The sequence below is a fragment of the Pseudomonas sp. Root71 genome (assembly GCF_001429045.1).
In the GTDB taxonomy this organism is placed as follows: Bacteria; Pseudomonadota; Gammaproteobacteria; order Pseudomonadales; family Pseudomonadaceae; genus Aquipseudomonas; species Aquipseudomonas monachiensis.
Window position 1 is genome coordinate 57,672 of record NZ_LMHY01000028.1, and the last position, 57,671, is coordinate 115,342.

The following is a 57,671-nucleotide window of genomic DNA, read 5'->3' on the forward strand; positions in this document are numbered from 1 at the left end:
CGTTCCCCAGCCCGACGCTGTTTCCCCTGCAACGCCTGTCCCGTTCCCTGGCCAGCGCCAGCCGCGAGATGGACCCGCGCATGGTGGTCACCGACATGTCGCCGGGCAACCCGCAGCTGCGCCGGCAAATCGCCCTGCGCTACATGGTCGGCGGGCTGATGTTGCCCATGGAAGAGTTGCTGATCACCAACGGCGCCCTCGAAGCCCTCAACCTGTGCCTGCAAGCGGTGACCCAACCTGGCGATCTGGTGGCCATCGAGGCCCCAGCGTTCTACGCCTGCCTGCAAGTGCTCGAACGCCTGAAACTAAAGGCGGTGGAAATTCCCGTACACCCACGCGATGGCATCGACCTCGGCGTGCTCGAGCAAACCCTGGAGCGCCATCCGATCAAGGCCTGCTGGTGCATGACCAGTTTCCAGAACCCCATGGGCGCGACCGTGCCCGAGGCCAGGAAACAGCAGCTTGTGGAACTGTTGCGGCGCCACCAGGTGCCGTTGATCGAAGACGATGTCTACGCCGAACTGTATTACGGCCAGCAAGCACCGAAACCGGCGAAGGCCTTTGATACCGAAGGCCTGGTGATGCACTGCGGTTCGTTCGCCAAGAGCCTGGCCCCCGGCTACCGCATCGGCTGGGTCGCCGCCGGGCGTTACGCGCAGAAAATCGAACGGCTGAAACTCATGACCTCGCTGTGCGCCTCGATGCCGGCCCAGGCCGCCATCGCCGATTACCTGCAACACGGCGGCTACGACCGGCACCTGCGTAAATTGCGCCATGCCCTGGAAGACCAGCAAAGCGCCATGCTCGCCGCCATCGCCCGCTATTTCCCGGCGCAGACGCGGGTGAGCCAACCGGCGGGCGGGTACTTCTTGTGGCTTGAATTGCCGGAGCAGATGGATTCGTTGAAGTTGTTTCAGATGGCATTGGCCCAAGGCATCAGCATTGCACCGGGGCCGATCTTTTCGCCGGCGCAGCGCTTCAGGAATTGTATTCGGCTGAACTACGGCAGCCCGTGGACCGAGGAATCGGAGAAGGCGATGGAGACGTTGGGGCGGATTGTGCGGTCGTTCTGATGGTTGGATGTTGCCTGCACTATCGCCTTCGCGAGCAAGCCCGCTCCCACAAGGGTTTATCGGTGTACACAATATCTGTGAACACTGGAGATCCACTGTGGGAGCGAGCTTGCTCGCGATGAGGCCAGCGCAAACAACGCCGGTTTCAGGAGTTAACGCCCACCACCAAGATCAACAAAAGTCCCGGTCGCATAAGAAGCCTTGTCCGACAGCAACCAGACAATCGCCTCCGCCACTTCATCCGGGCGCCCGCCACGGGCCATCGGGATCGCCGACTCCAGCTTGCTGACCCGATCCGGGTCACCGCTCAAGGCATGGAAATCGGTATAGATGTACCCCGGACGCACGGCGTTGACCCGAATCCCCTCACCCGCCACTTCCTTGGACAGGCCGATGGTGAAGGTGTCCAGCGCGCCCTTGGATGCGGCGTAATCCACGTACTCGTTGGGCGATCCCAAGCGCGAGGCGACCGACGAGACGTTGACGATGCTCCCGCCCTGCCCGCCGTGCCTGGGCGACATGCGCAGGATCGCGTGCTTGGCGCAGAGGATCGGCGCCAGGACGTTGGTTTTCATGATTTTCAGAATGCGGAACTCGGACATTTCGTCGACCCGGGACTTCTGCCCGACGGTGCCGGCGTTGTTCACCAGCGCGGTGACCCGGCCCAGCTCACTGTCTACCCGATTGAACAGGGCGATGACTTCGTCTTCGATACTGACGTCGGCCCGTACCGCAATGGCTTGCGCACCGAGGGCGCGGACTTGCTCCAGCACGCCGAGTGCGGCCTGTTCGTCCGCCTGATAATTGATGCAGATCCGATAGCCCTGCGCGGCGGCCAACAGCGCGGTGGCGGCACCAATGCCGCGGCTACCGCCGGTGATGACGATGACTTTGTCCATGCGAGCTTTCCCCCCAATCAAAGCTTAAGCGGTCGGGGGCAAGAATAACTGCCATTGGCGGTTTTTGCATTGCTTCACATCAGCTGTCATGTCGGTTGTCATGTCATCGACATCTCGCGCTCGGCACTGGCTTTCAATTGCTCGACCAATTGCTCCCCGCGCTGGATTTCCACCATGAATCCTGCGGCGGGCAGCGGATGCCCCAGCAGGTAACCCTGCAACGAATCACAGCCGAGTTGAGTCAGGAAGTCCTGCTGCACGCCGGTTTCCACGCCTTCGGCGACGATGCGCAACCCCAGCGCCTGGCCGAGGGCGACGATGGCCGAAACGATGGCAGCGTCGTCGCTGTCGTGCTCCAGGTCCCGGACGAAACCACGATCGATCTTCAGTTCGTTGGCTGGCAGGCGCTTGAGGTACATCAAGCTCGAATAGCCGGTACCAAAGTCATCGATGGACAGGTCAACGCCCATTTCCGACAGCTCTTGCAGCACCGTCATGCTCGCGTCGGCATCGCTCATGGCGGTGGTTTCGGTGATTTCCAGGGTCAGGCTGTTGGCCGGCAGATGGTGCGTCGCCAGCGCCTTGGCGACGCTCTGGACCAGCCCGGCATGGCAAAACTGAATGGCCGACAGGTTCACCGCGATGCGCCAGTCGGTGTAGCCCAGCACGTACCACTCGCGCATCTGGCGGCACGCTTCGTTGAGCACCCACTCGCCGATCGGAATGATCAGCCCGGTTTTTTCCGCCATTTCAATGAATTTGTCCGGCAGCAGCATCCCTTGCGTCGGGTGCTCCCAGCGCAACAAGGCCTCGGCGCCCACTGGCCGGCCATTGGCGGCATCGAACTTGGGCTGGTAATGCAGGCTGAATTCCTGCTGTTCCACGGCATTGCGCAGGTCCTGCAGCAATTGCAGCTGTTTGCGAGCGTTGCTGTTCATCGAGGCATCGAAAAAGCTGTAGCCGTTTTTACCCGCGCCTTTGGCGTGATACATCGCCGCGTCGGCATTCATCAGCAATTCATGGGCGGACTGGCCGTTACCCGGGTAAAGCGCGATGCCGACGCTGGCGGAAATGTGCAAATCATGTTCGGCAACCCGGAACGCGCGCGCGATCAGCCCGACCTGACGGGCTGCCAGGTTCAAGGCGTCGTTCTGTTCGCTCAATTGCACCAGCAACACGAACTCATCGCCGCCGATCCGCGCCAGGGTGTCCTGGCTGCGCAACTCTTCGCGCAGGCGCACGGCCACTTCGCGCAACAGCAGATCGCCCATGTGGTGGCCGAAGGCATCGTTGACCGGTTTGAAGCCGTCCAGGTCGATGAACATCAGGGCAAAGCACCCCCCGTCCTCCTGGACCCGGGACATGGCCTGATCGATTCGATCGGCGAGCAGCGTCCGGTTCGGCAACCCGGTGAGGGTGTCGTGCAGGGCCAGTTGGGTCAGCTCACGGTTGGCCTCGGTCAGCGATCGGGCCAGGCTCGCGGTGCGCGCCTCCAGGCGTGCATCGAGGATCGAGGTCAGCAAGGCAATGCTCAGCACCGCCAACGTGGTGATCAGCACCAGGTTGTCCAGGCCGTTACCGCTCAATCCATTGACCTCCGCGCCACAAAAACTGCCGTCGGCAAAGCGTGCGGCGGCCATCCCGGTGTAGTGCATGCCGACGATGGCGATACCCATGACCACGGCGGCACCGCCACGGATCAGACGGACGTGAGGCGTGTGCTGGCGCAGATGGAAAGCGATCCACAATGCCGCGCCCGAAGCACCGACCGCGATCAGCAGCGAGACGCCGAACAACGTCGGGTCGTAGTCGATGCCCGGCTGCATGCGCATGGCGGCCATGCCGGTGTAGTGCATCGCGCTGATGCCGGCCCCCATGACCAATGCGCCAAAGGCCAGCTGCCAGGCCGGCAATTGCGGCTGGCTGACCAGCCACAGCGCGAAACCGCTGGAGAGCACGCCGATCAGCAGCGACAACAGAGTGATGGCGCCGTCGTACCCAAGGTCGATCGGCAACTTGAACGCGAGCATGCCGATAAAGTGCATCGACCAGATGCCGATGCCCATGGCAACGGCTCCGCCAGCGGTCCACAAATGCACGGCGCGACCTTTGGCGGTGGCAATGCGTCCGGTCAGGTCGAGTGCGGTGTATGAGGCGAGAATCGCTACACAGAGCGAAATGATGACCAGGGTGGGGGAATAGCTGCCGATGAGCATGGAGACTTCTCGCGAATGCCCCCCTTATTGGTATTGATTCTCGCAGGGGGAAAATGCGGCGATTGTACTGATTCCAAATGAGAACGCACTCACAAAATGAGCAAAGGGCCATCAGTCCGATGAAACGCTTGTTTTAAGGTTTTACATTAACTTGTTTCAAGCTGCCGGCACCTGACAAAACCTGTGGGAGCGAGCTTGCTCGCGATAGCGGTGGGTCAGGCAACGTCCATGCTGAATGTGACGCAGCCATCGCGAGCAAGCTCGCTCCCACAGGGATTACGCTATCGGTTTTCGCTCACCTCAAGCTGCCCGTCCCAGCCACCTCCCAACGCTGCAATCAACTGCACGCTGGCTAACAAGCGGCTTTGCAGCAGATCGAGGTTGCTGCGCTCATTGTTCAGCGCCGCCGCCTGGGTCACCACCACATCGATATACGCGATCAAGCCGGCCTTGTACTGGTTCTGGGTCAGGCGCAACGATTCCCGGGCCGCATCCAGTGCCTGTTGGCGCACGACAGCTTCGTCCTGCAGCACCTTGAGCTGCACCAGGAAGTTTTCCACTTCGCGAAAGCCGTCCAGCACGGTCTGGCGGTACTTGGCCACCGTTTCGTCATAGGCCGCTTCACTGCGGTCGACTTCCGCCGAGCGCTGGCCGCCGTCGAACAGGGTCATGGCCAATTGCGGTCCGACCGACCAGAAGCGGTTCGGCAGGCTGATCCAGTTGGAATAAGTGCTGCTGCTGTAACCGCCGTTCATGCTCAGGGTCAGGTCGGGGTAATAGGCGGCCTTGGCCACGCCGATGTTGGCGTTGGCGGCCATCACCGAGCGCTCGGCCGACGCGATGTCCGGGCGACGTTCCAGCAGCTGCGAAGGCAGTGCCAGCGGTACTTGCGGCAACTGCGGGATGTCCTGGCTTTCCGCCAGGCTGAATTGCGCTGGCGGCAGGCCGATCAGCACGGCAATGGCGTTCTCGAACTGGGCGCGCTGCCAGATCAGGTCGATCATATCGGCTTCGGTGCCTTTGAGCTGTGTCTGGGCCTGGGCCACCGCGTCCTTGCCCGAAACACCGGCGCGGTACTGGTTCTCGGTCATCTTCAACGAACGCCGATAAGCCTCGACCGTGTCCTGGAGCAAGCGTTTCTGGCCATCGATCACCCGCAGTTGCAGGTAATTCTGCACCAGCTCCGACTGTTGACTCAGGCGCATGGCCGCCAGGTCGGCAAAGCTTGCCTGGGCATTCGCAGTGTCGGCTTCGAGGCCTCGGCGCAGCTTGCCCCACACATCCGCTTCCCAACTGACGCCCGCCTGGGCCGAGTACGTGTCGCGAATACCGCTGGACGAACTGCTCAGGCTGGAGCTGCTGCTACCGGTGCCCTGGCTAGAACGGTTCTTGCTGACGTTCAGGTCCACCGTCGGGAAAAACGCCCCCCGTGCGCTACGCACCAAGGCCTGGGCCTGGCGGTACTGCGCCTCGGACTGGGCGACGGTCTGGTTGGCGCTGTTGAGTTTTTCGATCAGCTCGTTGAGCTGCCGGTCGCCATACAACTCCCACCACGCGCCGCGCGCCAGGGCATCGCTGGGGTTGGCCTGCCGCCAGCCCTCTGCGGCCTTGTACTGCGCAGGCTCCGCTGTTTGCGGGCGCTGGTAATCCGGGCCGACGGCGCAGGCACTGAGCATCGCCACGCACAGTGACAGGCTCAACAGGCGCGAGCCTCGGGCCGTGAGCAGCGGTGCAGCCAGGTTGAAAAGCGAACGGTCAGTCATAGCGGAGTTTCCAGAGCAGCATCGGTACGCACCCCGCGCCATTTATTGAAGCGATGGCGCAGTCTGTCGAGATAGAGGTAAACCACCGGGGTGGTGTAAAGCGTCAGCACCTGGCTGAAGATCAGCCCGCCGATGATGGTCAGGCCCAGGGGCTGGCGCATTTCCGCCCCTTCGGCGCGGCTCATCAGCAAAGGCAAGGCACCGAGGATCGCCGCCAGGGTGGTCATCAGGATTGGCCGCAAACGTTGCAGGCAGGCGCTGCGGATCGACTCCAGCGGGGCCATGCCCTGGCTTCGTTCCAGTTGCAACGCCAGGTCGATCATCAGGATCGCGTTTTTCTTCACCACGCCGATCAGCAGAAACAGCCCCAGCAACGAAATAAGGCTGAACTCGCCGCCCAGCGCGTAGATCGACAGCAAGGCACCGACCCCGGCCGACGGCAGGGTCGAGAGAATCGTCAGCGGGTGTATGTAGCTTTCATACAACACACCCAAGACCAGATACACCGCCACCAGCGCCCCCAAAATCATCCACGGCTGACTTTTTTGAGTCGCCGCGAAAGCGTCGGCTGTGCCGGCCATTTTAGCGATCACGTCTTCGGGCAGGCCGACCTTGGCAATCGCCCGCTCGATGGCGGCACCGCCCTGCTCCACGGTCACGCCTTCGGCCATGTCGAAGGCAATGCTCTCCGAGGCGAACTGGCCTTCGTGGCTGACCCGGTCGTTTTCCAGGCTGTTTTCGTAATGGGCGATGGTCGACAGCGGGATCCGCGCGCCGTCAGCGGTGATCACCTGGACCTGCTTGAGGGTGATCGGGTCCTGGGCGTATTTCGGATTGACCTCCATCACCACCTGATACTGGTTGAGGCTGTCGTAGATGGTCGATATCTGCCGCTGGCTGTAGGCGTTATTAAGCACCGCCGTGACCATGTCCATGTCGACACCCAGGCGCTTGGCCTGGTCACGGTCGACGATCAGGGTCACTTGCCGGGCGCCGCGGCCTTCGCGCGCATCGATCGCCGTCAGCTCCGGCAAGGCCTTGAGCGCGGTGACGACTTTCGGATACCACTCGCGCAATGCCCCCAGGTCCCCGCTCTGCAGGATGTACGAGTACTGCGAGGTGGTCTGCTCGCGACCGCCACCGAATTGCAGGTCCTGGTCTGCCATGAGCATCAGTTGTGCCCCGGGGACCTTGGGCATTTCCTTGCGCAGGCGTTCGATGACCTTCTGCGCGGAAATGCTGCGCTCCTTGATCGGTTTGAGGCGCACCAGCATGAAGGCGTTGTTGGTGCCGTTGTTGCCGCCAATGAACCCGGCGACGCTTTCTACTGCCTCATCCTTCAACACCGCCCGGCGGAAAATCTCCATCTTCGGCTGCATCACACTGAACGACAGGCCGTCGTCGCCGCGCACGAAACCGATCAGCTGACCGGTATCCTGTTGCGGCATAAATGTTTTAGGAACAACTACATACAGCGCAATGTTCACGCCGATTGTCACAAACAGACTGAGCAAGGTCAGGCGCTTGTGGCGCAGCACCCAGTCGAGGCTGGTGGCGTATTTGCCGACCATCCAGTCGTTGGCCCGCCGACTCCAGCGTTGCAGGCGGTTCTCCTGTCCCGGCGTGTGCGGCTTGAGCCAGCGGGCGCAGAGCATCGGGGTCAGGGTCAACGACACCACCAGAGAAACCACGATGGCCGCCGCCAGAGTGATGGAGAATTCGCGGAACAGGCTTTCAATGATCCCGCCCATGAACAGAATCGACAGGAAAACCGCCACCAGCGACACGTTCATCGACAGCAAGGTAAAGCCGACTTCCTGGGCACCCAGGTACGCCGCGCGCATCGGCCGCACGCCTTCGTCGATGTGCCGGGAAATGTTCTCCAGCACCACGATGGCATCGTCCACCACCAGCCCCGTGGCCAGGATCAACGCCATCAGCGACAGGTTGTTCAACGAAAAGCCGTAGAGGTACATCACGGCAAAGGTGCCGACCAGCGACACCGGCACCGCCAGGGTCGGGATCAGCGAAGCGCGGAAGTTACCGAGGAACAGAAACACCACCAGGATCACCAGCGCCACGGCGATCAGCAGGGTCATTTCCGCCTCGTGCAGCGTGGCCTTGATCACCGGCGAGCGGTCCATGGCCAGGTTCAGCTTGACGCTGGCCGGCAGCACCGCCTGCAACGCCGGCAACTGCGCCTTGATCTCGTTGACCGTCTCGATGATGTTGGCGCCGGCCTGCCGGTTGATCACCAGCAGCACCGCCGCGTCATCGTTGAAGAAACCGCTGTTGTAGCGGTCCTCGACGCCATCGCTGACCTTGGCCACATCCTTCAGGCGCAGGGCCGCGCCGCCGTTGTAGTGGATGATCAGCGATTCGTAGTCCTTGGCTTTTTCCAGCTGGTCGTTGGCCTGGACCTGCCACAGCCGTTGATCATCTTCCACCGAGCCCTTGGGCCGGCGCACGTTGGCGTTGGCGATGGTGTTGCGCACATCGTCCAGGGCCACGCCGTACTGGTTCAACGACTGCGGTTCGAGTTCGATACGTACCGCCGGCAGCGAGCTGCCACCGATCTGCACCTCGCCGACGCCCTGCACCTGGGACAGGCTCTGGGACAGGATCGTCGAGGCCAGGTCATAGAGCTGACCTTTTTCCAGCACATCCGACGTCAGCGACAGCACCATGATCGGCGCCTGGGACGGGTTGACCTTCTTGTAGGTCGGCATGCTGCGCATCCCGCTCGGCAGCAGTGTGCGCGAGGCGTTGATCGCCGCCTGCACTTCCCGCGCCGCGCCATTGATGTCGCGGTCCAGGTCGAATTGCAGGATCACCCGGGTCGAACCCTGGCTGGAGCGGCTGCTCATGGTGTTGACCCCGGCAATGCTGCCGAAGGAGCGCTCCAGAGGCGTGGCCACGGTCGATGCCATCACCTCGGGGCTGGCCCCGGGCAGGCTGGCCTGGACCACGATCACCGGAAAGTCCATTTGCGGCAGAGGCGACACGGGCAGCAAACCGAAGCTCACACCGCCCAGCAGCATGATCGCCAGGCTCAGCAACATGGTCGCGACCGGGCGCTTGATGAAAGGTCCCGAAAGGTTCATCGATGATTGCCCCCCGCACCAACCCACGAGCCCTGCTGCCCCCCTGTGGGAGCGGGCTTGCTCGCGAAGAGGGCCTTGCATTCAACATTCCTGTCGACTGACCGGACGCCTTCGCGAGCAAGCCCGCTCCCACAGGTTCTGCGGGGCGTCATACCGTCGTCTCCTGAGCGTCGGCCTTGCCAAAACGACGACCGAGACGATCGAAGTACAGGTAGATCACAGGCGTGGTGAACAAGGTCAGAATCTGACTCAGCAACAGGCCGCCGACCATCACCAGACCCAGCGGCTGGCGCAGTTCCGCGCCGGAACCGGTGGCCAGCATCAACGGTACGGCACCGAACAGCGCGGCCAGGGTGGTCATCAGGATCGGCCGGAAACGCAGCAAAGCCGCCTGATAGATCGCCGTTTGCGGGTCCATGCCCTGGTTGCGCTCGGCGTCGAGGGCGAAGTCGATCATCATGATCGCGTTCTTCTTCACGATGCCGATCAGCAGAATGATGCCGATGATCGCGATCATGCCCAGGTCGTTGCCGCTCAGGATCAACGCCAGCAAGGCGCCCACCGCCGCCGACGGCAGGGTCGATAGAATGGTAATCGGGTGGATGTAGCTCTCGTAGAGCACGCCCAGCACGATGTACATGGTCACCACCGCCGCCAGAATCAGCAGCAAGGTGCTCGACAACGAAGCCTGGAACGCCTCGGCCGCGCCCTGGAACTGGGTCTGCACGCCAATCGGCATGCCGATGTCCTTCTGCACCTGCTCGATGATCTCGACCGCATGCCCCAGCGCCACGCCGGGCGCCAGGTTGAAAGACATCATCACCGCCGGGAACTGGCCGATGTGGGTGATCGCCAGTTGCGCCTGGCGCTCTTCGATGCGCGCCAGGCTGGACAGGCGCACCTGCCCGCCATCGGTGGTCTTGACGTGAATCTGCTCCAGCGCCTGCGGGCCGATCTTCTCCCCGGACTGCGATTGCAGCACCACGCGGTACTGACTGGCCTGGGTGTAGATCGTGGAAATCTGCCGCTGACCAAAGGCGTCGTACAGCGCATCGGTGATGTTCGACACCGACACCCCGACCCGCGAAGCCGCATCGCGGTCGATCACCAGGTAAACCTGTAAGCCCTTGTCCTGCAAATCGCTGGCAACGTCGGTCAATTCCGGTCGGTCGGCCAGGGCCTCGACCAGGCGCCCGCTCCACAGGCTCAGCAACTCAGAGTCCGGCGACGACATGCTGAACTGGTACTGCGTGCGGCTGACCCGGTCTTCGATGGTCAGGTCCTGCACCGGCTGCATGAACAGGCGGATACCGACCAGTTTGTCCAGCTCCGGTTGCAGCCGGGCAATCACTTGCGTGGCGCTCAGGTCGCGGTCGCGATGCGATTTGAGGTTGATCAGCAACCGGCCGCTGTTGAGGGTCGAGTTATCGCCATCAACGCCAATGTAGGAAGAGAGGCTCTCGACCGCCGGGTCGGCCAGGATCACCTTGGCCAGTTCCTGCTGGCGCTCGCTCATGGCGGCGAAGGAAATCGATTGCGGTGCTTCGGAAATGCCCTGGATGACGCCAGTGTCCTGCACCGGGAAGAAGCCCTTGGGCACCACCATGTAGAGGAATACCGTCAGCGCCAAAGTGCCGATGGCCACCATCAGGGTCAGCGGCTGGTGCTTGAGCACCCACTGCAACTTGCGTCCGTAGGCGGCGATCATCCAGTCGATGAACGCGCCGCTGGCACGGTAGAAACGGCCCTGCTCGGCTTCCTTGGGCTCACGCTTGAGCAACCGCGCGCACATCATCGGCGTCAGGGTCAGGGAAACCACCAGGGAAATCAGGATCGCCACCGCCAGGGTGATGGCGAACTCTCGGAACAAGCGCCCGACCACGTCCGCCATGAACAGCAGCGGGATCAGCACGGCGATCAGCGACAATGTCAGTGAGATCAGGGTGAAACCGATCTGTTTGGCGCCCTTTAGCGCCGCGTTCAGCGGGCTGTCGCCCTCTTCGATGAATCGGGAAATGTTCTCCAGCATGACGATCGCATCGTCCACCACGAAACCGGTGGCGATGGTCAGGGCCATCAGGGTCAGGTTGTTGACCGAGAAGCCCGCCAGGTACATCACGCCGAACGTACCGACCAGCGACAGCGGCACGGCCACCGACGGAATGATCGTGGCGCTGGCGCGACGCAGGAACAGGAAGGTGACCATGACCACCAGGGCGATGGCGATCAGCAATTCGTGTTGCACGTCCTTGACCGAGGCGCGAATGGTCTGGGTGCGGTCGGTCAGCACCATCACGTCGAGGCCGGCCGGCAGGTTGTCGGTGATGCTTGGCAGCAGGGCCTTGATCCGGTCCACTACCTCGATCACGTTGGCACCGGGTTGACGCTGGATGTTCAGCAATACGGCCTGGTTCTCGTTGGCCCACGCAGCGAGGCGCTCGTTCTCGGCGCCGTCGACGATTTCCGCCACGTCCTTGAGGCGCAACGGTGCGCCATTGGCGTAGGCCAGGATCAGGTTGGCGTAGTCCTTGGGCGACGTCAGTTGATCGTTTGCATCGAGCATCGAGACCCGGGTCGGGCCGTCGAAGTTGCCCTTGGGCTGGTTGACGTTGGAGGCGCCTATCAGGGTGCGCACGTCCGACAGGTTCAAACCATTGGCGGCCAGGGCTTCCGGATTGACCTTGATGCGCACGGCCTGGCGTTGGCCACCGGCAATGCTGACCATGCCGACGCCGCTGATCTGGGCAATCTTTTGCGCCATGCGGGTGTCGACCAGGTCATTGAGCTTGGGCAGCAACATGGTCTTTGAGGTGATGGCCAGGGTCAGCACCGGCGTATCGGCCGGGTTGACCTTGTTGTACACCGGCGGCGCCGGCAGATCCTTGGGCAACAGGTTGGTCGCGGCGTTGATCGCCGCCTGCACTTGTTGCTCGGCCACGTCCATGTTGATGTCGAGGCTGAAACGCAGGGTCAGCACCGACGCGCCACCGGAGCTGGTGGAGGCCATTTGCGTCAGGCCGGGCATCTGCCCGAACTGACGCTCAAGTGGCGCGGTCACTGCGCTGGTCATGACATCCGGGCTGGCGCCGGGGTACAGGGTCATAACGCGAATGGTCGGGTAATCGACCTGGGGCAGCGCCGACACCGGCAGCAGCCGATAGGCGATGACGCCGGCCAGGATAATGGCCAGCATGCTCAGGGTGGTGGCTACCGGGCGAAGGATGAACAGCCGCGAGAGATTCATGCGCCGCCCTTTTTCGCCTTGTCGGTGGTCGCGGGCGTTGCCGCGTTGACCGCCGACTTGCCTTGCAGGTGTTCGGTTGGCGTGGTCGGCACGTCCTGGCTGTCGTTGACCACCTCCACGTCGCTGCCGTCCTTCAGGCGGTCGGTGCCTTCCAATACGACCCGGTCGCCCGCCGACAGGCCTTCGGTGACCACGGTGTTCACGCCGTCACTGGCGCCGACTTTCAACTGACGGATCTTGACCTTCTTGTCACCGTCCATGGCATAGGCGAACGTGCCGTTGGTGCCGAACTGGATCGCGGCCGAAGGCGCCAGCACTACGTCTTTGAGGGTGTCGGCCAGCAGGCGTACATTGACGAACTGGTTGGGGAACAGCGACTGATCGCGGTTCTCGAAACGGGCCTTGAATTTCAGGGTGCCGGTGGTGACGTCGATCTGGTTGTCCAGGCTCTGCAATACGCCAGTGGCCTGCAGTTTGGTATCGCCACGATCCCAGGCTTCAGCCGACAGTTTGGCGCCGCTGCGATAACGGGCCAGCACGGTGTCCAGGCTGTTTTCCGGGAGGGTGAAGGCCACGCTGATCGGCTGGGTCTGGGTGATGATCGCCAGTGCGGTGGTGTCGTTGGCCGCGACCAGGTTGCCGACGTCCAGTTGACGCAGACCAACGCGACCGGTGATCGGTGCGCGGATCCGGGTGAATTCGAGGTTGAGCTTGGCATCGTTGACCGCCGCCTGATTGGTCTTGACCGTGCCCTGGAACTGACCGACCAGCGCTTCGGCGGTGTCCAGGGTCTGCTTGGCAATACTGTCTTCGCGGTACAGGCCGCGATAGCGCTCGACGTCGACCTGGGCGTTTTTCAGCTGCGCCTGATTCTGCAGCAAGGTGCCTTCGGCCTGGAGCAAGGCATTCTGGTAAGGGCGCGGGTCGATTTCGGCCAGCAGGTCGCCGGCCTTGACCATCTGCCCTTCTTCGAAATAGATCTTGACCAGTTCACCGCCGACGCGGCTGCGCACATTGATGGTGTTCAGCGCCGTGACTGTGCCCAGCGCCTTGAAATACAGCGGGAAATCACCCTTGACCGCTTGCGCCACGCGCACCGGTACCGGCCCGGACGCGCCACCGAATCCAGGGCGCATCCCGCCCGACCTGCCGGTATGCCCGGCGACGGCTTTCTGTCCCGCAGCCTCTTTGGGTGCAGCGCTGCCGGGCCAGAATTTCCAGCACAGGCCAGCGATGACCAACAAGACAAGCAGGCCGAACAGCCAGCGACGAGGACTACGGGAAGCGGAGGATTGCATTGAGTGATCAACCATTGGGCGCGTGGGCTTTTTTACATGAGGCTGAACGATAAGCACTGGCGTGTCTTAAGCAAAGCGCCTTTACCGGCAATTTACCTTTGGCTTACGTAGCAGGAGATTTATCCAAGACACTGAAACACAAATGAAAACGGCCTGGACAGAGCCAGGCCGTTAATAAGTGTAAAGCTACGCTTATTTCAGAACAGCAAGTGCCGCTTCATAGTTCGGCTCGTCGGCGATTTCGCCAACCAGTTCGCTGTGCAGCACGTTGTCGTTTTCGTCCAGAACCACCACGGCACGGGCGGTCAGGCCTTTGAGCGGGCCGTCGGCGATGGCCACGCCGTAGTTCTCGATGAACTCGGCACCGCGCAGGGTCGACAGGTTCTGTACGTTTTCCAGGCCTTCGGCGCCGCAGAAACGGGCCTGGGCGAACGGCAGGTCAGCGGAGATGCACAGTACGACAGTGTTGGCCACGTCGCTGGCCTTGGCGTTGAACTGGCGCACGGAAGTGGCGCAGGTCGGGGTATCGACGCTTGGGAAGATGTTCAGCACTTTGCGCTTGCCGGCAAAGTCTTTCAGGGTGACGTCGGACAGATTGCCGGCAACCAGGGAAAAGGCTGGCGCCTTGGAACCGGCTTGTGGCAGTTGGCCGTTGACTTGAACCGGATTGCCTTTAAGGGTGACTTGAGCCATGAACGGAGTCCTTCTGAACGTTGTGGTGGAGAATTTTGGCGAGGCCGAAGTTAACCATGAAATTGTCCTACGACCTATGGCCAAACATAAATTGTCATGTAACAGGGCATAAAACTGGATACAACCCACAACCCTGTGTTAACCGAACAAGCCGGCAAAAGTACAGAGTACGCCTTCGCCCGCCGCCTCCCTCGGCTCATGACGAAAGGCACAGGTCATCGGCGAAAACTTTTGTTAACACTCTGTCGAATTGCTCCACCGTCGTTCGACTATAAATCGAGCCACTCAACTGCAACGGAGACGACACCATGCGATTCATGATCATCATCAAGGCCAGCCAGGATTCCGAAGCCGGCGTCATGCCCAGCCAGGAACTGCTGACGGCCATGGGCAACTACAACGAAGAACTGGTCAAGGCCGGTATCATGCTAGCGGGCGAAGGCCTGCACCCGAGCAGTAAAGGCGCACGGGTAAAGTTTTCCGGTGGCAAACACACGGTGATCGACGGCCCCTTCATCGAAACCAAGGAACTGATCGCCGGTTTCTGGTTGTGGAAAGTGAAGTCAAAAGAAGAAGCCATCGAATGGGTCAAGCGCTGCCCCAACCCGATGCCGGGCACCGAGGCCGAGATCGAGATTCGCCAGGTGTTTGAAGCCGAAGATTTTGGTGCCGAGTTCACACCGGAACTGCGCGAGCAGGAAGAGCGGGTTTGGGAGCAGGCGAAGAAAAACTGAACCTCCCGGTGGGAGCGAGCCTGCTCGCTCCCACCGGATTCGCACCCACCCGCAAGCCTGCATCCTCCCCCTCCTTATCACCTCAAAGCGGCAACCCCTTGTTTCGTATTAACTTCTTAGTACACAAAAAACACCGAGAACCTGCACACAAAACGAAAGAATTAACCCATTCGACTGGCTAACTCATGTTTAGATGCTTAACTCTATCTGACGCGTCCTACGGCTCGTTCAGAAACGGATTACGGAGTAACGGCCAAAAACAAGGCCGAGTATCCAATGAGCCACCAGGGAATCGGGGGAATCATGTCGAAAAATATGGAGATGCGCGCCTTTCTTTTGGCGAGTCTGCACACGCCTTGCCTTTATACCCGGGCACACCCCAACACTCCGTCCAACCTGCCGCCCGCCGAAAGATGCTCGGCTGACACGCCTTTCTTTCCTGCGCTCCACTCCGTCCGGATTGAGCGCCCACGACTCCCTCAAAGTGTTCACCGCACGACTGCCGCACGAGCAGCTCAGGCCATAAGGACCAATCCATGAACGTTGCCCTTCGCGCAACCGGCTTCAGCCTGATTGCGCTGAGTACCAGCACCTGGGCCGACTTCACTGCCACCCCCGACGAAGCCCGGGCCATCGCCAAGGAAGCCTATTTGTATGGATTCCCGGTAGTAGAGATGTACAAGACGCTCTACACCCAGGCCGTGGACAAGAAGAGCCCGAACTTCAAGGCACCGTTCAACCAGATCGGCAACACCGCCAAGGCCTTCACCGCCAAGGACACCGCGTTTGTCACGCCGAACGCCGACACGCCCTACTCCTTTGTCTGGATGGATTTACGCGCCGAGCCGCTGGTACTGACCCTGCCGCCCATCGAAGAACATCGTTATTACTCGGTGCAACTGATCGACGCCTATACGCAGAACTTTGCCTACCTGGGCACCCGCAGCACCGGCAACAACGGCGGGCATTTCATGATCGCCGGACCCAACTGGCAGGGCCAGCAACCGCTGAACATCGACCGTCTGCTGCGCAGTGAAAGCAACATCGCCTATGCGCTGTATCGCACACAACTGTTCGATGAGAAGGATCTGGCCAAGGTCAAGCAGATCCAGAAGGGTTACAAGGTCGAAACCCTGAGTCATTACGACAAACAAAAGGCGCCAACCGCCGCACCGAAGATCGACTGGCCAAAACCCACGCCGACCATGAGCGAAACCCCGGACCTGTTCCGCTACCTGAACTTCATGCTGGCGTTCGCCCCGGCCCAGGACGTGGAAAAAGAGCTGCTGGCGCGCTTCGCGAAAATCGGCATTGAGGCCGGCAAGCCTTTCAACGTCAACACACTCAGCACCGAGCAGCGCAAAGCACTGGAGGACGGCATCAGCGACGCCAAGGCCGGGTTTGCCGAATTCAAGAAAACCAAGGTCGATACCCACGAGGTCAGCAGCGGTGATTTCTTCGGCACCCGCGATCACCTCAAGGGCAACTACCTGTACCGCTATGCCGGCGCCAACATGGGGATCTTCGGTAACTCCGCCGAAGAGGCGAACTACATCGGTTATTTCGTCGACAAGGATGGTAAACCGGTCGACGCCTCGAAAAATGACTACACCCTGCATTTCGACAAAGGCGCCCTGCCCCCGGCCGATGCGTTCTGGTCCCTGACCCTGTACGACGGCAAGAACAAGCTGCTGGTGGCCAACCCGCTCAATCGCTACCTGATCAACTCGCGCATGCTGCCTGACCTCAAGCTCGATGCCGATGGCGGCCTGACGCTGTACGTGCAGCACAAGGCACCGGTCAAAGACCTGCAAAGCAATTGGCTACCGGCTCCGAACGGCCCCTTCTACGGGATATTGCGGCTGTATTTGCCAAAACCGGAAGTCCGCAACGGCGAATGGAAAATGCCGCTGTTGAACCCCGTCAATCAAAAGCAATAAGTGGAGTCAGTGATGATCAGGCCTTTTGTAGTGCGCCCCCTGTTGTTGGCGCTATGCATGGTCAGCGGCAGCCCGTTGGTACTGGCGGCTGAAGGTGGTGTCGGACGGCCGATTACCGGCCAGCAAGTGTTCTCCAATGCCGGGATCGTGCCGCCGGAGCCGGGCTGGGTCATGTCCCTGACCAGCATCTGGTACGACGGCGACCTCAAGGGCAGCACCCAGGTGCCTTTGGTGGGGGCCGCCAGTACCGGGCTGGACATGAAGGTGTCCTACACCATGGCCAACTTCACCCATGTCTGGGACACCGGCAAGGGTCGCTGGAACTACGCATCGGCCGTTGGCGTTCCGGTGCAGTACACCGACATCTCGGCCAACATCACCGGGCCCCGCGGCCGAACGCTGGGCTCCTCCGACTCAGGCACCCAGTTCGCCGACATGCTGGTGACGCCGATTGCCGCCGGCTATCACTTCGACGAGCTCAACCACATCGCGTTCTCGCTGCCGATCTACGTGCCCACCGGTGCCTACAACGACGACCGCCTGGCCAACCCCGGGCAGAACAACTACACCTTCATGCCGACCGTGGCGTTCACGCATCTGGATGGCAAGGGCGGCGAATTCACGCTGTCGAGCGGCCTGGAGTTCTACACCGAGAACGACGCCACCGATTATCGCAACGGCGATATCTACACCCTCGATGCGCTGTGGACCCACGGTTTTGGCAACGGCTGGAACGCCGGTATCGCCGCCGGTTACATCCAGCAGATCACCGATGACTCGGGGTCGGGTGCCGACAGCGGCTTCCGCGGACGTTCCGTGGGTGCGGGCCCGACAGTGGGCTGGACCGGCAAATTCGCCGACGCCCAGGCCAACTTCAATGCGCGCTGGGTGCCGGAGTTCGACACCAAAAACCGCCCTGAAGGCAATGGATTCAGCGTCAACATGACCCTGGCGTTTTTCTAGGAGACCCCATGAGCGCACTCAACGACCTCAATGCCCTGCAAGCCAGCATCGCCGAAGCGGTGCTCGGCCAGGACCAGGTGATCCGACAGATGCTCGTCGGCTTGCTGGCCAACGGGCACCTGCTCCTCGAAAGCCTGCCCGGCCTGGCCAAGACCCGCACGGTCAAGTCACTGGCCAGACACCTGGACGCGAAGATGAGCCGCATCCAGTTCACTCCGGACTTGCTGCCATCGGACATCACCGGCGCCGAGGTGCTGCATCAGGTCGAAGGCAAGAACGAAATCCGCTTCCAGCCAGGCCCCCTGTTCGGCAACCTGATACTCGCCGATGAAATCAACCGTGCGCCGGCCAAGGTCCAGGCGGCGTTGCTCGAAGCCATGGAAGAACGCCAGATCACCGTGGCCGGCAACAGCCATGCGCTGCCGGACCTGTTCATCGTGGTCGCCACCCAGAACCCGATCGAACAGGAAGGCACGTATCCGCTGCCGGAAGCGCAGATGGACCGCTTCCTGATGAAAGTGCTGCTCGATTACCCGAGCGCGGAAAACGAAAGCCAGGTACTGCGCCTGCTGCGCGAAGAAGAACAGGCCCTGGGCGCCAAGACCGCTGCCGTGCAGGGCTTCTCCCTGTCCCAGGACGTGGTGTTCGCCGCGCGCCGTGAAGTCAGCGCCGTGCACGTCTCCCCGGCCATCGACCGCTACCTGATCGACCTGATCAATGCCACTCGCCACCCGGCCGATTACGACGCCGACCTCGGGCGCTGGATCAGCATCGGCGCCAGCCCTCGTGGCGGCATCGGTCTGGACCGCTGTGCCCGGGCCGACGCCTGGTTGCAGGGCCAGGATTTCGTTTCTCCGGACAACGTCCGCGCCGTGGTGCACCCGGTGCTACGCCATCGTCTGCAACTGAGCTACGACGCGGTGGCCGACGGCGTGAGCGCCGATCAGGTGCTCGACCGCCTGCTCGATAAAGTGGCGATTCCAGCCTGATGTCCATGAACCGCGCCGACGGCCTGGTGTATGTCTCTCTGGCACAGTTGATGGCCCTGGAGTTCAAGGCCCGTGACCTGAGTTTTCTGGCGCGTCAGCCCCAGGGCAGCATCCTGGCCGGTAACCACGCTTCGCGTTTGCGTGGCCGGGGCCTGAACTTCGATGAACTGCGCCGCTATCAGCCGGGGGACGATTTGCGCCACCTCGACTGGCGCGCGTCCCTGCGCACCGGCAAACCGGTGGTGCGGACATTCACCGAAGAGCGTGACCGCCCGGCCCTGATCCTCGTAGACCAGCGCATGTCGATGTTCTTTGGCTCGCAACGCAGCTTCAAATCCGCCGTCGCCGCCGAACTCGGCGCCCTGGCGGCATGGATGGTGTTCAACGCCGGCGACCGCGTCGGTGGACTGGTCTTCAACGATCAACGCATCGACAGCATCGCCCCGCTGCGCAGCCGCAAACGGATCGAAGCGCTGTGCAGCCGCATCGCCCAGCAAAACCAGGCACTCAACGCCGCCAACCCGGACGCCGAAGGCGAAGACCAGCTCGACAAGGTCCTGCAGCATTGCCTGGCCGTGGCCGGTCACGATCACCTGATCTGCATCGTCAGCGACTTCGCCGGAGCCGGCGAACGCACCTTAAAACTGATGCGGCAACTGGCTGCGCACAACGATGTGATTGCCATGCAGGTATACGACCCGCTGGCGCTGAACCTGCCGAAAAACGGCCGCGTGCTGGTCACCCAGGGGCAATTACAGGTGGAGCTGGCGGTGGATCGGCAACAAGTGCATCAACCCCTCGGGGACTTTCTCGGCGGGCGGCTCAAGGACGTCGCGACCTTGCTGCGCCGCAGCCAGGTGCCGTTGATGATGTTCAGCACGGCTACACCAGCCCACGAACAACTGCGAGCCGAGCTGGGCAAGTTTACCGGAGGGCGCCGATGAACCCCGCCATCCCGAGCATCGACCAACTCAAGGAAATGGCACTGCCGGCGCCGGTCAGTTACGCACCGCAAACCTGGGGTTGGTGGGCGTTGCTGGCGCTGTTGATCGTTACGCTGGTGGTGCTTGGTGCGCGGCGCTACTGGCAATGGCGGCGCGATCGCTATCGGCGCGAGGCGTTAATGCGCCTGGAGGAACTGCAGCAGCGCAGCAATGACCTGAGTGCGTTGCGCGAGCTTCCGGAGTTGCTCAAGCGGGTCGCGATCTCTATGCCGAACGCGAAACCTGTGGGAGCGGGCTTGCTCGCGAAGGCGTCCTGTCAGTCGACATCAATATTGAATGCAATGGCCTCTTCGCGAGCAAGCTCGCTCCCACAGGGGTCTCCTGCGGCGTTGGGGAACGAAGACTGGCAGGCGTTTTTGCAGCGGCACAGTAAACAGCCCCTACCCGCCGACTTCAGCCAACAACTCTCGCTGCTGGCCTACGCCCCCGACGCAACATTGCGGGCCATGCCCACTGAACAGCGCCTGCAGCTGTTCAGTGCCTGCAAAACCTGGGTGGAGCGACATCATGTGGCAGCTTGATTACCCCTGGCTGTTGATCCTGCTGCCGCTGCCGTGGCTCGCCTATCGCTACCTGCCCGATTACCGTGAGGCGCGAAGTGCCGTGCGAGTGCCGTTTTTCGGGGCGATGAGCCGTGCTGTCGGCCAGGCACCGAGCCAGGCTGGCACCCGCAGCAACCGCTGGCAGTTGCTCCTGAACCTGCTGGTCTGGACGCTGCTGCTGGTGGCGGCGAGTCGGCCGGTGTTGGTGGAAAAACCCATCGAACGCCAGCAGCCGGTGCGCGACCTGATGTTGGCCATCGACATTTCCCAGTCGATGGAAACCACCGATTTCACCGACGCCAATGGCCAGAAAATCAATCGCCTGGCCGCGGTCAAGGAAGTGGTGCACGGGTTCATCGACAAACGTAAAGACGATCGAATCGGACTGATCGTATTCGGCACCGGTGCCTATCCACAGGCGCCGTTGACCCTGGACCACCCCAGCCTGTCACTGCTGCTGGACGACACCGGCATCGGCATGGCCGGCCCCAACACCGCCATCGGCGACGCCATCGGCCTGAGCCTGAAACTGCTGGACCAGGCCCACGAGCAGGAAAAAGTGCTGATCCTGCTTACCGACGGCAACGACACCAGCAGCGCCATCACCCCTGATCACGCGGCCGCCATGGCTGCGGCCAAAGGCGTGGTGATTCACACCATTGGCATTGGCGACCCGAATGCGGAGGGTGAAGCCAAGGTCAACCTGCAAGGCTTGCAGGACATTGCCCAGGCCACGGGCGGACGCTTCTTCCGCGCCGAAGACCGCAACGCCCTGGATCAAGTCTACAGCACCCTCGACAAACTCACCCCGCATCAGGTGAAAACCCTCAGCCATCAGCCAAAACGTGATCTGTTCTGGTGGCCGCTGGGCGCGGCCATCGCACTGCTGGCGCTATACCACCTGGGCGCCCTGTTGCTTCCACGGCTGATGCTCGCCCGTCAACGGCAGGAGGCCTGACATGGACATCAACCTCGGCGATTTCCATTTCCTGCGCCCCCTGTGGCTGTTGCTCGCGGTGTTCGGCGCATTGCTGCCGATGCTGTGGCGGCGCAACCAGGACCTGCAACGGCGCTTGCGCAGCAACATCGCCGCGCACCTGCTGCCCCATCTGCTGATCACCCCGCAGGACCGGCAACGCCTGCGTCCGGTGCATCTGGTGTGTGCGCTGCTGGTACTGGGCGCCATCGCCGCCGCCGGGCCGACCTGGGAACAGGATCGGCCGGACTTTCTGGAAAACCGTGCGCCGCTGATCATCGCCGTCGACCTCTCGCCCTCCATGGACGCCAGCGATGTTCCACCCAGTCGCCTGGAAGCGGTCAAGCACAAGCTCCACGACTTGATCCAGCGCCGCGCCGGTTCGCGCAATGCGCTGATTGCCTACGCCGGAAGTGCCCACCTGGTGTTGCCCGCCACCGACGACCCGGCGCTGCTCGATACGTTCATTCAGGCCCTGAGCACCGACTTGATCAACAAACCGGGGAAAAATGTCAGCGCGGTCATCGATCAGGCCAAGCGCCTGCTCGCCGCCGAGAAAACCCCCGGCACCCTGCTGCTGATCACCGATGGCGCCGACACCTCGGCACTGGCCGGGCTGGACAAGCAACTGGCGGACAGTGCGCTGCAAGTGCTGATATTGGCCGCTGGCAGCAGCGACGTCGGGATCATCCGCGATGCCAGCGGCCAGCCACGCACCGACAGTAACGGTCGTCCGCAACTCGGCAGTTTCGATCAGGACGCCCTCAAGCAGCTTGCCTCAACGCTGGATGCACCGCTGGGCAGCCTGACCCTCAACGATGACGATCTGGACTGGATCGAACTGCACGCCGAGCAACACTTCCAGGCAGCCAGTGACGAACAGCGCGAACTGCACTGGAAAGACGCCGGTTACTGGCTGTGCTGGCCGCTGTTGCTGATCGCCTTCTTCAGCGTGCGCAGGGGCTGGAGCCTGAACTGGATGGCCGCACTACTGCTGGCGGTGGGTTTGGGCCTGCAACCGGCGCCGGCCCAGGCCAACGCGCTGACCGATGCCTTTTTCACCCGCGACCAGCAAGGTCGCTGGGCCTTCGAACATGAGCACTACCCTCAGGCGGCGGCGCTGTTCGTCGATCCGTACTGGAAAGGCGTGGCCGCCTATAACGCGGCCGATTTCGACCTGGCACTGGCCAGCTTCGCGCGGCTCGACACACCGCAGGCGTATTTCTACCTGGGCAACATCTACGTGCGCCGCTTCAAGTTCGATCAGGCCATTGCGTCCTATACCCAAGCGCTGAAATTGCAGCCGCAATTCCCGGAAGCCACAGCCAACCTGGCGCTGGCCATAGCCTTGGAAAAGGACACTGAAAGCGCCGAGAAAAACACGCCAGAGGTCAAACCCGACGAAATCAAGATGGACAAGGCGCCGGGTAAAGGCCAAAGCAAAAAAGTGGAAACCCGGCAAGCGGCCTCGGATGAGCAATGGCTGCAGAACCTCACCACATCGCCGGCGAAATTTCTCAAGCAGAAATTCAGCTTGCAGGATCAGGCGGGGGTCAAACCATGACATACAGTCTGGTAGACCGTGTCGCGGCCTTCGTCGGATCGCCGCCCGGAGACAAGCCCGCTCCCACAGGGGGGCGGTGGTGCACACAAATCCAGTGTGGGAGCGGGCTTGCTCGCGAAAGGGCCCGATCAATCACCACAAAACTCGGCGCCCTGCTCATCGGCCTGATCAGCCTCAACACATTCGCCGCCGACCCTCAACTGAAAGTCCAGGCCAGCCTGCAACCCGCCGATCCCGTCATGGTCGGCAGCCTGGTCAAGTTGCAACTCGATGTCTTCACCGACTCCTGGTTCACCAGCGCCCCCACCCTGCCCGACCTGAAACTGCCCGGCGCCTTGGTGATGCCACCGGACGGCCATGCCGAGCACATCAACCAGACCTTCGACGGTCAATCCTTCAGCGGCATGCGCTACAGCTACCTGATCACCCCGAACCTGGCCCAGGGCTTCGACATTCCGGCACTGACGGTACAAGCCACACCGGGTCAGGCCAGCCATGAACTCAGTGCCCAAAGCCTGCCCTTGCATTTCAACGCCGCACAACCTCCGGGGTTCCAGCCCGGCGAGTCGGTGCTGGTGGCCCAAGGGCTGCGGTTTACCCAGAAGACCATCCATTCGGCCACGCCGCTCAAGGTCGGCGACAGCATCACCCGGGAGCTGACCTTGCAGGCCGACGGTGCCCTGGCCATGTCACTGCCGACACCGACGCTGGACAACATCAAGGGCTTGAGCCTCTACCCGAAAGCACCGCAAATCCGCAATCTGGATGACGGTCGCGGCAACTTCAATGGCGGCCAGCGCATCGACAGCGTGACTTATCGAATCGACACCGAAGGTCACTACAGCCTGCCCTCCGTCGAACTGAAATGGTGGGATGCCAGCAGTCAGCAAACCCGCACGGCCACGGTGCCTGCCGTGACCTTCGACGCGGCGGCCAACAGCGCTTACAAGCCGGTATTTTCCATCACCGAAGACCTGAAAAAACTCGGCCAGCACAATCGCCTGCACCTTTCCGGGCACTGGTTCGGGCTATTGGCACTGGTGTTGGCGGGGGTGGCGTTCGGTTGGTTCAGTCGCCCGCTCGTACGCCGCGCACACCTCAAATGGCAAGCCCGACGCCGCGCCCGCCACACCGCCTGGCTCGAGTCCCCCGATTACGCGTGGCGGCAGATCCCGGCACAAATCGAGGGCAAACCGGCGCAACTCAGCGCCCTGTACCTGTGGACCCGGCGCAGCCGCCACGGCCTGAAACTGACCGGCCTCGGCCCGCGCCTGCAAACCTTCCTGCGCGCCTGTTATGGCCGCGAACCGGACAAAGAGCAAGCCTTGCGCCAAATCGGGGAATCCTTGTCTACGCTGCATAGTCAGGCGGGACGCAACAGAGAATCAGTCTCTTGTGCACTGCATCCGCTCAACCCCGTTTACGAGAAGGACTTTCCATGACGAATTCGACATCGCTACGCCATCATCGCGCCTTCGGTTTCCTGCTGACCCTGGCCTTGAGCCTGCCGCTGCTGGTGCAAGCGGCCGAGCCGCTACCCTCGTGGAACGACGGGCCGTCGAAAAAGCAGATCATCGAATTCGTGCAGACAGTCACCGATCAAAGCAGCAAGGACTTCGTCAAGCCCGAGGAGCGCATTGCCGTGTTCGATAACGACGGCACCTTGTGGAGCGAGCAGCCGATGTACTTCGAATTGCTGTTCGCCCTCGAGGAAGTCAAGCGTACAGCGGCGCAACACCCTGAGTGGAAAACCACCCAGCCGTTCAAGGCCGTGCTGGAAAACGATCACAAGGCCCTGGCCGCCAGTGGCCTTGAAGGCATGATGAAAATTTTCGGAGCCACCCACACCGGGATGACCACCGAAGCCTTCGATGACGATGCCAAGACCTGGCTGACCCAGGCCCGTCATCCGAAAACCGGCAAGCTGTACACCGAGATGGTCTTCCAGCCGATGCTGGAAGTGCTCGACTACCTGCGCGGCAAGGACTTCAAGACCTACATCGTCTCCGGCGGGGACACCGGGTTCATGCGCGCCTTCGCCGAGAAGGTCTATGGCATTCCTCCCGAGCAGGTCATCGGCACTACATTCGTCACAACGTTTGACTACAAGGATGGCAAGGCCTCGATCCTGCGCACGCCGAAACTGGCCCACAACGACGATGGTCCGGGCAAACCGGTCAGCATCGATGCGGTGATCGGTCGTCGGCCAATCCTCGCCTTTGGCAACTCCGACGGCGACCAGCAAATGCTTCAGTGGACCGCCGCCGGTCCCGGCAAACGCTTCATGGGCCTGGTGCATCACACCGACGCCAAGCGCGAATGGGCATACGACCGGCAGTCACAGATCGGTCGCCTGGACAAAGCCCTGGACGAAGCGAACAAACGTGGCTGGACAGTCGTCGACATGGCATCCGAATGGGCCCGGATCTACCCGTTCGATGCCGCCACACCCGAGCAAGCGCAATAAAAAGAAGACGTAACGCAGGACCGCAATAAACGTTTGTCGCAGTACGCGACGCAAGTAAGCATAAGGAGCCAGTCAGATGACTCGCATACGTAAGTGGATACCGAAACTCGCCCTCGTGGCGACAACGGTCATGGCCTTTTCGGCAACCGTCGGGGCCGCTGAGAAGCCCAACATTCTGGTGATCTTCGGCGATGATATCGGCCAGACCAATATCAGCGCCTATTCGATGGGCGTGGTCGGCTACAAGACTCCGAACATCGACCGCATCGCCAAAGAAGGCATGATGTTCACCGACTACTATGCGGAGAACAGTTGCACCGCCGGCCGATCGACATTCATCACCGGACAGTCGGCGCTACGTACCGGGCTGTCGAAAGTCGGGATGCCGGGTGCCCCGGTCGGCCTGCAAAAACGCGACATCACCATTGCCCAGGCGCTGAAGTCCCAGGGCTATGCGACCGGTCAGTTCGGCAAGAACCACTTGGGCGACAAGGATGAATACCTGCCGACCAACCACGGTTTCGACGAATTCTTCGGCAACCTGTATCACCTCAACGCCGAAGAAGAACCCGAGCGTCCGTACTGGCCCAAGGACGACCCCGCATTCGTCAAGGCCTACTCGCCGCGCGGCGTGATCCACAGCTTTGCCGATGGCAAGATCGAAGACACCGGCCCGCTGAACACCAAGCGCATGGAAACCATCGACGACGAAACCACCGCCGCGGCGCAAGCGTTCATCGAGAAGCAGGCCAAGGCGGACAAGCCGTTCTTCGTCTGGATGAACACCACCCGCATGCACTTGTTCACCCACGTGCGCGAGTCGATGAAGGGCCAGAGCGGCATGCCCGGCAACGATTACGCCGACGGCATGATCGAGCACGACGGCGACGTCGGCAAACTGCTGAAAACCCTCGATGACCTGAAAATCACCGACAACACCATCGTCGTCTACACCACCGACAACGGCCCGAACCAGTTCTCCTGGCCGGACGCGGCAACCACGCCGTTCCGTAACGAGAAGAACTCCAACTGGGAAGGCGCCTACCGGGTACCGGCGATTGTGCGTTGGCCGGGCAAGATCAAGCCGGGCGAAGTGTCCAACGAGATGTTCTCGGGCATGGACTGGTTCCCGACCTTGCTGGCCGCCGCTGGCGATGCCGACGTGAAAACCAAGCTGCTCAAGGGTTGGGCACCGACTTCCGGCGGCACCAACTTCAAGGTGCATCTGGACGGTTACAACCAGTTGCCCTACCTGACCGGCCAGGCGCCCAAGGGTGAGCGCAAGGAGTTTTACTACTTCAACGATGACGGCGTGCTGGTGTCGATGCGTTTCGACAACTGGAAAGCCGTGTTCTGCGAACAGCGCGCACCCGGCGGCTTCAAGGTCTGGAGCGAACCCTTCGTATGCTTGCGCGTACCGAAGATCTTCAACCTGCGTATGGACCCGTATGAACGTGCCGACGTGGTGTCCGATCAGTATTACGACTGGCAAACCAAGAACGTCTACCTGGCGGCTGTAGCCGTCGAAAAATCGGCGACGTTCCTGCAGACCTTCATCGAGTATCCACCTAGCCAGAGACCGGCCAGCTTCAGCATCGACCAGATCCGTGCTGCGGTAGACGCCAAAATCGCTGAAAAAATGAAAGCTGCACAGTAAGACCGCTGGACCGCCGCTCGCCTTCATTGGCGAGCGGACTTATTTTCGATCTGTGACCGCATCGACTTCATTCGCGAGCAGGCTCGCTCCCACAGGGACTGCATTGCAAATGTGGGAGCGAGCCTGCTCGCGAAGGGCCGGTGCAGTCACAGGCTATTTCGAATTGGAACAAGGCAATCCGCAATGACCTCACGTGTCGCCAGCAAGTCGTCGGCCATACCTGCCCCTCAAGTCGCCTCCCCGGCGCTGTTGATCCCCGCCCTGTTGCTGTTTGTCTCCGGCGCCGCCGCGCTGGTGTATCAGGTGCTGTGGATCAAGCAACTGTCGCTGGTGGTGGGCGTCGAGGTCTATGCCATCACCACCGGGATCAGCGCGTTCTTTGCCGGGCTGGCCCTGGGTGGCTTGCTGTTCGGCCGCTGGGCGGACCGGATGCAGCAACCGGTTGTGCTCTACGCCGGGCTGGAAGTACTGGTGGCCGTGCTCGGTGTCTCTGCGACCTTTGCCATGAGCCTGGCGGCCAGCCCGTTTGCCTGGCTGGAAGCACACTTGGGTTTGCTGGCCTGGGTGCTGCCGTTCGCGCTGGTGGGCATTCCCGCGCTGCTGATGGGCGGCACCCTGCCGGTGCTGGTTCGCTCCCTGGCCACTGAACCGCAACACCTGGGCAAGGCCGGCGGACAACTGTATGCGGCGAACACCGCCGGGGCCATCGCCGGTACCCTGCTCGCCGCGTTCGTGCTGATTGCCACCCTTGGCGTGCGCGGCAGCGCGCTGGCCGCCGCCATGCTGAACCTGCTGGCCGCCGCAGGGGCTTTGTGGTACCAGCGCCAGCGCGTGGCACCCGTCGATGCCCCGGTGAAACATCACAGTGAAAAAGCCCCCGACCGCCTGGCCCTGTGGCTGTATTCCATTGCCGGCGGCGTGGCCCTGGGCTACGAAGTGGTGTGGTCGCAATCGATCGTGCAATTCATGAGCACCCGCACCTATGCCTTTGCCGTGGTGCTGGCGACTTACCTCACCGGCTTGTTCCTGGGCAGCATGCTGCTGGCCCGTCGGGTCGATCGCCTGCGCGATCCTTGGGGAGTGTTCGGTCTGCTGATTGCCGCAGCCGGCGCGATTGCCTTGCTGGAAGTAGCGTTGCTCGGACGTTGGCTGGTGATTGCACAAACCCTGGCGGAAAGCTGGGTATTGTCACTGGGCGGCAGTGAACTGGCGGGCATGAGCACGCGCTTTGCCGTGGCTGCCTTGAGCATCGTGTTTGTACCGACCCTGATGCTGGGCGCGGCGTTCCCGTTGGCCCTGCGCTTGAGCGTCGGCGGCGAACAGGTGGGGCGTAATGTCGGCGAAGTCGTCGCGTTCAATACCCTTGGCGGGATTGTCGGCGTGATGCTCTGCGGCTTTGTCCTGATCCCGATGCTGGGTCTGGTGCGAACCCTGGGACTGCTGGCGATGGTCGCCGCCGCTATCGCCTGCCTCGCCGTGCGCAAGGGCCATGGCGTGAAAAAAGGCAGGCGTCAGGCGGTGGTTGCCATTGGCCTGGTGTCGCTGGCACTTGCCGTGTTCACGCCGGTCAACAAGCTCGCAAGCCTGCTGCCGGGGGCGCGCAATGGCACGCTGACGTTCTACGAAGAAGGCCGTGGCGGCACCGTCGCCGTGGTCACCCAGGGCAAGGGCGAAAGAGCGTTCCAGCGTTTGTACATCCAGGGCGTGTCCAATACCGGCGACGCCATGCCGTCCCTGCGCTACATGCGGATCCAGGCGCTGCTGCCCCTGTTGATCCACAACGGTGAGCCGCGCTCGGCACTGGTGATCGGTTTCGGTACCGGCATCACCGCGGGCGCCCTGACCCGCTACCCCGGCCTGGAACATCGCGTGGTCGCCGAACTGCTGCCTTCGGTGGTCAAGGCGGCCCCCTTGTTCAAGGGCAATTTCAATGCCGCGGCCGATCCGGGGGTCGATGTGCGCTTGCGTGACGGTCGCCAGGAACTGCTGCGCAATCCGCAGCACTACGACCTGATCACCCTCGAGCCGCCACCCCCTTCCGCTGCCGGCGTGGTCAACCTGTACTCCCGGGACTTCTACCAACTGGCCGCCAGCCGTTTGCACAAACAAGGCCTGGTTGCCCAATGGCTGCCGCTGCCAACGCAGAACATCGACGACTCGCGCTCACTGGTGCGCAGCTTCCTCGACGTGTTCCCGTACGCGACCCTGTGGACCAGCGAATTCCACGAGATGCTGCTGGTGGGTTCGATGGAGCCGATTGAACTGGATGCGGCGAAGATCAGCGCACGCTTCCAGCAGGACAGCGTTCGCAGCGCCTTGCAGGATGTCGGCGTCGGCTCGGCCGCGGCGTTGCTTGCCACCTGGGTGACTGACCGCGCGGGGCTGGAACGCTTCGCTGGCGATGCGCAACCGGTGACGGACGATCAGCCGAAGATTGAATATGCGCCCTGGGTTCGCTCGAAAGAGATCAGCCGCGTATTGCCCGCCCTGCTCGACTTGCACCAGCCGCCAGCCGTGTTGAACGCCGACGCCGGGTTCATCGAGCGCATGAACACCCAGCAACAACGCCTGATGCAGTTCTATCGGGCGAGCCTGCATGCCTACAACGGAAATCGTGACGCCTGGGCCCGGGAGATGCGCGAGGTGATGCGCGGGGATTCCGGGAATCCGTATTACCGGTGGTTTGTCGGGGAGTGATGTGGCGCCTTGGCGGCCGCCTTCGCGAGCAAGCCCGCTCCCACAAGGTGTTGTGTCGTACTCAATTGCTGTGAACAACACCAAACCCTGTGGGAGCGGGCTTGCTCCGGGCGGCGTTCCGACGAAGAGGCCATCAGCCTCGAAACAATGTCATTTGACACACACCGGCCATCCGGCAAAGCTGCACCCAGCCTGAACGCGCCCTGACGGCAATCGCACCTGGACCATGGAAGTCGTAATGCCGAACCATAAAAATAAAGCTGCAACCCCAAACCCTGATTCGCAACCGACCCTGATCAACCGTTACCTGTTCCCTGTCACCATCGGCATCCTGCTGCTGGCTGTGGCGGGTATTGGCTGGTTTTTGCTGGACAACTCACCGACGCAGCTCAAGCCAGTCCCGGTCAGCGCCCCTGCCGTGCAACCGGCCAAACCGCAACCGGTCGCCGTCGCACCCGCGAAAATGGTCGACGAGCAACAATGCCAGGGCTGCCACGGCGAGCAGGTCAAGGACTGGCAAGGCTCCCATCACCAACTGGCGATGCAGCAAGCCAACGCGGACACTCTGCTCGGCGACTTCAACAACGTCACCTTCAAGGCCGAAAAGGAGACCACGGTGTTCTCGCGCAAAGGCGACGAATTCTGGGTCAACACGCCGGGTATCGATGGCAAGAATGCCGATTTCAAGGTGGCCTATACCTTTGGCATCGCCCCCTTGCAACAATACCTGATCGAGGTCGGCGAAGGCCGCTTGCAGGCCCTCGCCGTGGCCTGGGATACCGAGAAGCACCGCTGGTTCCACCTCTATCCGGGCCAGGGCGTGACCTTCAAGAACCCGCTGCACTGGAGTAAACCGAGCCAGAACGCCAACTTCATGTGCGTCGAGTGCCACACCACCGGTTACAAGCGCAATTTCGATGCGGCGACAAACACCTTCGACAGCCACTGGAACAGCCTCGGCGTCGGCTGCCAGGCTTGCCATGGCCCGGCGTCCAGTCACCTGGAATGGACCGCGAAGAAAACCGACCTGATCCATGCCGGGTTTGCCGTCGATCTCAAGGACAAGAACGCCACCGTCGAAAACGAAACCTGCGCCCGCTGCCACTCGCGCCGCGCGCCCCTGGACGATGGCTACACGGTCGGCAAGCGGTTGATGGACGACTACCTGCCGAGCGTCCTGACCCGCGAGTTGTACGCGCTGGACGGCAAGATCAAGGATGAAGTGTTCGAACACGGCTCCTTTGCCCAGAGCAAAATGTTCGATAAGGGCGTGCGTTGCAGCAACTGCCACAACCCCCACAGCACGCAGTTGAAAGCGCCTGGCAACGGTGTGTGCCTGCAATGCCACAACACCGCCGGCAACACCACTGTGGAGGGTGTCGATGGCAAGGGCCTGCAAGCAAAAAACTACGATTCCATCGAACACACTCGCCACACCATGGGCCAGCCGGGTTCGCAGTGCGTGGATTGCCACATGCCCGGCAAGTTCTACATGGGCAACGACTTCCGACATGACCACAGCTTCAGCATCCCCAACCCCGAACGGGCGAAAAAACTGGGGACGCCTGACGCCTGCCTGACCTGCCACCAAGGCAAGGCCGGCGACAAGGTCACCGAGCAGTTCAAGCTGTGGAACACCGCCAACGCCAGCGCGGTACAGGCCCCTCGCTACGACGAAAGCCTGTGGCTGATTCGCAACGGTCAGGCCGGCGCTGCCGAGGCCTTGTTCGAGCAATTGCAACGCAGCAACCTGCCGGCGATCCAGCGCGCGACACTGCTGGCCGAACTGCCGGCGTACCCCAGCGAACAGGCGTTGAAACTGGCCACCAAGGACCTGGGTAATCCGGCGCCGCAAGTCCGCGAGAGCGCGGTGCGAGCGATCAGCGCGTTCCTGCCGCCAGCAGAGCGTGCACCATTGCTGACCCCGTTGTTGAGCGACCCGGTGCGGGCCGTGCGCATCGCCGTCGCCCGGGACCTGCTCAGCCTGGCACGCAATGGCCTGGGCAGCGCCCAGGACAGCTGGAATGCCGCCATTGCCGAATACGAGGCGGTGCAAAAAAACCTGGCCGAGCGTGCAGAGGCCAACCTGAACCTGGCCATGCTCTATCAGGCCGATGGCCGCAGCGCCGAAGTCGAAGCTTTGCTGCGTACAGCCCTGCGGCGCGATCCGGACTTCTACCCGGCGCTGGTCACCCTGGTGCAGTGGCTGGAGGCCAACGGTCGCAGCCAGGAAGCCCATGCCCTGCTGGCGCAAAGCCTCAAGGACCACCCCGACTCAGGCCTGCTGCAACACACCCAGGGCCTGGCGCTGATTCGTGCGGGCCAGGCCGCCCAGGCCATGCCGTACCTGCGCAAGGCCGCGCAACTGGAACCACAGAGCGGACAATTCGGCTATGTGCTGGCGGTGGCCCTGCATGACAGCGGCAAGATTGACCAGGCGTGCGCAGAACTGGAACGGCTGTTGAAAGAACAACCGTCCAACCGCAATGCCCGCTTGTCGTTGATCCAGTACTACCTGGACAACGGCCAGGAGCCAAAGGCGCAGGTGCTGTTGCAGGGCTGGAAGAAAATGAACATGGGGGATCCGGCGTTGAAATGAAACCGGGCTGAAAGCGCTGTCTGATCAGTGCTTTCTATCGGCAACACTGACGTCTTCGCGGGCAAGCCCGCTCCCACAGGTTCGGTGTCGACCACAACATTTGGGTACGACACAAACCCTGTGGGAGCGAGCTTGCTCGCGATGAGGCCGGTCCATTCAGCATCAATATCGCCTGACTCTCCGCCATCGCAGGCAAGCCAGCTACAGGGTCATGTGTCGTTGATCAAAGGCTCAACCGCGATCCCGGGGAATCAAACCCTGCAACTGCTGCGCCAGAAAGTTCGCATCGAAGGGAAACACATCCGGGTCCTTCAAACCGTTGGTCTTGCGCCATTGCCAGCTATTGGAAGGTGGCTGGCAAGCCAGCGAGACACTGCCGAAACGCGCAGCGGTCAAACCCATCACCGCCAATGAAATCTGCCCGCCCGCCCCCATCACTTCCGGGACAAACTCCACTGCTCTGCCAGCAATCACAATGGACAGCTTCTCGGTCTTGAATGTCGATGTCTCGACAGGAACGCTAGGGCCCGAGGCGACATAGGCTTCGCGGCTCACCTCCAGCAGGTGCGGCGCCTGCACCGGCTCCAGCCATTGCCCGATCTGATCGAACAGCTCACCAATACGCGCAGCCCAATCCGCGGACTGGGACTCGAACAGTTGTTTCTTGTGCGCTTCGCTTTCTGCGTAGTGGCGCAGCATTTCACCCAGTTGCTGTACATCGTCCATTGCGGTGTTCCTTTGGTTGCAGCGGTACTACGGATATTGAGCATGGCAGAAGCGTGAAGCCGGTGTGCGACTAACAGCCAGGAGGTACGTCTGGGGTTTGCCCTGGGCGACTGACTCAACCGGCCTTGGGCGTGCGACGCAGGCGCGCCATGCTCAAGGTGTCCACCAATACGCCGTCGCGCACGGCGTAATCACGGAACAGACCCTCGGTTTCGAAGCCGAACTTGCGGTACAGGGCAATGGCCGCTTCGTTGTCGGCATACACCGACAGCTCGACACGCTGCAGATTCATCCAGTTGTCGGCGATATCCAGCGCAGTCACGAGCAGCTTCGACCCTACGCCCTTGCCCTGCCACGCCACCGCAACACCCATGCCGAAACTGCCGGCATGGCTGCGACGAATGCGTGAGAACTGCTCCAGGCCAATGTTGCCGATGACCGTCCCTTGATGCAAAGCCACCACTTTCACCAGGCGTTCGTTATCCAGCGCCAGGCGACTGCGCCAGAGTTCGGTGGACTGAAACGGCATCTGCAGGGTTTGACGGGCGATTGCCGGATCGTTGTACAGCGCCGTGATGCCTTCGATATGGGATTCGTTGAAACGTTCGAGGGTGATGACAGGTTCGGTGGTTGGCATGGTGAATCATCCTTGAAGCAGACATGGCCGTTCACTCTATAACGCTACCTTCGGCTGTGGCGAGAACCAATGTGGGAGCGCTCAGCTTTGGAACCACTCCCGGCGCTCGTTGAAGGTGTTTTCGATCAATTCGACGATCATCCGCACCTGCGCGTCGCCCCCGGAATGGGCGTTGACCGCCATCCACACCTGACGCCGCATCGGCTGGTCGAACAGGCCCGGCAAGGCAATCAGCCCGCGGTCGAAGTGGCTCATGTAGTGCGGCAGCAGGCCGATGCAGGCACTGCAACGAATCATCTCCAGCATCAGTTCCCAGGATTGCAAATGCACCGACCCGGCCAAGCGCTGATCCACCAGTGCATTCCATGGCCTGAAGCTTTGAACCTGGCTGTCCTGCCGCCATTGCACCAGGAGAAAATCGGCCAGGTCATCCAGGCATTCCGGCCTGGATGCAACCCGGCAATAGCGCTTGGCAATGTGCGGCAGGTAATCGAGTTCTGCCAGGCGCCGGGGTTCGGTGATGGCAAAGCTCGGCCCCGGTAACGGCGATCCGCTCTCGCCCAGCCACACCACCACGTCGGCGCTGACCGCCTGCAAGGCCAACTCGCTGTCGAGGGTCATGATGTCCAGCCGCACACTGGCGTTGCGCCGCAGCAGTGCAACCAGGTCACGACCAAGAATGTCATGCAGTATCGAATCCGCCACCGCCAGGCGAATCAACGGCTGCTCGATCACCGGCAAATCGCGCTCATGGGCCAGGGCGATCAATTGTGCGTGCAAGCGCAAGCCATCGCGGCTGAGGCTGAAACCATTGTCGGAATGGCTGAACAGCGAACACTGCAGCTGCGATTCCAGCAGCACCAGTTGCCTGCGCAGGCGGGTGGCCTTGATATTGAGACTGCGGGCGGCCTGCATGAAGCAACCGCAACGGGCACTGACGGTGAAACACAGCGCCAGTTCCGGGTCGATACCCGCTGCCAGCTGGCGCCAGGACGCGTTTTTATCAATGGCTACGCGATACTCGGCAGCTCCCTGGCGGGCGCTGGTTTGCATGAATGACATCGAGGACTCCCTGTCGATCTGACACTGACAATTGCATCCTGCGGATCCTTCATGAACCTGCTGTGACAATGACTCAGGCGCTGGGTGTCTGCCGGAAGCTCACGGCCAGGCGATTCCAGCTGTTGATGGTGGTAACGGCGATGGTCAGGTCGACCATTTCGCTTTCACTGAACTGCTCCCGGGTCTGGGCATAGACATCGTCCGGCACATGGCTTTCGCAGAGCAAGGTGACCGCCTCGGTCCAGGCGAGCGCGGCTCTTTCCCGGGGATTGAAAAAGTTGCTGTCGCGCCAGACCACAAGGGAATACAGACGCCGGTCGCTTTCGCCCAGGCGCCGTGCATCCACCGAGTGCATATCGGTGCAAAAGGCACAGCCATTGAGCTGCGAAGCACGAATCTTGATCAGGTGCAGCAGCGCCTGCTCAATGCTCAGGCTGCTGCTCAAGGCCTCCATGGCAATCATGGCTTTCATCGCCTTGGGGGACGCGCTGTAGTAATCCAGTCGGGGGGTCATGGAGCGATCTCGTGCAACCCTGAAGTGATCTTCACGGTAGTCGCTGGCGCACAGGCATGACAGATCCAATCAGGCGATTTTCCCGGGGACCACCGCCGCCAGGCCAATCGACGGTTTTTCCACTACGCAACTTCTGTACCACAAGCGGATAGGGGTAATCTTGCGCGACGCACACGCGCCTCAACAGCCCCGGAGCCTCGCCGGTATGGAACTACATGTTGTCATCAACGGCCGCAAGGACCTGGCCGGCCAGCTGTACAACCAACTGCGCAGCGCCATCGAGTCCGGTCGCCTGACTGCCGGGACGCAACTGCCGCCCAGCCGTTTGCTGGCCGAACAACTGGGTATTTCGCGCAAGACCATTTCCGATACCTACGCCCAGCTGACCTACGAAAACTTCCTCACCGGGGTGGTCGGCAAAGGCACCTACGTCAACGCACGCTCGTCCAAGGTGCAGCGTAAACGGAGCCACACCGAGCTTGGCGGCTTCGAGGTGATCGAGTCCTGGCGCAACCTGCCGGTGTTTCTGCGTCATCCGACCCTGGAAGGTTCACTACGCTACGACTTCATTGGTGGCGCCACCAGCAAGGGCCAGTTCCCCCAGGATGACTGGCGGCGCTGCACCGCTCACGCACTGCGCCAGATTGCCGGCTCCAAGGGCTTGTACAGCTTGCCCGAGGGCTTGCCGGCGCTGCGTAACGCCATTGCGCAGCACATTGCGTTCTCCCGCGGGGTCAATTGTCAGGATGAGGATGTGGTGGTGTGCAACGGCGCGCAGCAGGCGCTGGACCTGATTGCCCGGGTGCTGATCAGTCCGGGCAGCCTGGTCGCCATGGAGGACCCCGGCTACCCGCCGGCGCGCCTGCTGTTCGGCACCCACGGCGCTACGGTGATTGGTGTGCCGGTGGACGCCGAAGGCATTGTGGTGGACCGGATTCCTCGCGGCACGCGCCTGATCCATGTCACCCCGTCGCACCAGTTCCCGCTGGGCATGCCCATGAGCCAGGCGCGCAGGGAAGCGCTGCTGGCCAAGGCCCATGAGTTGGGCGCGATCATCATCGAGGACGATTACGACAGCGAGTTCCGCTATGAAGGCCGCCCCACCGATTCCCTGCAGAGCATGGATGAACGGGGGATCGTCGCGTACGTCGGGACATTCTCCAAAACCCTGTTGCCGGAACTGCGGCTCGGTTATGCCATCCTGCCGCCAGCGATCCTCGAGGCGGTGGTGCGCGCCAAACAGCTCACCGACCTGCACACCTCGACCCTGCCGCAATGGGCGCTGGCCAAGTTCATCGCCGAAGGCTGCCTGCTCAAGCACATCCGGCGCTGCCATACGGTCTATGCCGGACGCCGCGAGCGGATCCTGACGCGTATGGCGGGCGATCTTTCGCCCTGGCTGGAGGCGGTGCCGTCCACCGCCGGATTCCACATGGTGGTGATGTGCAAAGTGCCGATGGATATTGCATTGGTGATCGAACTGGCGAAAAAAGTCGAAGTCGGGCTCTATGCCATCGACAGCTTTTTCTATCAGCAAGCCCCAAGGGCCGGGCTTTTCTTCGGTTTTGGCGCCATCGAAACCCTCGACATCGACATCGCCCTGGACCGTTTGCGCGACATCCTGCAGCAGGTGGCCTGACGGATTGGCATGCGGTTTTATCCGGCGATTGGCTATTGGCGGTCCCGGGGGCCCGGCCTATCCTGCATAGGCGTTATCCCTCAATGAGCAGGATTCGTCCGGCCTGATTCAGGAGTGTGAGCAATGTCCCATGAAGTGATCAATACCGTACAGGTGCAGGCCGCCGCCGGCCGCTCGGATGAACTGGGCAAGCAATTGCAGAAGATTGTCGAAACCCTGCGTGAATTGCCCGGCTGCGAATCCTATATGGTCGACCGCTGCCCCGAGGACACCAATCGCTGGACCGTCAGCGCCCACTGGCAATCCGAAGCGGCCATGCGATCGCATTTCAATTGCCCGGAAGTCCAGGGCTTCATCAGCCTGATCGATAGCCAACTGGCCAATGCCGTGGACTTCAACAGTTTTCCGATCGTTTAATCATTTCCTGTGGTGAGGGCGCTTGCTCCCTCACCATCATTTTTTCTCCGTTGACTGATGGCTGAACGTACGGCTATAAATAAAACGGCTCGAATCGCGAATTCGGGCCTTTTTAATTTCCCGACGTAATTAACCGCAAACTCTTAAACCAAACAAAACTGTTGACCGCTAAAAAATTCGGACATCAGCCATTTAAATAAAGATTGCACAACACACAAGCCGGACAACCGGACTCTACTGCGAAACCACAAGAAACAATTACCAACCACGCCACAAATGCAACTGGCATTATTCTGGGCACCCGTACAGGGGAACACCACACCTTAAATAATGGACTATTTATGAACAAGAACGAAGAACGATCATTTACAGCCCGCGTATCCTGCAACGGCGACACCATTACTTTTCTCCAGGAAGTTCTGCGTAGTAACTTCCTCGAAGATGCAGCCGTGCCGAAAAATATTCTCACGGTTCAACGTGACTATTCACCAAAAATCACGAAAGCGTACAACCCTATAACAAAAAGAATGGAAAACCTTGGTTTTTCTTTTGGAAATATAGACCCCTTAGTTGTGCACTTCTGGTGTTATGACGACTATTACAACATGCAAATCCTCAGCACCCCCTATAGCTACATGTATGTCAGCAAGAACGACGAAGGCTGTCTGGGTGCTTTTCCAGCCGCCGGAGGGGATACTACATCATTCAACTTGCTGGATGCCGACCACAACATCATCACACTGGATGATTTGAGCACTGACACGCCAACGGTCTACTTGAAAGCACGCAATGCGAGAATAATCAGAAAATCAATACATGAACATCCAGAACGCCATTCCTTTTTCCACGATCGTGTGGGCGATATTGTGAAATTCAATTTAACCATACTGAAAAGGCATGCGTTCTAAACTAAGCTCGCGACACTTATCCTTGACGCATCGATTTATATTTAAGCCAATCACAAGCTCTTGAATAAAAAAACCCCGCATCTTTCAATGCGGGGTTTTTCATTCAACGCCTGATCAGGCAGCCGGTTCCAGCTCGACGGCGACAGCGGCAGGCACTACCGCTTGACCGCTCAATGCCAGGTCCAGCAGTTCGCGGTTGGCCACCGCGTACATGGCGTAGTCAGTGCCGCTGGCGGCACGGATTTCCACCAGCATGGCACGCCAGCGCTCGATCATGCTCTCGTTCTGAGCCATCCACAGGGAGAGCCGTGCTTCCACGTCCTGGGTGCCGTCGCCCTGTTGCAGGACCGAGATGGTGATCGCACGTTGCTGCCAGTCGACATCATCGCGGAACGCTTCACGGGCCAGGGCCTGCCAGTTGTTTTCAACCGGCAGAGCGCTGATCTGCGCCAGGTACCAGGTGATGTCCAGCGCGCTGCCCACGGCGAAGTACGCCTTGGCTACGTCCGCCGGGTCCTGGCCGGTCACGTCGGAGGCCTCGATGATCGGCAACAGGGTGTACAGGTGCGAGGTGCCAGCCACCATGCGCGCCAACAGCTCCGGCACACCGGCTTCGACGTAGGCCTGATAACGCGCCTGCCAGGTTTCGCGGATCGGGCCGATCAGCAGTTCGTCGAGCTTGAGGCCCAACTCCTTCAGATGCGGACCGAAGTGCGCGACGTCACGGGCAGCGTTCTGCTCGTTGCGACGGGCACGCAGGAACCAGCGCGTAGCGCGACGGCCCAAACGCATCAGCTCGTCCATCAGCTCCAGTTGCACGTCGGCGGAGACCTGGTAGTCCAGGGCTTCGATCTGACGGAACCAGTGCGGGAGATGGAAAATGTCACGCACGATCACATAAGCGCCAGCCACGTTCGCCGGGCTCATGCCGGTCGACTCTTTGAGTCGTTGAACGAAGGTGATGCCCATATGGTTGACCAGATCGTTGGCGATCTGGGTGCTGACGATTTCACGCTTCAGGCGGTGACGACGCATCGCCAAGGAGAACTTGCTCACCAGGGTCGGCGGGAAAGCGGTTTCCATGTCGCGGGTCAGGTAGTCGTCGTCCGGCACCAGGGAGCCCAGCAACTGCTCCTTGAGGTCGATCTTGCTGTACGAGATCAGCACCGACAGCTCGGCACGGGTCAGGCCATGGCCTTCGGCGATGCGCTCGTTGATTGCATCTTCGGCCGGCAGGAACTCGATGGCGCGATCCAGCTTGCCACGGCCTTCCAGGTCATTCATCAGGCGCTTGTACTCGGCAATCCGCGGCAAGGCGCGACGGGCTGCCAGGGACAGGGCCTGAGTCTGCTTGTAGTTGTTACCCAGCACCAGACCACCGACTTCGTCGGTCATGCTCGCCAGCAACTCATTACGCTGCTTGTCGGTCATGTCGCCGGCCTGAACCACTTCGTTCAGCAGGATCTTGATGTTCACTTCGTGGTCGGAGCAATCCACGCCACCGGCGTTATCGATGAAGTCGGTGTTGGAACCGCCGCCATTGAGGCCGAACTCGACGCGACCCAGTTGGGTCATGCCCAGGTTACCGCCCTCGCCCACGACTTTGCAGCGCAGTTCGTTGCCGTTCACGCGCAGTGCATCGTTGGCCTTGTCGCCGACATCGGCGTGGCTTTCGCTGCTGGCTTTCACGTAAGTACCGATACCGCCGTTCCACAGCAGATCCACCGGCGCCTTGAGCAAGGCGTTCAGCAGTTCGGTCGGGGTCAGCTTGTCGGCCTGGATGTCGAAGCGTTCCTGCATTTGCGGGGAAATCGCAATGCTCTTGGCGCTACGGGAGAAGATGCCGCCACCTTCGGACATGAGGCTGGTGTCGTAGTCCGACCAGGCCGAACGCGGCAGGTCGAACAGACGCTGACGCTCGGCGAAGCTCGACGCCGGCTCCGGGTTCGGATCGATGAAGATGTGCAGGTGGTTGAAGGCCGCGACCAGTTGCAGCTTGTCGGACATCAGCAAGCCGTTGCCGAACACGTCACCGGCCATATCGCCGACGCCCACAACAGTGATGTTGTCTTCCTGGACATTGATGCCGCGCTCGCGGAAGTGACGCTGTACGCCGACCCACGCGCCCTTGGCGGTGATGCCCATCTTCTTGTGGTCGTAACCGGCCGAACCACCGGACGCAAACGCGTCACCGAGCCAGAAGCCGTAGTCGATGGCGATGCCGTTGGCGATGTCGGAGAAGGTCGCAGTACCTTTGTCCGCGGCCACTACCAGGTACGGGTCATCGTGGTCATGACGCACGACGTTGGCCGGCGGAACCAGCGCGCCGTCCTTCAGGTTGTCGGTGATGTCCAACAGGCCCGAAATGAAGATGCGGTAGCAGGCGATGCCCTCGGCCGCGATCTCGTCACGGCTGCCGCCCAGTGGCAGGCGACGCGGCAGGAAGCCGCCCTTCGCACCCACCGGCACGATCACCGAGTTCTTCACTTGCTGGGCTTTTACCAGGCCCAGGACTTCGGTACGGAAGTCTTCTTCACGGTCGGACCAGCGCAGGCCACCACGGGCCACGTTGCCGAAGCGCAGGTGCACGCCTTCGACGCGCGGCGAGTAAACGAAGATTTCGAACTTCGGTACAGGCTTCGGCAGTTCAGGGATCAAGTGCGGGTTGAACTTGAAGCTGAAGTACGACTTGTTATGGCCGTTGGCATCGGTCTGGTAGAAGTTGGTGCGCAGGGTGGCCTTGATCAGGTCCAGGTAGCGACGCAGGATGCGGTCTTCGTTCAGTACCTGGACGTCATCCAGGGCGCTGAGGATCGCGTGTTCCAGGCGTTGCTGCTTGTCATCCAGATCGTCGCCGGTCAGCTTGCGCGCCAGGTAGAAACGGGTCTTGAACAACCGGGTCAGCTCGCGAGCGATGTCGGTGTGGTTGTTCAGGGTGCTGGCGATGTAGCCCAGGTCGAAGCCCAGACGGATCTGTTTCATGTAGCGGGCGTAGGCACGCAGCAGTGCAACGTCGCGCCATGGCAGGCCGGCGGTCAGTACCAGACGGTTGAACGCGTCGTTCTCGGCTTCGCCACGCACGATGTGGACGAAGGCGTCCTGCAGGGTGTCGTTGAGTTGCTGGATGTCGAGTTCCAGGCCTTCGGCGGCGGTGAACGCGAAATCGTGAATCCAGAACTCGCGGCCACTGTTGTGGCGCAGGCGGTACGGGAACTCACCCAGCACGCGCAGACCGAGGTTTTCCAGGATCGGCAGGACGTCGGACAGCGCCAGCGGAGTATCGGCGTGGTACAGCTTGCAGTGCAGCATGCGCTGGCCGGAGACCTGGCCCAGCGGCTGATAGAAGCTCATCACCAGCGGATTTTTTTCGTTGAGGCTCAGCAAGTGCTGCATGTCGACCACAGCCGAGTGGGCTGCGAAACGCTCGCGGTAACCGGCCGGGAAGCCTTTCGGGAAATCGGCCAGCACGTTGGTGCCGTGGGCTTCACCGAAGCTTTCAACGGTCAGGGCGGCATAGTCGTCCTGCCAGCTGCGGCAGGCCTGCACCACTTCTTTTTCCAGCAGCAGCGGGTCGATGTCGAGGCGGTTTTTCGGGTCGACGCGCAGGATCAACTGCACGCGGGCCAGCACGGACTCGGAGAAGAAGGTCCAGAACTCGCAGTCCGAGGCTTTCAGGCGATCCATCAGCACTTGCTGGATCTTCTGGCGCACTTCGGTGGAATAGATGTCACGCGGCACGTAGGCCAGGCAGTAGCAGAAACGGCCGTACGGGTCTTTGCGCAGGAACACGCGAATCTTGTTGCGTTCCTGGATCTGCACGATCGACATCACGGTGCTGAACAGTTCGTCCACCGGGGTCTGGAACAGATCGTCGCGCGGCAGCACTTCGAGCACCTGTGCCAGTTCCTTACCCAGGTGAGCCTTGGCCTGGAAGCCGGAACGGTGTTCGATTTCCTCGACCTTGCGGCGGATGTACGGGATCACCCGCACGCTCTCGCCGTACACCGACGAGGTGTACAGGCCCATGAAACGGCATTCCTTGATGACCTTGCCGTTGGCGTCGATCTCGCGGATCGACACGTAGTCCGGGTAAGCCGGACGGTGTACGCGGCTTGGGTGCGCGGCCTTGGCGAACGACAGCAGGGTCGGTTCGCGCAGGTAGTTCACGGCGTAGTCTTCGATGCGCAGGTCATCGTAGGTCAGGCCGGCACGCAGCAGCTTGGTCAGGCCGAGGAAGGAATCCTTGTCGTAGACGATATGGCCGCCATCGGCTTCATCGCTGACCACGAACTCTTCATAACCGAGGAAGGTGAAGTGGTTGCCCACCAGCCATTCCAGGAAGCTCTTGATTTCATTCTTCTCGTCGCCATCGACGGCGAACTGGCTGTTGTCCAGCTTGGTCAGGATGTCCTGGACCTTGGCCTTCATCGGCTCGAAATCGCCGACGGCCACGCGGACTTCACCGAGCACCTGCTCCAGCTCTTTGCTCAACACATTGAGCTCGGCGGTGTTGGCGCAGCGGTCGATTTCCAGGTACATCAACGATTCTTGCTGAATATCGTCGCCCTGGGTGCCTTTAGGCAGGATTTCCAGCAACTCGCCCTTGCTGCCACGACGCACGCTCAGCACGGTGGTTTGCAGGGTATGGATGCTGTAGCCGCGGCGGTTCAGCTCGGTACGCACCGAGTCCACCAGGAAAGGCAGGTCGTGGTGCAGCACTTCGACCGCGGTGTGGGTCGACTGCCAGCCGTGGCGTTCGTAATCGGGGTTGTAGACGCGCACTTGCGGCTGCGCGTGATCAAAGCGCTCAAGCAGGCGCCATGCAGAAAGGGTGCAGCCAGCGAGGTCGGACAACCGACGCTGGGTCAGCTCGTCAAGGGAAATGATGCCGAAGAATTGTTCAGCGAACAGCGCCACTTGTGGCAGTGCCTGTTCACTGATGTGCTGCGCCAGTGCCGCTTGCAGTTGGTGCTGGAAGTCGGCTTTGCTGGCTGCGGTGAAGAACGCCATCTGTGGTACTCCGCTTGGGCTTGTTATTGATGGAAGCGTCGCGTGCAAAGCCCCTGTTCGGGGCTACCCGTCACCCCGTTCCTGATTCTCGGGCAGAGGAAACAGGGTGACAGGTGGGTGAAGCTGGACGAGACACTCAGGTCACATTCACCTTCCGTGAATGGGCATCTGCAAAAACGACTGGGCTGCGTGCAGCGCAATGTCTTTACGGGTGCTCATCCGTTGCGCAGCTTAACCAGTGCGGCAAGGCCCGTGCTTGCGGTGCTGCGACATATTCGGTCAACGGTACGCAGCTCAAGGCATGCGCCTCGAACAACACTAGCATTCGCACAGAAAAATGGCGGATTTCCGTCCGGTTTTACGGGACATCCGTACCAGAAATGACCAGCAACACTTTGCTCGGTCACGACACATCCCCCTGACACCCGGACGAGCAGAAATGTGCGCGGGCTGGCAGAATCGCCCTTTGCTGCGTTAACCACGCCCGTCAAGCCAGGAATTCCCCATGAAAATGAAAACCGCCCTCTTGATCGTCAACCCTTGCGACGACGAAGAAGACAACATGGCCATGCTGTGCTGCCACAGCGAACAGGGCGAAATGTTCCTGATGAGCCGCTACCCGGATGAAGACGAGCTGGAAATCACCCTCGATGGCGAACCTTCGACCCTTGATGGCGTGAAAGTTACCCTGAGCCCTTCCCTGTTGAAGATCGAAATTGCGGCTGCCGATGCCGATGTGCTGAATGGGGATGATGTGCTGGAGATCACCTTCGACCCGGACATGGTGGATTTGGCTGAAGTTGAGCTGACCTTGAAGAATATTCTTGATGGCACTGGCACCTATATCAGCCAACTCTAAATATCAGCGCACTTACTGACGCCTTCGCGAGCAAGCCCGCTCCCACATTTGATCGCATGCGTCAGTGACGACGCGGCTCTCTGTGGGAGCGGGCTTGCTCGCGAAGAGGCCCGAGAGAGCACCGCCACCTGCGACCCGAAGAAAATTCCTACAACTATTGCTAACCATTTCCCGCACTTTGCGCAAAATGCCGTTAGTCGGCGCCCCCCGCGATGGATTAAAGTAACGCCCCCAGCCCTGGCGTATTTCCTACGTCCTCGGCCACCCTTTTGCAGGAACAGTCATCGATGGAACATCGTGAAGCGCTGCTGGCGCTGCGAACCTTTCTTTCAACGCAGATTCTCGGCCAGGAAAAGCTCATCGAGCGCTTGCTCATCGCCCTGCTCGCCGACGGCCACATGCTGGTCGAGGGCGCTCCTGGCCTGGCCAAGACCAAGGCCATCAAAGAACTTGCCGAAGGCATCGAAGCCCAGTTCCACCGCATTCAGTTCACTCCCGACCTGTTGCCGGCCGACATAACCGGTACAGAAATCTACCGCCCGGAAACCGGCAGCTTCGTGTTCCAGCAAGGTCCGATCTTCCACAACCTGGTACTGGCGGACGAAATCAACCGTGCCCCGGCCAAGGTCCAGTCGGCCTTGCTCGAAGCCATGGGCGAGCGGCAAGTCAGTGTCGGGCGCAGCACCTATGAGCTGTCGCCGCTGTTCCTGGTGATGGCCACGCAGAACCCGATCGAGCAGGAAGGCACCTACCCGCTGCCGGAAGCCCAGCTCGACCGCTTCCTGATGCACGTAAAGATCGGCTTCCCCGACGCGACGGTTGAACGCAAGATCCTGCAACAGGCCCGTGGCGAAGCGCTTAACGGCGAAGCGAAGCCTGAGCGCCGGGTGACTCAACAGACGATTTTTGTCGCGCGCAAGGAAATCCTCGGTCTGTACATGGCCGATGCCGTGGAGGAATACCTGGTACAACTGGTCATGGCCACCCGAACCCCGGCCAAGTTCGATCCGGAAATGGCCGAGTGGATCGCCTACGGCGCCAGCCCCCGCGGTTCGATTGCCCTGGACCGCTGCGCCCGCGCCCACGCCTGGCTGGCCGGGCGTGACTTCGTCAGCCCGGAAGACATCCAGGCCGTGCTGTTCGACGTGCTGCGCCATCGCATCATTCTGTCCTTTGAAGCCGAAGCCGCTGGCATCGATCAGGACCGGGTGGTCCAGCGGATTCTCGACGTCGTAGCCGTCGCTTGACCTCGATGAACGCCAGCCTGCCGCCCGAGCCGGGCATCCGAGTCAGCCTCGCCGACCTGATCGAGATGCGCCATCGCGTGCGCGAAGTGCAGCTGTTTTCCACGCCGAGCCAACGCAGCCCGCTGATCGGCCTGCACCATTCCAAATTGCGCGGGCGTGGCGTCGACTTCGATCAGGTGCGGGTCTATCAGGCCGGCGACGATGTGCGCACCATTGACTGGCGTGTGACTGCGCGCACCCAGGAGCCGCACACCAAGCTGTTCCACGAAGAACGTGAGCGGCCGATTTTCATCATGGTCGAACAAAGCCGCCGGCTGTTTTTCGGCTCGGGCCTGATGTTCAAGTCAGTGCTCGCCGCCCAGGCCGCGAGCCTGATCGGCTGGGCGGCCCTGGGCCACAACGACCGGGTCGGCGGGCTGGTGTATGGCGACAATGAGCACTACGAGATCAAGCCCCGGCGCAGCAAGCAAAGCCTGCTGCAGTTGCTCAACCGGCTGGTGCGGGTCAATCAGTCGCTGACCACCGAAGGCGAGCCGGACCGTGACGCCTTTGGCATTGCCTTGCGCCGGGCGCGGGAGGTGTCGCGTCCTGGCAGCCTTGTCATTGTGATTTGCGATGAACGCGCGCTATCGGAAGGCGCCGAGCAACAGCTGAGCCTGTTATCGCGTCATTGCGACCTGCTGCTGCTACCGGTGTCCGATCCGCTGGATCATGCCCTGCCCGCCGCTGGCCTTTTACGTTTCGCCGAGCGTGGCGCGCAATTGGAACTCGATACGCTGAATTTCGACCTGCGCCAGGCTTACCGGGCCCAGGCCGAAGCACGCATCGCCCGCTGGGAACTGCTCGCACAAAAACTACGGGTGCTGATGATGCCTTTGAGCACCCAGAGCGAGATGGTCGAGCAATTGCGCGAATACCTGAACCCACAGAAACCGGGAAAAGGTCGATGAACAGCCTTGATCAACTGCAACCACTGATATCACCGCCACCGGTGGAATTCTGGCCTCCGGCACCGGGCTGGTGGTTACTGCTTCTATTGGTGCCACTGATCGGTTTGGGCCTGTGGAAGCTGCGGCACTTCATTCCACGCAAACGTCCCGTGGTACGTGCCGAGCAGCCGCTTGACCCGGTGCGCCTGGCCGCACTGGCCGAATTGGCAATGATGCCCAAACCCTACGACGGTGCGCCGGCCGGTGCCTGGCTGCAGCAACTCAACGGCTTGCTCAAGCGCCTGTGCCGCAACCACTATCCCTACAGCCAGAGTCACACCCTCAACGGCCGCAAGTGGCTGGCGTTCCTCGATAACCGCTGCCCGGCAGCCGGGCTGACCCGCTGGATGGTGCTGGTCGAAGGCGCCTACAAACCTGAGTGCAAGCTCGACGACAAGGCCATCGCCGGCCTGACCCAGGCTGTCGACACCTGGATTCGCAAGCATGTTTGAGTTCGCCTGGCCGTGGATCTTCGCCCTGTTGCCCTTGCCGTGGCTGATGCGCATCGTATTGCCGGTGGCCGACAGTGGCGAACCGGCGCTCAAGGTCAGCTACCTCAGCGACCTGGAAGGCCTTGCCGGGCGTCGCGCCCGGGCCAACCTGCCGGCATGGCGCCAGCAGGCACCTTTCATACTGCTGTGGGTGTTGCTGCTGATCTCGGCGGCGCGCCCGCAATGGCTCGGCGAACCCCTGCCGATTGCCGCCAGTGGCCGTGACTTGCTGGTGGCGGTGGACGTTTCCGGCTCCATGGACTTCCCTGACATGCAGTGGCAGGACGAAGAAGTGAGCCGACTGGCGCTGGTCCAGCACCTGCTCGGCGATTTTCTCGAAAGCCGCGAAGGTGACCGGGTCGGCCTGATCCTGTTCGGTAGCCAGGCCTACCTTCAAGCCCCACTGACCTTCGACCGCCACACCGTACGCGTCTGGCTCGACGAAGCGCGCATCGGCATTGCCGGCAAAAACACCGCCATCGGTGATGCCATCGGCCTGGCCCTCAAGCGTCTGCGCTCGCGTCCGGCAACTAGCCGCGTGCTGATCCTGGTCACCGACGGCGCCAACAATGGCGGTGAAATCGACCCGCTCACCGCTGCGCGACTGGCGGCCAGGGAAGGGGTGAAAATCTACCCGATCGGCATCGGTGCCGATCCGGAGCAAAGTGGAACAGTCGGCTTTCTCGGCGTCAATCCGAGCCTGGACCTTGACGAACCGTCCCTCAAAGCCATCGCCGAAGCCACCGGCGGCCAGTATTTCCGCGCCCACGATGGCAAGGAACTGCAATCGATCAAGGACACCCTCGATCAACTGGAGCCCGTGGCCCAGCAACCGACCCAGGCCCGCCCGGCCCAAGCCTTGTATCACTGGCCACTGGCCCTGGCGCTGTGGTTGAGCATGCTGCTGCTGGCACCCGTACTTTGGCCGGACAACCCCTTGCAACGCCTGTTTACCAAGGATCTGTTCCTGCAAACCCAATTGCTGCCCGACTGGCGCCAACGGCTCAAACGCCTGCGCCTGCGGAGGCGCCGATGAGCGTGCTGTGGCCCTACTGGTTCCGCCCCTGGTGGCTGTTGTTGCTGCCGGTGCTTGGCTGGTTGCTCTGGCAACTCTGGCACCGCAAGAAGCGCGCCGGGCGCTGGCAGATGATCCTGCCGCCGGCCTTTCACGCAGCGCTGCTCAGCGGTGGCAGTGGTCGCGACAGTAAACTGCCCTGGATCGCCCTCGGTCTCGCCTGGCTGTTGACTGTGCTCGCCCTGCTGGGACCGAGTTGGCAGCGTGTCGAGCAGACCAGTCAAAAGCCCGCCGACCCGCTGGTGGTGATTCTCGAACTGACCCCGGAAATGCTCGCCACCGACGTTACGCCCAACCGACTGGAACAGGCGCGACGCAAGCTGCTTGATCTGCTGCAGATTCGCAGCGACGCGCAAACCGCCATCGTCGTCTACGCCGGCAGTGCCCACACCCTGGTGCCGCTGTCGGATGATCTTTCCACCAGCCGCAATCTGCTGGATGCACTGAAACCGTCGTTGATGCCAGAGGCCGGTCATCGCGCCGATCTGGCGGTGCTCAAGGCCCTGGCGCTGCTCGACCAGGCTGCTTTGGGCGACGGGCGGATCCTGCTGATTGGCTCGTCCCTGACCGACCAGGAGCGGCTGGGCATCCGTCGCGCGCTGAGCGGTAAATCGACTCAATTGCTGATGCTCGGCATCGGCACCGCCGAAGGCTCGCCGATCACCCAGGAGGACGGCAGCTTCCTCAAGGATGAACAAGGCGCCATTCTCGTGCCGCGCCTGGACGAACCCGGCTTGAAAAACTTTACCAACGACCTGGATGGCCGCTATCGCCAGGCGCGCCTGGACGATAGCGACCTGCACGCCCTTGGCCTGCTCGACGGTCCACGCAACTTGCGCAACGACGGTCAGACCTTGCGCCTGGACACCTGGGCCGATCAGGGTTACTGGCTGCTGCTGCCACTGTTGCTGCTCGCGGCCTGCGCGGGACGTCGCGGCTGGCTGCTGTGCCTGCCGCTGCTATTGGCGCTGCCTCAACCGAGCTACGCCTTCGACCTCGCGGACCTTTGGCTGCGCCCTGATCAACAAGGCCTGCATTTACTCAAGCAGAAGCGCCCTGCGCAGGCTTCCCGACGCTTCGAAAACCATCAGTGGCAAGGCGTGGCGCTGTATGAGGCCGGCGACTACGCAGGCGCCGCCGAGCGGTTTGCCGAAGGCGACGATGCCCACGCCCACTACAATCGAGGCAATGCACTGGCCAAAAGCGGTGAGCTGGAGGCAGCCCTGGACGCTTACGAACAGGCACTGGAGCGTCAACCGGATCTGCGTCCGGCACTGACCAACAAGGCGCTGGTCGAACGTCTGCTCAAGGAGAAAAACACGCCACCCCCTCCTGAACCAGACGCAGCCAGCAACGCCCGGCCCGAAACCGAACCGACGGAGCCACCGCCCGGTGCCGCTGCCCAGCCCTCGAGCAGCGGCGAACCGAAAACCGAGGGGCAACCGCCCCGCCCGGGTGAGGAACAACCGCCCACCACCCCGCCGAAGCCGGGGGCCAACGAGGTACCGGGCAGCGAACTGGGTGACGAACAACACACCACACCACCCTTGCGCCCGGCCACCGACAGCATCGAAGGTGAACAGCGCCAGGCACTGGAGCAGTGGCTGCGGCAGATCCCGGATGACCCCGGCGAACTGCTCAGGCGCAAATTCTGGTACGAACAGCAACAACATCAGGATCAGGAAGAAACTCGATGACCCGCTTCACCGTTTTATTGCTCGCGCTGCTGCATGGCCTGTTGTTCTGCACGGCTCAGGCACAGGCAGCAGAACTGGTCGCCAGTGTTGATCGCAGTCGCCTGAGCTCGGGCGAGACGGTCGAACTGACCCTGGAATCCAGCGATGTCACCCAGTTCGGCAAACCTGACCTGACAGCGCTGGAGCCGTTGTTCGAAGTGCGCGGCACACGCCAGGTCAACCAGTTGAACACCCTGAGCGGTGAAAACCAGGCCACCACCCGCTGGATCGTCACCCTCCTGCCCCGGCAAAACGGCAGCGTAGTGATTCCGTCACTGCAACTGGGCGAACTGCAGAGCCAGCCGATTACCCTGCAGGTGGTCGAGAGCGAAACACAGGACAACCCGGACAAGCGGGCCGCGGTGTTCATTGACGCCAGCCTCGATCAAACCAGCGTCTACGTGCAGGCCCAGGCGGTCCTGACCCTGCGCATCTACCATTCGGTGTCGCTGTACGACGACAGCAGCCTGCCGCCCTTGCAGATACCTGACGCACGCATCGAACAACTGGGCGAATCGCGCACCTACGAAAAGGACATCGACGGCCTGCGCCACGGCGTGATCGAAATGCGCTACGCGATCTACCCGCAACACAGTGGCGAACTGATCATTCCGGCACAGGTCTTCAACGCCGCGCTGGTCGACCCACAACCGGTACAGGACGCAGCCCAAGGGCCCAAAGCCGGCAAGCTGATGCGCGTCACCTCGGTCGAGTTGCTGTTGACGGTCAAGGCCAAACCCATCACCTATCCGGCCGATGCCCCCTGGCTGCCTGCGCGTAGCCTGACCCTGAGCGAAAGCTGGAGCCCGGAGCCGGATCACACCCAGGTCGGCGATTCGCTGACCCGCAGCCTGACAGTGAAGGCCGAAGGCTTGTCCAGCACCCAACTGCCTCCGCTGCCCGGCACCGACGTCGGCGGCCTGCGGCGCTACCCGGATCAACCGGTGCTCGGTAACCAGAACAGCGAACGTGGCCTGGTCGGCAGCCGTGAAGACCGCGAGGCCCTGGTGCCGACACGGACCGGCGCCATCGAGTTGCCCACCGTCGACGTGGTCTGGTGGAACACCTTCGAAGATCATCTGGAACACAGCAGCCTGCCCGCCCGCACGCTGCACGTGGCGGCCAATCCGAGTCTGATGGCCGACACCCCGGCCGACGCCTCACCGGTCGATGCCGGCGCCGACAGCGAAGCGCTCTGGCGCTGGAAGCTCAGTACCCTGATCCTGGCCTGCACCACCCTGCTCGGCTTCGGCCTCTGGTGGCGTGGCCGCTGGCAACCGGCGGTGGCGCGTGTCGCTCAAACCGGCCCGAGCCCGCGCACCGTTCTAGACGACCTCAAGCGCGCCTGCCAGGCCAACGATTCCCACGCCACCCGCCAGGCCCTCGACGCCTGGGCCCGCCAACAGCCGGAAACCCTGGCCGACATGGCCGCCCGCTTCGTGCCACTGTCCGACGCCCTCGACGGCCTGAACGGCGCGCTGTACAGCGAAACCGGCCAACACTGGCAAGGTGACGAGTTGTGGCGGGTGATCAAGGCGATCCCGATGGCTGAACGGGTGCAGGATCCGGTTGGTGACAGTGGATTACCGCCGCTTTATCCGAAGTGATTGTTTTTAGTTTTTGAGATGAAACTCAACATCTAGATGAATAGCGTGTAAAAAAGCACAATCGTGAGAAACCACGATCAATGCCCCTTGGTATTGATTAAGCATCTGCTCCAGTGCTATTCGACTGGGCAGATCCAAATGGTTATCCGGTTCGTCCAGCAACAGCAATTGTGGTGGCCGCCGTGCGTACAACTGCGCAGCGAGCGCTATTTTCAGACGTTCGCCGCCACTCAACTGGCAGGTCTTGAGCATCGCACGGTCAGCATCAATCCCCATCTGCGCCAAGCGGGTGCGTGCCTCGGCTTCGGGCAACTCAGGATTGCTCTCGTAGAGCCATTGCACCGCGGTGCGTTCGGGATACTGCAATCCGGCGTGTTGATCCAGCCAGCCAACATGGCAACTGCGGATGAGTTCGCCTTCGCGCACCGGCAGTTGGCCGGCGATTACTCGCAACAGGGTCGACTTGCCGCTGCCGTTGGCGCCCAGGATCGCCATGCGCATAGGCCCCGTCAGCGTCAGATTGACCGGCGCCGCGTAACCGAACGGGAGAATGACGTCGTTGAGCTGCACAATCAGCTTGCCATTGGGCACTACGCTTTCCGGAGACAACATCATGCGTTGAATGTCCGGCGCGCACCGCGCACGGGCCTCGGCGATACGTTGTTGTTGCTGCTCCCGTGCCACCTGTTGATTGAGGCGCAATTTTCCCTGACTGTTTTCACTGCGCTCTTTCTGGGCGTTGGTGATCAGCTTGGTCTGATTACCGTCGCGGGCCTGACGGTCGCCGCGCGCATTACGCCGTTGCTGACGCGCCATCTGCACGGCCATCTCACGTTGCTCGCGCTTGGCCTGCGCCCTCTCCCCTTGCAATGCCGACTGGAACGACTGCTGTTCTTGCTCGCGCGTCGCCGCATACTGACTGTAGTTGCCGCCATAAACCGCCAGCCCCAAGGGCGAAAGATCGACAATTTCGTTCACGTGTTCCAGAAGGCCCCGGTCGTGGCTGATCAACACCAGACCGTTGGGCCAGCGCTCGATCTGCTGCGCAAGCTTGTGTTGCTGATCAATATCCAGGTGGTTGCTGGGCTCATCGAGAATCAGCCAGTCGGCCCTGGATAACCACGCCCCCAACAGCGCCACCCGTTGCCGTTCGCCACCACTGAGTGCGTCGGTGCGCGCGTTGGCACTCAAGTGACCGAGGCCGATCTGCTGCAGTTCCGCCTCAAGGCGTGTGGCGCAATCCCATTGGTCGACCGCCAGCGCATGGTCGTCATCTTCGACGCTGCCTTGGGCAATGCGCGCAAGCGCCGCCAGAATATGGTCGACCCCGGCCAGCGCGGCAACGCTGGGGTAGTGCACGGGTTCCAGTAACTGCGCCACGGCGTAAACCCGCCCTTCGCGACGGACGATGCCGCTGGCGGGTAGTTGCTCGCCAGTGAGGAGCCGGCCAAGCAAGGACTTGCCACAGCCATTGGCACCCACGATGCCGGTGGCCCTGGTACTGAAGGTGTGGTTCAAGTGATCGAACAGCACGCGCCCGTCGGACAGGTTGAACGACACATGATCAAGTTGCAGTAACCGTTGAGTCATGACACTTCCTTTTCATTCGGCCGGATAGGCACTGAACCACTCCCTGATGGTGCGCAACAGCACCCGGCGGATGGGCAATGACCGTGAACACGGCGCCTGCCCACATTTGAAAATGACCTTCGAACAGCATGCCGGCCCTGATCGACGTCGAGAGATCTTGTGTCACCCTCAACACCAGACGTCCCGAAGGCCAATGTATCTCGATCAGGCGCGCCCCTTCTACCAACAACAAGATCGAAAGATCGCAGCCTGCGGCAGCTCCTACATTGGATATGTGCATACCCTGTAGGAGATGTCGCAGGCTGTTTTTTTTGCCCTCTGCATTCCCGACCTTTTGTCAGTAAACTCTCTCCCCTTTCGCCGCCTTCATTTTTCACGCGGCCATTACCTATTTTGTAGCGGAGTCCGCCTTGCGCTTGTTTCACACCTCCGACTGGCACCTCGGGCAGAACCTGCACGGCCAGGATCGCGATTTCGAACACGGCTGTTTTCTCGAGTGGCTGTTGCGCCAGCTGAAACTGGATCAACCGGATGTGCTGTTGATCGCTGGCGATATCTTCGACACGGTCAATCCGCCGGTCAAAGCCCAGGAACGCCTCTACGACTTCATCGTCAGCGCCCACGAACAGCAGCCGTTGCTGACCATCGTGATGATTGCCGGCAACCACGATTCCGGCTCGCGGATTGAACTGCCCGCCCCCTTGATGCGCCGCTTGCGCACTCATGCGCTGGGCCGCGTGCTGTGGCTCGACGACGGTCAACTGGACGCCGAGCGCCTGTTGCTGCCGTTGCCCGATGCCAGTGGTGAAGTCGCCGGCTGGTGCCTGGCGCTGCCATTCCTGCGTCCGGCGGAAGTCACCGGCGCGCATTTGGGCGACAACTACCTGCGCGGGATCGGCCAGGTGCACGAGTGGCTGATCGAAGCGGCCAACGCCAAGCGCCAGCCGGGCCAGGCACTGATCGCCATCAGCCACGCGCACATGGCCGGCGGCTCGGTGTCGGAAGACTCCGAGCGCAGCCTGATCATCGGCAACGCCGAAGCCCTGCCCGCCAGCCTGTTCGGGCCGAGCATCAGCTACGTGGCCCTCGGCCACTTGCACAAGCCGCAGAAGGTCAACGGCGAGGAGCGCATCCGCTATAGCGGCTCGCCGATTCCGCTGTCGTTCTCCGAGATCGGCTATCAGCACCAGATTCTCGACATCAAGCTCGACGGCGAAACCCTGCTCAGCGTCGAGCCGAAACTGATCCCCCGCGCGGTCAACCTGCAGCGCATCGGCCCGGCGCCATTGAGCGAGATCCTGCTGCAACTGGCGGACCTGCCGAACATCGACCTGTTGGCCGAGATCCAGCGCCAGCCATGGCTGGAGGTGCGGGTGCGCCTCGACGAGCCACAGCCCGACCTGCGCAATCAAGTGGAAACCGCCCTGCAAGGCAAGGCCGTGCGCCTGGTGCGCATCGCCGCCGAGTACGCCGGCAACGGCGGCCGTGACGGTGCCGACGAAGGCAGCACGCTGATCGAACTGGACCAGCTCACGCCTCAGGAACTGTTCAGCCGCGCCTGGCAGGACAACTACGGCAGCGAGGTCGACGAGCAAACCCTCAAGGACTTTGCCGAGCTGTTGCAGGACGTGCAGATGGAGAGCGAACAGCCATGAAAATCCTCGCGATCCGCCTGAAAAACCTTGCCTCCCTGGCCGGGCCGTTTGAAATCGACTTCACCGCCGAACCCCTGGCCAGTGCCGGACTATTCGCCATCACCGGCCCCACCGGCGCCGGTAAAAGCACCTTGCTCGATGCCCTGTGCCTGGCGCTGTTTGGCGCTGTGCCGCGCCTGAACAACACCGGCCGCGACGCCAAGGTGCCGGATGCCGACGGCGAAATCGCTACCGGCGATCCGCGTACCCTGCTGCGTCGCGGCACGGGCGAAGGCTATGCGGAAGTGGATTTCGTCGGTGTCGACGGCCGCCGTTACCGCGCCCGCTGGGAAGCCAATCGCGCCCGGGACAAGGCCGCCGGCAAGCTGCAGGCCAGCCGCCAGAGCTTGCGTGACATCGATCAGGATCAATTGCTCGCCAGCCAGAAAGGCGAATACAAGACTCAGCTCGAAGCCGCGCTGGGGCTGAATTTCGAACAGTTCACCCGCGCGGTGATGTTGGCGCAAAGCGAGTTCAGCGCCTTCCTCAAGGCCGACGACAATGACCGCAGCGAACTGCTGGAAAAACTCACCGACACGGCGCTCTACACCCGCCTCGGCCGTCGCGCCTTCGACAAGACCAAGGAAGCCCGCGAGGCGCACAAGCTGCTGCAGGATCAGGCCAGCGGTGTGACGCCACTGTCGCCCGAAGCCCGCGCGGAACTGGACGGGCGCTTCAACCAGGCGCAGCAGCGACTCAAGACCCAACAGGCGCAGCTCAAACAACTTGAACTGCAGGACACCTGGCTCAAGGACCTGCGTCGCTTGCAGGACGAACATCTGGCCGCCAGCGAACAACTGCAATCGGCGCAGACTCACTGGGAGGCCTTGGCCAGTGAGCGCTTGAGGTTCACCCGCCTCGAACAGCTGGCCCCGCAACGGCACCAGTTCGCCCGTAAAGCCGAGGTCGATGCGCTGCTGACACCCTTGGCGGCGCAAATTGCCTTGCACACGCAGCAGCATGGCGAACTCGGCGAGCGTCAGACGCAGCTTGAGCAACAGCTCGGCAGCGCGCGGATCGCCTTGAGCGAAACCCAACAACGACAAACCGACAGCACACCGTTGCAGCGTCAGGCCTTCGAAGCCCAAAGCACCCTCGCCCGCCTGGCCAAGGACACCGCCCTCAGCGCCGAAGCCAGGCAACAGGCGCAACAGGCCTGCACCCAGGGCCAGGGCACGATTCAGACCTTGCTCGATCAGCAAGCCCGTGGCGCCGCGGACTTGCAACGCATCGCCACCGAGCTGGAGCGAAGCACCCATCTGGCTCCGTTGAGCGATGCCTGGAATGCCTACCGCGATCGCCTGCAACAGTTGATGTTGATCGGCAACCGGTTGAATCAGGGCCATGCCGAACTGGCCAGCCTCGAACAAAACGCCGCGAGCACCGAACAAGCGCTCACCACGCAGAAGCAACAACTGGAGGTACTGTTCAAGGAGGCCGGCGCCGAACCGGATGCCGTCGCCGAGCAGATCGGCATTCTGGGCAGCCTGTTGCAGGACAACCGCAAGCAACTGCGCGCCGTCGAAGACCTTGCGCGCCTGTGGGCCAGCCAGCAGGACCTGGACAAACGCGGTGCCGAGCTGCAACAACGCCAGCTCAGCGCACAGCAGGAACGTGAACGCCTGACCCAGGACGGGGTCAAGGCCAAGGCTGACCTGAGCGTTGCCGAACAGACCCTCAACGTCACGCGCGAGCTGCTGGAGCGCCAACGTCTGGCGCGCAGTGCCAGTGTCGAAGAGCTGCGCGCGCAGTTGCAGGACGATCAGCCATGCCCGGTCTGCGGCAGCAACGAACATCCCTATCATCAGCCGGAAGCCTTGCTGCAGAGCCTCGGTCGTTTTGATGAAAGCGAACAGGCCAATGCGCAGAAGGCCGTCGACCTGCTCAAGGAAAAACTCACTGACTTGCGCGCCGAAGTCGGCGGGCTGATCGCCCAGCAAAAAGAACTGCTGCAACAGCAGGAGCAACTGGCGACCCAGCAGCAAGCCCTCGCCCCGAGCCTGGAAGCGCATCCGTTGGCGACCCAACTGCTGAACCAGGATGCCGCCAAACGCGATGCCTGGCTCGTTCAGCAAAACAGTCAGCTCAACCAGAGCATCAGCCAGGACGAGCAACGGCAGAGCGCGCTGCTCACCCTGCAACAGGATGCCGCGCGCCTGACCCAGCAACTGCGTCACGCCGAAACCGCGCACCAGCAGGCGGCCCAGCACCTGAGCAATCAACAGCGCGAACTGGACAACGACCGCCAGCGCCTGGACGAAGAACTCAAGGCATTCGCCAGCCTGCTGCCGGCCGAGACCCTGCAAGCGCTGCGCGACGAACCGGCCGCGACCTTCATGCAGCTCGACCGGCAGATCGCCGAGCGACTGGCGCAACTCGAGCAACAAAAGGAAGAACTGGCCGAGCAGCAACAGCGCCAGCAAAACCTGGAGAAGGAACAGGATCGCCAGCAAAGCCGCATGCAGCAATTGCAGGCCGCCGAACAGCAATTCAGCGGGCTGGCCGAGCAGCAACAGGCGAGCCAGCACACGCTCGGGCAATTACTCGGCGAACACAGCAGCGCCGAGCATTGGCAACAGCAACTGGAACAGGCCGTGGAACAGGCCCGCAGCGCCGAAGCCAGCACTGCGCAGACGCTGCAAAGCGTTCTCACGCAATCAGTGCAACTCGCCGCCGAACTCAAGGCCCAGCAGGAGCGCTTGCACGCACTGGAAGGCGAAGAACGCGAGCTCGCCGGCAAGATCGGTGACTGGCGCGCCCGCCATCCCGAACTGGATGACGGCGGCCTCGAAGACCTGCTGCGCGTCGACGACACTCAGGTCAGCGAACTGCGCCAGCGCTTGCAGCACAGCGAAAAAGCCATCGAACAGGCCCGCGTCCTGGTGCAGGAGCGCGACAAGCGCTTGATCGATCACCAGACGCAACACAACGGCAACCTCGACGCCGAGCAGTTGGCCAGTGCGCTGATCGACCTGCAAAACCTCGCTGCCACCAGCGAGCAACACTGCGCCGAACTGCGCGCCGAGCAGGCCGAGGACCAACGCCGGC

The 57,671-nt window shown here is 61.7% G+C and carries 39 protein-coding genes (2 of these 39 cut by a window edge); 26 read left to right on the forward strand and 13 right to left on the reverse strand.

Annotation, left to right across the window (positions count from 1 at the left end):
• On the forward strand, positions 1–1,073 hold the 3' portion of the coding sequence (gene mapR, locus ASD95_RS22695; protein ID WP_056727527.1) for a GntR family transcriptional regulator MpaR. It extends 337 nt beyond the left edge of the window; only the last 1,073 of its 1,410 coding nucleotides appear in the window; its start codon lies off the left edge, out of view; the stop codon is at positions 1,071–1,073.
• Positions 1,074–1,225: 152 nt separating this feature from the next.
• Here the strand turns inward: mapR and ASD95_RS22700 are convergent, their stop codons facing one another.
• The 7 genes from ASD95_RS22700 to tpx form a co-directional block, all read right to left on the reverse strand.
• Positions 1,226–1,972, reverse strand: a complete 747-nt coding sequence (locus tag ASD95_RS22700) for an SDR family oxidoreductase (RefSeq protein ID WP_056727529.1) — start codon at positions 1,970–1,972, stop codon at positions 1,226–1,228.
• A gap of 98 nt (positions 1,973–2,070) precedes the next feature.
• Positions 2,071–4,188, reverse strand: coding sequence for a putative bifunctional diguanylate cyclase/phosphodiesterase (locus tag ASD95_RS22705; protein WP_056727530.1), 2,118 nt, complete (start codon positions 4,186–4,188; stop codon positions 2,071–2,073).
• A gap of 281 nt (positions 4,189–4,469) precedes the next feature.
• Positions 4,470–5,951 (reverse strand): efflux transporter outer membrane subunit, encoded by a 1,482-nt coding sequence (locus ASD95_RS22710; protein ID WP_056727532.1) that lies wholly within the window; start codon positions 5,949–5,951, stop codon positions 4,470–4,472.
• Complete coding sequence (locus ASD95_RS22715; RefSeq protein WP_056727534.1) at positions 5,948–9,055, reverse strand: efflux RND transporter permease subunit; 3,108 nt, start codon at positions 9,053–9,055, stop codon at positions 5,948–5,950. The genes ASD95_RS22710 and ASD95_RS22715 overlap by 4 nt, the downstream gene beginning before the upstream one ends.
• A 148-nt stretch (positions 9,056–9,203) precedes the next feature.
• Positions 9,204–12,299 (reverse strand): MdtB/MuxB family multidrug efflux RND transporter permease subunit, encoded by a 3,096-nt coding sequence (locus ASD95_RS22720; protein ID WP_056727536.1) that lies wholly within the window; start codon positions 12,297–12,299, stop codon positions 9,204–9,206.
• Positions 12,296–13,612, reverse strand: a complete 1,317-nt coding sequence (locus ASD95_RS22725; RefSeq protein ID WP_056727538.1) for an MdtA/MuxA family multidrug efflux RND transporter periplasmic adaptor subunit — start codon at positions 13,610–13,612, stop codon at positions 12,296–12,298. Before ASD95_RS22725 ends, ASD95_RS22720 begins: the two co-directional genes overlap by 4 nt.
• A 177-nt stretch (positions 13,613–13,789) precedes the next feature.
• Positions 13,790–14,290, reverse strand: coding sequence for a thiol peroxidase (tpx, locus tag ASD95_RS22730; RefSeq protein WP_056727540.1), 501 nt, complete (start codon positions 14,288–14,290; stop codon positions 13,790–13,792).
• A gap of 308 nt (positions 14,291–14,598) precedes the next feature.
• On the opposite strand from tpx, the gene ASD95_RS22735 reads away from it, so the two are divergent.
• The 13 genes from ASD95_RS22735 to ASD95_RS22795 all read left to right on the forward strand — a co-directional run bounded on the left by ASD95_RS22735 (position 14,599) and on the right by ASD95_RS22795 (position 32,422).
• A complete protein-coding gene (locus ASD95_RS22735; RefSeq protein ID WP_056727543.1) occupies positions 14,599–15,024 on the forward strand; it encodes a YciI family protein in 426 nt (141 codons plus the stop codon).
• A 536-nt stretch (positions 15,025–15,560) separates the two neighbouring features.
• On the forward strand, positions 15,561–16,964 hold the full coding sequence (locus ASD95_RS22740) for a DUF1254 domain-containing protein (protein WP_056727545.1): 1,404 nt from the start codon (positions 15,561–15,563) through the stop codon (positions 16,962–16,964).
• A 12-nt stretch (positions 16,965–16,976) separates the two neighbouring features.
• The gene (locus ASD95_RS22745; protein ID WP_056727546.1) at positions 16,977–17,927 is read left to right on the forward strand and encodes a SphA family protein; all 951 of its coding nucleotides are present in this window, start codon (positions 16,977–16,979) and stop codon (positions 17,925–17,927) included.
• Between the two features lie 8 nt (positions 17,928–17,935).
• Positions 17,936–18,916 carry an AAA family ATPase gene (locus tag ASD95_RS22750; RefSeq protein ID WP_056727548.1) on the forward strand — a complete coding sequence of 327 codons (981 nt, stop codon included), beginning with the start codon at positions 17,936–17,938 and terminating at the stop codon, positions 18,914–18,916.
• Positions 18,916–19,860, forward strand: coding sequence for a DUF58 domain-containing protein (locus ASD95_RS22755; RefSeq protein WP_409079258.1), 945 nt, complete (start codon positions 18,916–18,918; stop codon positions 19,858–19,860). Before ASD95_RS22750 ends, ASD95_RS22755 begins: the two co-directional genes overlap by 1 nt.
• Positions 19,857–20,441, forward strand: a complete 585-nt coding sequence (locus ASD95_RS22760; protein ID WP_056727550.1) for a DUF4381 domain-containing protein — start codon at positions 19,857–19,859, stop codon at positions 20,439–20,441. The genes ASD95_RS22755 and ASD95_RS22760 overlap by 4 nt, the downstream gene beginning before the upstream one ends.
• Positions 20,428–21,420 carry a vWA domain-containing protein gene (locus ASD95_RS22765; protein WP_056727552.1) on the forward strand — a complete coding sequence of 331 codons (993 nt, stop codon included), beginning with the start codon at positions 20,428–20,430 and terminating at the stop codon, positions 21,418–21,420. Before ASD95_RS22760 ends, ASD95_RS22765 begins: the two co-directional genes overlap by 14 nt.
• 1 nt (position 21,421) lies before the next feature.
• The gene (locus tag ASD95_RS22770) at positions 21,422–23,002 is read left to right on the forward strand and encodes a VWA domain-containing protein (RefSeq protein WP_056727554.1); all 1,581 of its coding nucleotides are present in this window, start codon (positions 21,422–21,424) and stop codon (positions 23,000–23,002) included.
• Positions 22,999–24,444 carry a BatD family protein gene (locus ASD95_RS22775; protein ID WP_056727555.1) on the forward strand — a complete coding sequence of 482 codons (1,446 nt, stop codon included), beginning with the start codon at positions 22,999–23,001 and terminating at the stop codon, positions 24,442–24,444. Before ASD95_RS22770 ends, ASD95_RS22775 begins: the two co-directional genes overlap by 4 nt.
• Positions 24,441–25,469 (forward strand): HAD family hydrolase, encoded by a 1,029-nt coding sequence (locus ASD95_RS22780; protein ID WP_056727557.1) that lies wholly within the window; start codon positions 24,441–24,443, stop codon positions 25,467–25,469. Before ASD95_RS22775 ends, ASD95_RS22780 begins: the two co-directional genes overlap by 4 nt.
• Positions 25,470–25,545: 76 nt before the next feature.
• The gene (locus tag ASD95_RS22785; protein ID WP_056727559.1) at positions 25,546–27,126 is read left to right on the forward strand and encodes an arylsulfatase; all 1,581 of its coding nucleotides are present in this window, start codon (positions 25,546–25,548) and stop codon (positions 27,124–27,126) included.
• Positions 27,127–27,309: 183 nt separating this feature from the next.
• Positions 27,310–29,823 (forward strand): fused MFS/spermidine synthase, encoded by a 2,514-nt coding sequence (locus tag ASD95_RS22790; RefSeq protein WP_056727561.1) that lies wholly within the window; start codon positions 27,310–27,312, stop codon positions 29,821–29,823.
• Positions 29,824–30,061: 238 nt separating this feature from the next.
• Positions 30,062–32,422, forward strand: coding sequence for a tetratricopeptide repeat protein (locus ASD95_RS22795; RefSeq protein WP_056727562.1), 2,361 nt, complete (start codon positions 30,062–30,064; stop codon positions 32,420–32,422).
• A 231-nt stretch (positions 32,423–32,653) separates the two neighbouring features.
• Here the strand turns inward: ASD95_RS22795 and ASD95_RS22800 are convergent, their stop codons facing one another.
• The 4 genes from ASD95_RS22800 to ASD95_RS22815 form a co-directional block, all read right to left on the reverse strand.
• Positions 32,654–33,148, reverse strand: a complete 495-nt coding sequence (locus tag ASD95_RS22800) for a hypothetical protein (protein WP_056727564.1) — start codon at positions 33,146–33,148, stop codon at positions 32,654–32,656.
• Positions 33,149–33,263: 115 nt separating this feature from the next.
• Complete coding sequence (locus tag ASD95_RS22805; RefSeq protein ID WP_056727566.1) at positions 33,264–33,785, reverse strand: GNAT family N-acetyltransferase; 522 nt, start codon at positions 33,783–33,785, stop codon at positions 33,264–33,266.
• An 81-nt stretch (positions 33,786–33,866) separates the two neighbouring features.
• Positions 33,867–34,847 carry a LysR family transcriptional regulator gene (locus ASD95_RS22810; RefSeq protein ID WP_056727567.1) on the reverse strand — a complete coding sequence of 327 codons (981 nt, stop codon included), beginning with the start codon at positions 34,845–34,847 and terminating at the stop codon, positions 33,867–33,869.
• Positions 34,848–34,920: 73 nt separating this feature from the next.
• A complete protein-coding gene (locus ASD95_RS22815) occupies positions 34,921–35,361 on the reverse strand; it encodes a carboxymuconolactone decarboxylase family protein (protein WP_056727569.1) in 441 nt (146 codons plus the stop codon).
• A gap of 205 nt (positions 35,362–35,566) precedes the next feature.
• On the opposite strand from ASD95_RS22815, the gene pdxR reads away from it, so the two are divergent.
• The 3 genes from pdxR (at position 35,567) to ASD95_RS22830 (ending at position 38,325) form a co-directional block, all read left to right on the forward strand.
• Positions 35,567–37,000 carry a MocR-like pyridoxine biosynthesis transcription factor PdxR gene (pdxR, locus tag ASD95_RS22820; protein ID WP_056727570.1) on the forward strand — a complete coding sequence of 478 codons (1,434 nt, stop codon included), beginning with the start codon at positions 35,567–35,569 and terminating at the stop codon, positions 36,998–37,000.
• A 123-nt stretch (positions 37,001–37,123) separates the two neighbouring features.
• On the forward strand, positions 37,124–37,417 hold the full coding sequence (locus ASD95_RS22825; protein ID WP_046037161.1) for a putative quinol monooxygenase: 294 nt from the start codon (positions 37,124–37,126) through the stop codon (positions 37,415–37,417).
• 341 nt (positions 37,418–37,758) lie between these two features.
• Entirely contained in the window at positions 37,759–38,325 is a 567-nt protein-coding gene (locus ASD95_RS22830) for a hypothetical protein (protein ID WP_056727571.1), read from the forward strand.
• Positions 38,326–38,439: 114 nt separating this feature from the next.
• Here the strand turns inward: ASD95_RS22830 and ASD95_RS22835 are convergent, their stop codons facing one another.
• On the reverse strand, positions 38,440–43,335 hold the full coding sequence (locus tag ASD95_RS22835) for an NAD-glutamate dehydrogenase (protein WP_056727573.1): 4,896 nt from the start codon (positions 43,333–43,335) through the stop codon (positions 38,440–38,442).
• A gap of 505 nt (positions 43,336–43,840) precedes the next feature.
• On the opposite strand from ASD95_RS22835, the gene ASD95_RS22840 reads away from it, so the two are divergent.
• From ASD95_RS22840 to ASD95_RS22870, 7 genes are all read left to right on the forward strand, one after another.
• Positions 43,841–44,194, forward strand: coding sequence for a hypothetical protein (locus ASD95_RS22840; protein WP_056727575.1), 354 nt, complete (start codon positions 43,841–43,843; stop codon positions 44,192–44,194).
• 287 nt (positions 44,195–44,481) lie between these two features.
• Complete coding sequence (locus ASD95_RS22845; RefSeq protein WP_008049510.1) at positions 44,482–45,441, forward strand: AAA family ATPase; 960 nt, start codon at positions 44,482–44,484, stop codon at positions 45,439–45,441.
• Between the two features lie 5 nt (positions 45,442–45,446).
• On the forward strand, positions 45,447–46,391 hold the full coding sequence (locus ASD95_RS22850) for a DUF58 domain-containing protein (RefSeq protein WP_056727577.1): 945 nt from the start codon (positions 45,447–45,449) through the stop codon (positions 46,389–46,391).
• A complete protein-coding gene (locus ASD95_RS22855; RefSeq protein WP_056727579.1) occupies positions 46,388–46,882 on the forward strand; it encodes a DUF4381 domain-containing protein in 495 nt (164 codons plus the stop codon). The genes ASD95_RS22850 and ASD95_RS22855 overlap by 4 nt, the downstream gene beginning before the upstream one ends.
• Positions 46,875–47,957, forward strand: a complete 1,083-nt coding sequence (locus ASD95_RS22860) for a vWA domain-containing protein (RefSeq protein WP_056727582.1) — start codon at positions 46,875–46,877, stop codon at positions 47,955–47,957. The genes ASD95_RS22855 and ASD95_RS22860 overlap by 8 nt, the downstream gene beginning before the upstream one ends.
• Positions 47,954–49,693 (forward strand): tetratricopeptide repeat protein, encoded by a 1,740-nt coding sequence (locus ASD95_RS22865; RefSeq protein ID WP_056727583.1) that lies wholly within the window; start codon positions 47,954–47,956, stop codon positions 49,691–49,693. Before ASD95_RS22860 ends, ASD95_RS22865 begins: the two co-directional genes overlap by 4 nt.
• The gene (locus tag ASD95_RS22870; RefSeq protein WP_056727585.1) at positions 49,690–51,339 is read left to right on the forward strand and encodes a BatD family protein; all 1,650 of its coding nucleotides are present in this window, start codon (positions 49,690–49,692) and stop codon (positions 51,337–51,339) included. Before ASD95_RS22865 ends, ASD95_RS22870 begins: the two co-directional genes overlap by 4 nt.
• Before the next feature lie 6 nt (positions 51,340–51,345).
• Here ASD95_RS22870 and ASD95_RS22875 read toward each other — a convergent pair whose 3' ends face one another.
• Positions 51,346–52,929 (reverse strand): ATP-binding cassette domain-containing protein, encoded by a 1,584-nt coding sequence (locus tag ASD95_RS22875; protein WP_056727587.1) that lies wholly within the window; start codon positions 52,927–52,929, stop codon positions 51,346–51,348.
• A gap of 410 nt (positions 52,930–53,339) precedes the next feature.
• Between ASD95_RS22875 and ASD95_RS22880 the strand changes: the two genes are divergently transcribed.
• Together ASD95_RS22880 and ASD95_RS22885 are read left to right on the forward strand one after the other, a co-directional pair.
• Positions 53,340–54,584: an exonuclease SbcCD subunit D C-terminal domain-containing protein gene (locus ASD95_RS22880; protein ID WP_056727588.1), complete on the forward strand. Its 1,245-nt coding sequence runs from the start codon at positions 53,340–53,342 to the stop codon at positions 54,582–54,584.
• Positions 54,581–57,671 carry the 5' portion of an AAA family ATPase gene (locus tag ASD95_RS22885; protein WP_056727590.1) on the forward strand. The gene runs 551 nt beyond the window's last position, so the window shows 3,091 of its 3,642 coding nt (coding positions 1–3,091); the start codon lies at positions 54,581–54,583; its stop codon lies off the right edge, out of view. Before ASD95_RS22880 ends, ASD95_RS22885 begins: the two co-directional genes overlap by 4 nt.

Coding starts and splice junctions, on each gene's coding strand:
- ASD95_RS22700 (WP_056727529.1), bottom strand. CDS start 1,972: ATGGACAAAGTCATCGTCATCACCGGCGGTAGCCGCGGCATTGGTGCC.
- ASD95_RS22705 (WP_056727530.1), bottom strand. CDS start 4,188: ATGCTCATCGGCAGCTATTCCCCCACCCTGGTCATCATTTCGCTCTGT.
- ASD95_RS22710 (WP_056727532.1), bottom strand. CDS start 5,951: ATGACTGACCGTTCGCTTTTCAACCTGGCTGCACCGCTGCTCACGGCC.
- ASD95_RS22715 (WP_056727534.1), bottom strand. CDS start 9,055: ATGAACCTTTCGGGACCTTTCATCAAGCGCCCGGTCGCGACCATGTTG.
- ASD95_RS22720 (WP_056727536.1), bottom strand. CDS start 12,299: ATGAATCTCTCGCGGCTGTTCATCCTTCGCCCGGTAGCCACCACCCTG.
- ASD95_RS22725 (WP_056727538.1), bottom strand. CDS start 13,612: ATGGTTGATCACTCAATGCAATCCTCCGCTTCCCGTAGTCCTCGTCGC.
- tpx (WP_056727540.1), bottom strand. CDS start 14,290: ATGGCTCAAGTCACCCTTAAAGGCAATCCGGTTCAAGTCAACGGCCAA.
- ASD95_RS22735 (WP_056727543.1), top strand. CDS start 14,599: ATGCGATTCATGATCATCATCAAGGCCAGCCAGGATTCCGAAGCCGGC.
- ASD95_RS22740 (WP_056727545.1), top strand. CDS start 15,561: ATGAACGTTGCCCTTCGCGCAACCGGCTTCAGCCTGATTGCGCTGAGT.
- ASD95_RS22745 (WP_056727546.1), top strand. CDS start 16,977: ATGATCAGGCCTTTTGTAGTGCGCCCCCTGTTGTTGGCGCTATGCATG.
- ASD95_RS22750 (WP_056727548.1), top strand. CDS start 17,936: ATGAGCGCACTCAACGACCTCAATGCCCTGCAAGCCAGCATCGCCGAA.
- ASD95_RS22755 (WP_409079258.1), top strand. CDS start 18,916: ATGTCCATGAACCGCGCCGACGGCCTGGTGTATGTCTCTCTGGCACAG.
- ASD95_RS22760 (WP_056727550.1), top strand. CDS start 19,857: ATGAACCCCGCCATCCCGAGCATCGACCAACTCAAGGAAATGGCACTG.
- ASD95_RS22765 (WP_056727552.1), top strand. CDS start 20,428: ATGTGGCAGCTTGATTACCCCTGGCTGTTGATCCTGCTGCCGCTGCCG.
- ASD95_RS22770 (WP_056727554.1), top strand. CDS start 21,422: ATGGACATCAACCTCGGCGATTTCCATTTCCTGCGCCCCCTGTGGCTG.
- ASD95_RS22775 (WP_056727555.1), top strand. CDS start 22,999: ATGACATACAGTCTGGTAGACCGTGTCGCGGCCTTCGTCGGATCGCCG.
- ASD95_RS22780 (WP_056727557.1), top strand. CDS start 24,441: ATGACGAATTCGACATCGCTACGCCATCATCGCGCCTTCGGTTTCCTG.
- ASD95_RS22785 (WP_056727559.1), top strand. CDS start 25,546: ATGACTCGCATACGTAAGTGGATACCGAAACTCGCCCTCGTGGCGACA.
- ASD95_RS22790 (WP_056727561.1), top strand. CDS start 27,310: ATGACCTCACGTGTCGCCAGCAAGTCGTCGGCCATACCTGCCCCTCAA.
- ASD95_RS22795 (WP_056727562.1), top strand. CDS start 30,062: ATGCCGAACCATAAAAATAAAGCTGCAACCCCAAACCCTGATTCGCAA.
- ASD95_RS22800 (WP_056727564.1), bottom strand. CDS start 33,148: ATGGACGATGTACAGCAACTGGGTGAAATGCTGCGCCACTACGCAGAA.
- ASD95_RS22805 (WP_056727566.1), bottom strand. CDS start 33,785: ATGCCAACCACCGAACCTGTCATCACCCTCGAACGTTTCAACGAATCC.
- ASD95_RS22810 (WP_056727567.1), bottom strand. CDS start 34,847: ATGTCATTCATGCAAACCAGCGCCCGCCAGGGAGCTGCCGAGTATCGC.
- ASD95_RS22815 (WP_056727569.1), bottom strand. CDS start 35,361: ATGACCCCCCGACTGGATTACTACAGCGCGTCCCCCAAGGCGATGAAA.
- pdxR (WP_056727570.1), top strand. CDS start 35,567: ATGGAACTACATGTTGTCATCAACGGCCGCAAGGACCTGGCCGGCCAG.
- ASD95_RS22825 (WP_046037161.1), top strand. CDS start 37,124: ATGTCCCATGAAGTGATCAATACCGTACAGGTGCAGGCCGCCGCCGGC.
- ASD95_RS22830 (WP_056727571.1), top strand. CDS start 37,759: ATGAACAAGAACGAAGAACGATCATTTACAGCCCGCGTATCCTGCAAC.
- ASD95_RS22835 (WP_056727573.1), bottom strand. CDS start 43,335: ATGGCGTTCTTCACCGCAGCCAGCAAAGCCGACTTCCAGCACCAACTG.
- ASD95_RS22840 (WP_056727575.1), top strand. CDS start 43,841: ATGAAAATGAAAACCGCCCTCTTGATCGTCAACCCTTGCGACGACGAA.
- ASD95_RS22845 (WP_008049510.1), top strand. CDS start 44,482: ATGGAACATCGTGAAGCGCTGCTGGCGCTGCGAACCTTTCTTTCAACG.
- ASD95_RS22850 (WP_056727577.1), top strand. CDS start 45,447: ATGAACGCCAGCCTGCCGCCCGAGCCGGGCATCCGAGTCAGCCTCGCC.
- ASD95_RS22855 (WP_056727579.1), top strand. CDS start 46,388: ATGAACAGCCTTGATCAACTGCAACCACTGATATCACCGCCACCGGTG.
- ASD95_RS22860 (WP_056727582.1), top strand. CDS start 46,875: ATGTTTGAGTTCGCCTGGCCGTGGATCTTCGCCCTGTTGCCCTTGCCG.
- ASD95_RS22865 (WP_056727583.1), top strand. CDS start 47,954: ATGAGCGTGCTGTGGCCCTACTGGTTCCGCCCCTGGTGGCTGTTGTTG.
- ASD95_RS22870 (WP_056727585.1), top strand. CDS start 49,690: ATGACCCGCTTCACCGTTTTATTGCTCGCGCTGCTGCATGGCCTGTTG.
- ASD95_RS22875 (WP_056727587.1), bottom strand. CDS start 52,929: ATGACTCAACGGTTACTGCAACTTGATCATGTGTCGTTCAACCTGTCC.